Origin of the sequence: Noviherbaspirillum sp. (assembly GCF_035254685.1) — a bacterium.
Lineage (GTDB): Bacteria > Pseudomonadota > Gammaproteobacteria > Burkholderiales > Burkholderiaceae_D > Noviherbaspirillum.
The window spans coordinates 1-52,315 of the sequence record NZ_DATFAI010000003.1 but is presented as its reverse complement, the minus strand read 5'-3'; the positions used below and the strand labels follow the sequence as shown (position 1 = coordinate 52,315).

The following is a 52,315-nucleotide window of genomic DNA, read 5'->3' as shown; positions in this document are numbered from 1 at the left end:
GGTTTCCAGCTCGAGCATCTTCTGCGCCTGCACGCCGGTGTCATAGCGCGCGGCCTGTGGGCAATAGCCGCAATCCTCGGGGCAGCCGCCGGTCTTGATCGACAGCAGCGTGGCCAGTTCGATTTCCTGCGGGTCGAAGTGTTCTCGGTGCACGATCTGCGCGCGGTACAGCAGGTCGTTGAAGGGCAGGTTGAACAGTTCCAGTACCTTGTCGACCGGCCAGCGCTGCTCTGCCATGGCCTTGCGCGCGGCGGGGGTCGCAATTTCGTGGAACGTAATCGTGTGCGACATGGGGCTACTTCCTTTGCATCAAATTAAATTAGAGCCAACAGGACGAACCGGCCAGCCCGGCAAGCCTGAAAAATCGAGATGGTCAGCCGCAGCCGAGGGCGACGCAGCGGGCAGGCGCGGAATGCAGCCGAGCGCAGGCGCGGGCAGGCGCGCTACCAGCGCTTCAAAATTGTCCGTTCCGTAACGCATTTCCAGATCGACCACATTGCCCACCCAGCCGGCCAGCTTCAGACCGCGCGCGGCGATCGCTTCGGCGGTCAGCAGCGCATGGTTCAGGCAACCCAGGCGCAGGCCGACCACGAGAATCACCGGCAGGCCGAGCTGCTGCGCAAGGTCGGCGGTATCGGTCGTGTCCGACAAGGGCACGCGGAAGCCGCCGACGCCTTCCACCACGACGGCATCCGTGGCTTGCACGATCTGGTCGTAACAGGCACGGATGTGTGGAATGTCGATCGTGACACCGTCCTGCGCGGCAGCGATGTGCGGCGCCGCCGGCTCGCGCAGCATGTAGGGCGTGGTGAGTGCGACAGGCAGCGCGACGCTGGATGCCGCGGCCAGCAGGTCGGCGTCTTCGTTATGCAGCGCGCCGTCGCGCATCTCCGCGCCGGCGGCAACCGGTTTCATGCCGACCGCGCGCAGGCCTTGTTGGGCCAAGGCGTACAGCAAGGTGCACGACACCAGCGTCTTGCCGATTTCGGTGTCGGTGCCGGTGACGAAATAAGCGACCGAAGCGTTCATGTAAATGCCTCCAGAAACGTCAGCGCGCTCGCCAGCCCGACAACATCCTGCACAGTATGCGCAGCGGACAATGTCACGCGCAGGCGCGCGGTGTCGGGCGGCACGGTCGGCGGGCGGATGCCGGGCACCCAGTAGCCCTTGCTGTACAGCGTGCCGGCAGCGCGCATGGTTTCGTCGTTCGGCCCGATGATGACGGGCTGGATGGGAGTGTGCGAGGGATGCATTTTCCAGCGCTGCAAGTTCACCGCGCCGCGCAACTGCCCGATCAGCGCGCCGAGGTGCGCACGCCGCGCCGCGCCTTCTTCGCCGGCGATGATGTCCATGCTCGCCATCAAGGCATGCGCGAGCGCGGGTGCCGCCGCGGTAGTGTAGATGTAGGGACGTGCGCGCTGCACCAGCCATTCGATCACGGTCGCGTGCGCCGCCACGAAGGCACCGCCGACGCCGGCCGCCTTGCCGAGCGTGCCCATGTAGACCAGGTAGGGCGAACGCAGTCCGAAATGCTCCAGCGCGCCGCGCCCGTTCGCACCCAGCACGCCAAAGCCGTGAGCATCATCGACCACCAGCCAGGCGCCGTACTGTTCGCACAAGGCCAGCAGCGCCGGCAGCGGTGCGAGATCGCCGTCCATGCTGAATACGCTGTCGGTGACAACCACCTTGTTCTTCGCCTTGCTGTTCTTCAGCAAACCTTCCAGCGCCGCGGTATCGCCATGTGGATAAACATGCAGGTTGGCTCGCGACAGCCGCGCACCGTCGATCAGCGAGGCGTGGTTCAATTCTTCCGAAAAGATGTCGGCGTCGCGTCCGGCCAGCGCGCTGACGATCGCCAGGTTGGCCATGTAGCCCGTGCAGAAATACAGTGCGCGCGGCGATTCCAGGTGCGGAGACAGGAATTCCGCGAAGCGCTCTTCCAGCAGCGCATGCGCACGCGAGTGGCCGCTGATCAGATGCGATGCGCCGCTGCCGACGCCATAGCGCGACGCGCCCTCGCGCAGGGCTTCGACCAGCAGCGGATGAGATGCCAGGCCGAGGTAATCGTTGCTGCAGAAGGCCAGCATGTCGCGGCCGTCCACCTTCACATGCGGCGCGCACGGCGTCTCGGCCACGCGCAGGCGGCGGCGCAGGCTTTTCTCATCCAGGTGCTGCAGTTCGCGTTCGAGTGCGGAGAGAAGTTCCATGCTCACGCTCCGATCACTTTGTCGAACACGGCAAGCGTGCGCGCGGCGAGGCCGGCGATTTCCTCGTCGTCGAGAATGTAGGGCGGCATCAGGTAGACCGTGCGTCCAATCGGACGCAGCAGCAGCTCGTTCTTCAGCGCTTCAGCGAAGAAGCGGCGCGAGAACGTGGCAGCGGCCGCCGCATCGTCGACTTGCGCATCGAAAGCCCAGATCATGCCGCGTTGGCGGAAGTGTTTCACCTTCGGATGATCGGCAAGCGGCGCAAGCGCCTCGGTAATGCGTGCTGCCCGCGTGCGATTGCGCTCGAGCACATCGTCTTCATTGAAGATCGCCAGCGTGGCGAGTGCGGCTCGGCAGGCGAGCGGATTGCCGGTGTAGGAGTGCGAATGCAGGAAGCCGCGCCGCACGTCGGCGTCATAGAAGGCTTCGTAGATGGCATCGCGTGTCATCACCAGGGACAGCGGCAGGTAGCCGCCGCTGATTCCCTTGGACAGGCAGACAAAGTCAGGCCAGATGTTCGCCTGCTCGCAGGCGAAGAAGGTGCCGGTGCGGCCGCAGCCGACGGCGATTTCATCGGCGATCAGGTGTACCTGGTAGCGATCGCACAAGGCACGTACTTCGGTCAGATACGCGGGGTCGTACATCGCCATGCCGGCCGCGCATTGCACGAGCGGCTCGACGATGATGGCAGCGATGTGATCGCTGCGCTGCTGCAGCAATGCTTCGAGCTCCTTCGCCGCGCGACGCGCCACATCCGCCGGCGTCTCTCCGTCCCGCGCATCGCGTGCATCCGGCGACATCACGACGTGCGCCTGCTTCAGCATCGGGCCATAAGCATCGCGGAACAGTTGCACATCGGTGACCGCGAGCGCGCCGACTGTTTCGCCGTGGTAGCTGCCCTTCAGGCAGACGAATTCGCGCTTGTCGGTACGGCCAATGTTGCGCCAGTAATGAAAGCTCATCTTCAGGGCGATCTCGGTCGCCGATGCACCGTCGGATGCGTAGAAGCAATGGCCGAGCACATGATTGGTGCGCGCGGACAGCTGCTCCGACAACGCGATCACCGGCTCATGCGTGAAGCCGGCCAGCATCGCGTGTTCGAGCGTGTCCAGCTGTTCCTTCAGCGCCGCGTTGATGCGCGGATTCGCATGGCCGAACAGGTTGACCCACCACGAGCTGATCGCGTCCAGGTAGCGATTGCCGTCGACGTCATACAGCCACGCGCCGCGCCCGCGCGCGACCGGCACCAGCGGCACCGTTTCGTGGTGCTGCATTTGGGTGCAGGGGTGCCAGACGCTCTTCAGGCTGCGCGCGATCTGTTCGCTGGCGGTAGAGTGGGTTTTCAGGCTTGTGTTCAAAAATACTGCTCCAAAACTGTTTCAACGGATATGCTCCTTCCCCCTTGCAGGGGGAAGGAACCAATCCTTTCTTAACCCAGCCAACCCGGCTTGCGCTTCTCCAGAAACGACCGCACGCCTTCCTTCCCTTCCTCCGAACTGCGAATATCCGCGATCCGCGTCGCTGTATCGGCGATCAGGGCCTCCGTCAGCGGCTGGCCGCCTACGTCCTGTACCAACCGCTTCGCTTCCTTCACCGCATTCGGACTATTGGACACCAGCGCCTTCACGATGTCCGCCGTCGCGGCATCGAGCGCATCGGCGGCAACCACCGTGTGCACGAAGCCAATGCGCAATGCCTCCTGCGCGGAAAAGCGTTCTGCCGTGAGGAAATACCTGCGGGCGGCGTTCTCGCCCATGGCCTTGATGACGTAGGGCGAGATTGTCGCAGGAATGAGGCCGAGTTTTGCCTCGCTCAGACAAAAATGACTTGCCTCACTGGAAACTGTGATATCGCAAGCGGCAACCAGCCCCATGCCGCCGGCGTAGCAGTCGCCTTGCACTTTTGCCACCACCGGTTTCGGGCAGGAATAAATCGCGCGCAGCATGTCGGCCAGCTGCGCGGCATCGGCACGGTTTTCCTCGTAGGTGTAGCCGGCCATCTTCTTCATCCAGTTTAGGTCGGCGCCGGCGCAGAAGGCCGGCCCGTTGGCGGCGAGCACGACGGCGCGCACCTCGTCGTGTTGGCCGAGTTCGCGGAAAGCCTGCGTGATTTCCGCGATCATGCTTTCGTTGAACGCATTGCGCACGTCGGGCCGGTTGAGGGTGAGGGTCGCAACACGGCCTTCGATCGCCAGCTGGAGTGTCTGATAACTCATGATCACATCCTGAATACGCCGAACTTCGTCTCCGGAATCGGCGCGTTCAGCGACGCGCTCAATCCCAGCCCCAGCACCATGCGGGTGTCCGCCGGATCGATCACGCCGTCGTCCCACAAGCGTGCAGACGCGTAGTACGGATGCCCCTGGTGTTCGTACTGCTGGCGGATCGGCGCCTTGAAGGCTTCTTCCTCTTCCGCGGACCAGCTGCCGCCCTTGCCTTCGATACCGTCGCGCTTGACCGTCGCCAGCACGCTCGCCGCCTGCTCGCCGCCCATCACGGAGATGCGCGCATTCGGCCACATCCACAGCATGCGCGGTGAAAAGGCGCGTCCGCACATGCCGTAATTACCGGCACCGAAGCTGCCGCCGATGATCACGGTGAACTTCGGCACCGAGGCGGTCGATACCGCCGTCACCATCTTCGCGCCGTTGCGCGCGATGCCTTCGTTTTCATACTTGCGGCCGACCATGAAGCCGGTGATGTTCTGCAGGAACACCAGCGGGATCTTTCGCTGGCAGCACAGTTCGATGAAATGCGCGCCCTTGAGCGCCGATTCCGAGAACAGGATGCCGTTGTTGGCGATGATGCCGACCGGCATGCCGAAGATGTGCGCGAAGCCGCACACCAGCGTGGTGCCGTAGCGTGCCTTGAATTCGTCGAACTCGCTGCCGTCGACGATGCGCGCAATCACTTCGCGCACGTCGAAGGGCTTGCGCGTGTCCGTCGGGATGACGCCATAAAGTTCCTTTGCGTCGTACTTCGGCGCGACCGGCTCGCGCAGCACCATTTGCTGCGGCTTCTGGCGGTTCAGGGTGGAAACGATGGTGCGTGCCAGCGACAGCGCGTGCATGTCGTTCTGCGCCAGGTGGTCGACCACGCCGGACAGGCGCGTGTGCACGTCGCCGCCTCCGAGGTCTTCCGCGCTCACCACTTCGCCGGTGGCCGCCTTCACCAGCGGCGGGCCACCGAGGAAAATGGTGCCCTGCTCCTTCACGATGATCGACTCGTCGCTCATCGCCGGCACGTAGGCGCCGCCCGCCGTGCAGGAGCCCATCACCACGGCGATCTGCGGGATGCCCTTGGCCGACAGATTGGCCTGGTTGTAGAAGATGCGGCCGAAGTGTTCGCGGTCGGGGAACACGTCATCCTGGTTCGGCAGGTTGGCGCCGCCGGAGTCGACCAGATAGATGCAGGGCAGGTTGTTCTGGTCGGCGATTTCCTGCGCGCGCAGGTGCTTCTTCACCGTCACCGGGTAATAGGTACCGCCCTTGACGGTGGCGTCATTGCACACAATCACGCATTCCTGCCCCGCCACGCGGCCGATGCCGGTGATGATGCCGGCCGAGGGCGCGGCATTGTGGTACATGTCGTAGGCGGCCAGTTGCGAGAATTCCAGGAAGGGCGTGCCCGGGTCGAGCAGCATCTGCACGCGGTCGCGCGGCAGCAGCTTGCCGCGCGAGGTGTGCTTCTTGCGCGCTTCCTCGCCGCCGCCCTGCGCGATCTTCGCGACCTTCTCCTTCAGGTCGTCAACCAGCGCCTGCATCGCGGCGGCGTTTCCCTTGAACTCTTCGCTGCGCGGATTGAGTTTGGTTTCCAGGTGAGACATTTGTTTCCTTTGCTGTGGCGTTTGCGCGTGCTTACGCGGTCTTTTCTTCGGCGAGCTGCAACTCCTGCTTCATTTGCTCGCGCATCTTGAACTTCTGCACCTTGCCGGTCACGGTCATCGGGAAGGCTTCGACGAAACGGATGTAGCGCGGCACCTTATAGTGCGCAATCTGCCCCTTGCAGAATTCGCGCACGCTCTCTTCATTGATGCTGGCGCCGGCGCGCGGAACGATCCATGCGCACAGTTCCTCGCCGTACTTCTTGTCCGGCACGCCGACCACCTGCACGTCCTGCACGCCCGGATGGCGATACAGGAATTCCTCGATCTCGCGCGGGTAGATGTTTTCGCCGCCGCGGATCACCATGTCCTTGATGCGGCCGGAGATGTTCACATACCCTTCCGCGTCCATCACCGCGAGGTCGCCGGTGTGCATCCAGCCTTCCGCGTCAATCGCTTCCGCAGTCTTTTCCGCATCGTCCCAGTAACCGTGCATCACCGAATAGCCGCGCGTGCACAGTTCGCCCGAGGTGCCGACCGGCACCGTCTTGCCGGTGTCGGGATCGACGATCTTCACTTCCAGGTGCGGCTGCGTCTTGCCGACGGTGGACACGCGCTTCTCCAGCGGCGTATCGGTCGTGCTCTGGCAGCTCACCGGACTGGTCTCGGTCATGCCGTAGGCGATGGTTACTTCGCTCAGGTGCATGTCACTGACCACGCGCTTCATCACCTCGATCGGGCACGGCGAGCCGGCCATGATGCCGGTGCGCAGCGTGGACAGATCGAATTCCTTGAAACGCGGATGGTCGAGTTCGGCGATGAACATGGTCGGCACGCCGTGCAGCCCGGTGCAGCGCTCCTGCTGCACCGCCTGCAGCACCAGAAGCGGATCGAAGGCATCGTTCGGATAGACGATGGTGGAGCCGTGCGTCAGACAGGCGAGGTTGCCGAGCACCATGCCAAAGCAGTGGTAGAGCGGCACCGGAATGCACAGGCGGTCGGACGACGTAAGGCGCATCGCCTCGCCGATGAAGAAGCCGTTGTTCAGCACGTTGCGATGCGTGAGCGTCGCCCCTTTCGGAAAGCCGGTGGTGCCACTAGTGAACTGGATGTTGATCGGCTCGGTACTCTTGAGCGTGGCGCCGATCTGCGCGAGGCGCGCATCGGCCGGATCGCCCTTTGCCATCAGGTCGGAAAAACGCATCATGCCCGGCACGTTTTCATCGCCCAGCTGGATCACCGTCTTTAGTGACGGCGCGCGCGCGGCCTGCAGGTTGCCCGGCGTGGAAGCAGCGATTTCCGGCGCGACCGCACGGATCATATCCAGGTAGTCGCTGGTCTTGAAGGACGTCATCGTGATCAGCGCCTTGCAGCCGACCTTGTTCAGTGCGTACTCCAGTTCGGCGATGCGGTAGGCCGGATTGATGTTGACCAGCACGATGCCGGCCTTCGCCGTGGCGATCTGCGTCAGCAGCCACTCCGTATTGTTGTGCGACCAGATGCCGACGCGATCGCCCTTCTGCAGGCCGAGAGCGAGCAGTGCGCTGGCCAGCCGGTTGGATTCCTGCTGCAGCTCGCGGTAGGTAAGGCGACTCTGCTGGTGGCACGCTACCAGCGCTTCGTTATCGGGAAAACGGCTGACCATCGCATCGAAGAAATCGCCGATCGTCTGTTCGATCAACGGCGTGTCCTGATTGCCCCGGTCGTAGCTTGTAACCAACTGCGCCATTTGTTATCTCCAGTCATCGTGTTGTAGGAAAACTGCCATCGACGTAATACCAGCGGCCGTCCTCGCGCATGAAGCGGCTGACTTCATGCAGCCGGTGCGCGCGCCCGCCGACCTTGTAGCGGGCAACGAATTCGACCGTCGCGGTATCGTCGTCCGGAACGTACCTGCGCACGTCCAGCCCGATCCATTTCACTTCCTCATCCTGCGCCACCGCTTCGAGCGGCCGAGTGCTCGCATGCCATGTCGCCTTCAGGTAATCCTCGTTGTGCAAGGTATAGGCGGTGTAGCGCGAACGCATCAGCTGCTCGGCGGTCTGCGGTATCTCGGCGCCATCAATGAAGCGTCCGCAGCACCGTGCGTAGTTGTTACCGCCGCAGGGGCATGGTGCCGGCTTGGATGTACGTGTCATAAGTTCAAATCTTTGTCCACGGAAAACACGAAAAACACGAAAAGGTAAACAACCCGACTCTGGTCCAGCCCGGGAGCATTTCAATTACCTCATGCCACCGCGAGAAATCTAGAATCTTTCTGTGTTTTCCGTGTTTTCCGTGGACAAACAAATCAATGCTTGCCCTTGCTCTCCTTCACCCCCACCGGCGCGCCTGCCGCTTTCCAGGCGCCGAAACCGCCTTCGATGTGGGCGACGTTTTCCAGGCCCATGTCCTGTACGGTCTTGGTGGTGAGCGCGCTGCGCCAGCCGGCGGCGCAGAAGAAGATGAATTCCTTCTTTTCGCCGAACACGGGCTTGAAATAGGGAGAATCGGGATCGACCCAGAATTCGATCATGCCGCGCGGCGCGGGAAAGGCGCCGGGGATGATGCCGTCGCGCTCCAGTTCGCGCACATCGCGCACGTCGACGAATTGCACATTCGTATCGCCGAACTTTGCCTTCGCCTCCTCCACGCTGTAGGTCTTCACCTGCGCCATCGCTTCATCGACCAGCGCCTTGTATCCTTTTTTCATCGGCATGTTGTCTCCTCCGGTGTTCAGATTGTTCCGTTTTTTAAAAATGCTTCCAGTTGGTCGAAGCGGTCGAAGCCCCAGAACGGTTCGTCGTCGACGATCACGAAGGGCGAACCGAACACCCCGCGCGCGATCGCGGCATCGACGTCGGCTTTCAGGTGCTCCTTGACGGGCGCACTGTTGGCGCCGTCGATCACTGCCGCCGTATCCAGCCCTTGCGAGGCGGCGATGGAGGCGATGCTGTCCGTGTCGGAAATGTTGACGCCATCGACGAAATACGCGCGGTACACGGCCTTTGCAAACTCGACGGCCTTGCTCTCGCCATGCTGCTCGCGCACCCACAGCATCGCGCGCGCCGCCGTTTGCGTCGCCAGCGGAAAATTTGCGGGGCGCTGATACGGAATACCGTGAAAACGCGCACTGCGTTCGAAATCACGATAGGAATAGACGCCCTTGAGCGGCACCATCGGCAAGGGCATGCCGCCGGTGGTCTTGAACACCGCGCCGAGCAGCACCGGATGCCAGTTCACCTTGCGTCCGTACTCCGCCGCGAGATCATCAATGCGCGTCGACGCGAAGTAGCCGTAGGGCGATGAAAAATCGAAATAGAAATCGATGGCCTTGCTCATGTCTCCTCCGTTTTTTATCTCAGGCCAGCGCGCGGCCGATCAGGATCTTCTGGATGTCGCTGGTGCCTTCGTAGATCTGGCACACGCGCACGTCGCGATAGATGCGCTCGACCGGAAAATCGCTGACGTAGCCGTAGCCGCCGTGGACCTGGATCGCATCGGAGCAGACGCGCTCGGCCATTTCGCTGGCGAACAGCTTGGCCATCGCCGCTTCCTTCAGGCAGGGCTTGCCGGCGTCCTTCAGGCTGGCCGCGTGCCAGATCAGCTGCCGCGCTGCTTCGATCTGTGTCGCCATCTCGGACAGCTTGAACTGCACCGCCTGGTGTTCGAACAAGGTCTTGCCGAAACTGGTGCGCTCCTTCGCATAGGCGAGCGCGGCTTCGAACGCGGCGCGCGCCATGCCGACTGATTGCGAGGCGATGCCGATGCGTCCGCCTTCCAGGCCGGACAGGGCGATCTTGTAGCCCTGTCCTTCGTCGCCGATCATGTTCTGCGCCGGGATTCGGCAGTTCTCGAACAGAATCTGCGCGGTATCCGACGAATGCTGGCCGAGCTTGTCTTCGAGACGCGCGACGATGTAACCCGGCGTCGTGGTCGGCACCCAGAATGCGCTGATGCCGCGCTTGCCGGCCGCCTTGTCGGTCACCGCCATCACGATGGCCACGTCGGCATGCTTGCCGCTGGTGATGAACTGCTTCACGCCATTCAGCACGTAGTGGTCGCCGTCGCGCGTCGCTGTGGTGCGCAGGGCCGATGCATCGCTACCGACATGCGGCTCGGTGAGGCAGAACGCGCCCAGCATCTCGCCGCGCGCCAGCGGCTTCAGCCACTGTTCCTTCTGTGCTTCGTTGGCATACATCATTGCAATGCTGCACACCGGACAGTTGTTGACCGAGATGACGGTCGAGGTGCCGCCGTCGCCCGCCGCGATCTCTTCCAGCACCAGTGCCAGCGACAGATAGTCGAGCCCCGCACCGCCGAGCTCCTCCGGCACTGCAACGCCGAACGCGCCGAGCGCGGCCAAGCCCTGCAGCTCATCCTTGGGGAAGTGATGCTCCTTGTCCCAGCGCGCGGCGTTCGGGGCGAGGCGTTCCTGCGCGAAGCTGCGCAGCGCGTCGCGGATCATTTCATGTTGTTCGGTCAGCACCATGTTGTCGTCGTTTTCCTGTTGTTATCTGCAATTACCAGTCGAGCCGCTTGCCGCTGCGACTGCGATAGCTGCCGGTGTCGGCCGGCGTCAGCGAGGCGATCACCTGCAGCAGGCCGCGCACGCTTTCCTCGGCCGTGATGGTCGCGCCCGGCCCGCCCATGTCGGTCTTCACCCAGCCGGGATCGAGCGCGACGAAGGTGGCGTCCGGATAATCGAAGGACGCGCTCTTCAGCACCATGTTCAGTGCCGACTTCGACGCGCGGTACACCCAGCCGTAGCTCGATTCCGCCTGCGTCACGCTGCCCATGCCGCTGCTGAGGAAACCGAACCTGCCCTTCGCCGCTTCGACCATGGGCGCAACCAGCGGAATCACCTGCATCGCACCAAGCACGTTGGTGTGCATGACCTGGTCAAAGTCCTGCGCGGTCGGCGATGTCTTCGCGCCATCGCGCGGACCGAATACGCCGGCCACGTACACGGCGAGGTCGAGCTTCTCGCCGTCCATCTGCCAGCCAAGCCCGGCCAGCGATTCCGGCTTCGTCACATCCAGCTTCAGCGCCTCGGCACCTTCGGCGCGCAAGGCCGCGAGCGCCGCGTCGTCGCGCGCGGTAGCGAACACTTTCCAGCGGTCCGCCAGCAGCTGGCGGACAAATTCATGGCCGATGCCGCGCGAGGCACCGATGATGAGTGCGGTAGGCATGACGGAATCCGGGAGAAAAAAGTCAATAAGTCTTGCTGCCGGCTCCTTCCCCCCTTCAAGGGGGAAGGTTGGGATGAGGGTGGAATGGTTGCGTTGCCCGCTACGATGATGCAGACACTCTACCCCCTCCCCAACCCTCTCCCTGCAAGGGAGAGGGAGCCGTGCGGAGCATTGCTTGAGCAGTCGCTTACACCATCTCGATCGCCACCGCCGTACCTTCACCGCCGCCGATGCACAGCGACGCGACGCCCAGCTTGCCGCCGGTCTTCTTCAGCGCGCCCATCAGCGTGACGATGATGCGTGCGCCCGATGCGCCGATCGGGTGGCCGAGCGCGCAGGCGCCGCCGTGAATGTTGATCTTCTCGTGCGCAATGCCAAGATCGTGCATCGCCGCCATCGGCACCACTGCGAAGGCTTCGTTGATCTCGAACAGGTCGACATCCTTGGTGGTCAGGTTCAGCTTCTTGTACAGCTTCTCGATCGCGCCGACCGGTGCCGTAGTGAACCAGTTCGGCTCCTGCGAATGCGTGGCATGGCCGAGCAGGCGTGCCAGCGGCTTGCAGCCGAGCTTCTTGGCGGTCGATTCGCGCATCAGCACGAGCGCGGCGGCGCCGTCATTGATCGAGGAGGAGGACGCAGCGGTGATCGTGCCATCCTTCTTGAAGGCCGGCTTGAGCGACGGGATCTTGTCGAGCTTGGCCTTCAGCGGGCCTTCATCCTTGTCGACCACGACGTCACCGCCCTTGCCCGGCACGGTGACCGCAGCGATTTCCCATTTGAACGAGCCGTCATTGGTGGCGGCCTGCGCGCGCTTGACCGATTCGATCGCGAACGCATCCTGCGCTTCGCGCGTGAACTCGTACTTGGCGGCGCATTCTTCGCCGAAGGTACCCATCGCGCGGCCCTTGTCGTAGGCGTCTTCCAGGCCGTCGAGCATCATGTGGTCGTACATCATCGCGTGGCCGATGCGATAGCCGCCGCGGCCCTTCGGAATGAGGTAGGGCGCGCCGGTCATCGATTCCATGCCGCCCGCGACGACCACTTCATTGGTGCCGGCGAGGATGGAGTCGAAGCCGATCATGGTGGCTTTCATCGCCGATCCGCACATTTTCGACATCGTGACCGCGCCGGTGGAAACCGGAATGCCGGCCTTGATCGCTGCCTGGCGAGCCGGCGCCTGGCCCTGGCCGGCCATCAGGCAGTTGCCGAACAGGACTTCGTCCACCAGCTTCGGCTCTACCCCTGCGCGCTCGACCGCAGCACGAATCGCCACCGCCCCCAGATCGGAAGCCGACAGGGAAGCGAAGTCGCTCAGGAATGCACCCATCGGGGTACGCGCGGCACCAACAATAACAATAGGATCGTTCATCATTTTTCTCCAAAGGTCTGCGAACTAGGCGGCTTGCGCCGCCGGGGGTAAGGGTTTGTAGCTGAAACGCAATTCCTGCGGATACGGGAATACATCTTCGACGATGCCGTCGAGCAGGCGCTGCTTCGCGTTCTGCCAGTATTCCTGCGTCAGCAGGTCGGCGTGATGCTTGAGGAAATACTTTCGCACTTCCGGATTGCCAAGCAGGAAGGTCTCGAACTGCTCGGGGAACACGTCGTTCTTCGCCACCGGATACCAGGGCTCGCTCGCCATCTCGTCTTCCTCGTTGCGCGCCTGCGGGATCTTCCGGAAGTTGCAGTCGGTGACGTATTCGATCTCGTCATAGTCGTAGAACACGACTCGACCATGACGGGTCACGCCAAAGTTCTTGTACAGCATGTCACCGGGGAAGATATTGACGCCGACCATATCCTTGATCGCATTGCCGTACTCGACGATGCCGTGCTCGACCGCCGCATGGTCGCCGCGTTTCTCGGCTTCCGACAGGAAGATGTTGAGCGGCGTCATGCGGCGTTCGATGTACAGGTGCCGGATGATGATCTGCGAGCCTTCCTCCTCGACGAGCGAAGGCGCCACCTCTTTCAGCTCGGCCAGCAGCGCGTCGTCGAAGCGTGCGCGCGGAAAAGCGACGTTGGAATATTCCAGCGTGTCCGCCATGCGGCCGACGCGGTCGTGGTACTTCACCAGCAGGTACTTTTCCTTGACCTGCTGGCGCGTAATCTCCTTCGGCGGCGGGAAGGAGTCCTTGATCACCTTGAACACATAGGGGAAGGACGGCAGCGCGAACACCACCATCACCAGGCCGCGGATGCCGGGCGCGGTCTCGAAGCAGTCGGACGAATGGTGCAGGTGGTGCAGGAACTCGCGGTAGAAGGCGTTCTTGCCGAGCTTCTGCAGGCCGAGAATTGTGTAGATCTCGCCGCGCGGCTTGTACGGCATCAGCGTGCGCAGGAAATGCACGTAGGCCGACGGCACTTCCATGTCGACCATGAAATAGGCGCGCGTGAAGGAGAACAGCACGGTGATCAGCGTCGGGTCGAAGATCACGGTGTCGAGCACCAGTTCGCGCTTGCGGTTGTACAGGATGGGCACCACGAAGGGATAGATGCGGTTGCCGTTGATGCCCTTGCCAACGATGTACGCGCCCTTGTTGCGGTAGAACAGGCTGGACAGCACCTGGATCTGGTGGTTCGGCTCCAGCAGGTCCGAGCCGAACAGCGCGCGCATGCGCGTCTCCACGAAACCGATATCGCGATCGAGGTCGGCGAAGGGCGGCGTCAGCTGGAAATTCGTGACGATGCGCTTCAACGTGTAACGCAGGCCGTCCGTCGCGGGATAGTAGACGCGATAGGAAGGCGGGCCGTCTTCTGGTTCGATGTACTCGGTCGAGACGGCCGGCCGCACGAAGATGAAATCGTTGTGGAAATAGGTGCGGTGCAGGATGTTGCAGCAGACGGAATTGAAAAAGGTTTCCGCCAGCTCTGGCTGCTTGTGGTTGATCAGCAGGCCGATGTAGTGGAGTTTCACTTCGCGCCAGACGTCGTCGCTGATCTCTTCCTGGTCGTATTCATCCTCCAGCATCTGCACGGATTCATGCACGCGCTGGTCGTAATACGCGATGCGCTCGCGCGCCTCGGTCTGCGCGGTTTTCCAATCGCAGGTTTCGAAATAGCGGCGCGCGTCGTGGCTGGCGGCGCGGAACAGGCGATAGTGCTTGTCGAAGCCGTCCAGGATCGTGCGCGCGATGTCGAACGCGATCTGGGATGAAAGAAGTTTGGGAAAGGCGGTCAGAGGCATCGTTGCAGCTCGAATGGTGTTGTCCAAGCCTCCAGTTTAACCCCTGTGTCTCGGCAATCCGCGCGGCGCGCCGCCGTGGATTCCCGCCCCTGACGGCCGGGCACATGCGGCAGGCATACGGGCCTGCGCAGCGGAATCGGAATGTGCCGGGTTGTCATGATCGATATTACTTCGCCATATCAAAAAATCACACCCGTAAGACTACGAGTTGCCTGACATGAAATTTTCTTCGGGCGCCGCATTGAGCAAAACTTGAGCGGCATCAAGCACCGCCCGCGGGAATTCGACGGTCTTGCGCGCGTCGGTGTCGAGAAACCCGGCAACCAGTTCCGTCGTCGCCACCTCCTGCCCGGTTTCGCTGTTGAACATCCGGTGCAGGAAGCGCACCGTCTTGCGCCTGATCTCCAGCAGTTCGGTGGTGATGTGCAACAGCGATCCGGAATGAACCTCCTGCTTGTACTGGGTGCGCTGATCGAGCGCGACCATGCCGCGCCGGTTTTCCTTCAGGAAGCCTGGCGTCAATCCCAGGCGCGCGAAGAAATGCCAGGTGGCTTCGTCAAAGCGTCCGGTGTAGAACTGCACGTTCATGTGACCGATATGATCCATCGACCAGGGATAGACGAAGCCGCGGTATGTCTCGATCTGCATGGCGCTTTCCTCGTTCGCTCACTCGCGCGGCAGCACGGCCATGGTGGCCGTCAGCTTGCTGACCAGCGTCGTCTTCTCGCCGTCGAGCGCGAACACTTCGGATTCGACGACATGAAAGGCCTTGCCGGGCTTGAGGACGCGCGCCAGGCAGCGCAATTGTTCGCCTCGGCCTGCGCGCAGCAGGTGCATTTTGAATTCCAGCGTCAGGATGTACTCGTGCGCCGGCGTGACCGTCATGGCGGCCCCGCCCGCGGTATGGTCAGCAATGGTCGCCTGGACACCGGCGTGGATGACGCCGGTGTGCTGCAGATGACGCGGCTCGATGCGCAGGGATGATTCGCACCAGCCGGGGCCGAAATCGACAAGCTTGATGCCGAGTTCGGCGAGGAAGGCGGCTTCACGGAAACCGTCTTCCACAACCTGGCGATAATTGGGGTCAGGCGCTCGCATTGTCTGTCTCCGCCGGCTCTTCGCTCTGTGGATGCGTCCTCCGCCTTCAACGGCGGAGGACATTGCGTGAATGCTTACTTCGTCTCTGCGAACAGCTCGCGCCCGATCAGCATGCGGCGGATCTCGCTGGTGCCCGCGCCGATCTCGTACAGCTTGGCGTCGCGCCACAGGCGGCCGGTCGGGTTCTCGTTGATGTAGCCGTTGCCGCCGAGCGTCTGGATCGCTTCACCGGCCATCCAGGTTGCCTTCTCGGCGGAGTACAGGATCGCGCCGGCGGCGTCCTTGCGCAGTGCGCGCACCTGTTCCGGCGACTTCGCACGGTCGCAGGCCTGGCCGACGGCGTAGACATAGGCCTTGCAGGCCATCATGGTCGAATACATGTCGGCAATCTTGCCCTGCATCAGCTGGAATTCCCCGATCGGCTGGCCGAACTGCTTGCGGTCATGAATGTAGGGCACGACCGCGTCCATGCAGGCCTGCATGATGCCGAGCGGGCCGCCCGACAGCACGGTGCGCTCGAAGTCGAGACCGGACATCAGCACGTTGACACCCTTGCCGAGTCCGCCGAGGACGTTTTCGGCCGGCACTTCGCAATCCTGGAACACCAGTTCGCCGGTGTGCGATCCGCGCATGCCGAGCTTGTCGAGCTTTTGCGCAATGGAGAAGCCCTTGAAACCCTTTTCAACCAGGAAGGCGGTCATGCCGCGCGGGCCGGCTTCGATGTCGTTCTTCGCGTACACCACGAGCACATCGGCGTCCGGGCCGTTGGTGATCCACATCTTGCTGCCGTTGAGCACCCAGCGGTCGCCCTTGAAGTCGGCGCGCAGCTTCATGCTCACGACGTCGGAACCGGCGTTCGGCTCGGACATGGCAAGCGCGCCCACGTATTCGCCGGAAACCAGCTTGGGCAGGTATTTCTTCTTCTGCTCTTCGTTGCCGTTGCGCTTGATCTGGTTCACGCACAGGTTGGAGTGCGCGCCATAGGACAGGCCGACCGAGGCGGAGGCGCGGGAAATTTCTTCCATCGCGATGATGTGCGCGAGGTAGCCCATCTCTGTGCCGCCGTACTCTTCGCTCACGGTCACGCCGAGCAGGCCGAGATCGCCCATCTTCTTCCACAGGTCCATCGGAAACTGGTCGGTGCGGTCGATTTCTGCGGCGCGCGGCGCGATTTCCGCCTGCGCGAATTGCTGCACAGTTTCGCGCAGCGCGGCGATGTCTTCGCCATGGTCAAAGGTCAAGCCGGGCAAATGGATCATGTCGTCGTCCTCACATTATTGATTTGGCAATCGGATTCGCCAACGTTCGGGATCATACCGCTAATTGACGTTTACGTAAACGTAAAGGAGATACAGTGAAAATACGGTATCGGGATGCTCAGGCAGCGTCCTTCAAGCGGCGCGAAGCGGATTTCTTTTCCACCTTGCCCTGCTTTCCGCCGGCCAGCAGGCGGCGGCATTCTGCCTCGTGCGCCGCGATTTCGGCGAGCGTGACTTCGAGGTCTTCGCGCTGGCGCTCGAGCGTCTCCTTGTGCTGCTCGAGCACGCCCAGGAAGTGCTTCAGTTGCGCAGTGGTGTCCTTGGGCGACTCGTACATGGTGACCAGCGACTTGATCTCCTGCAGGCTGAGGCCAAGGCGCTTGCCGCGCAGCGTCAGCTTCAGGCGGGTGCGCTCGCGCGCGCTGTAGACGCGCGTGCGCCCGCCCGCGCCCTCGCGCTTGGGACTGAGCAGCCCCTGGTCCTCGTAGAAACGGATTGCGCGCGGCGTGATGTCGAACTCGCGGGCCAGTTCGGTGATGGTGTAAGTCGGCATGGGCGTCTGCAGCAAAAAGGGTTTGTGTTTACAATCGTTCGAACGGATTGCAGTTTACGTTAACGTCAACCGGCTTATTGTAGGCGCGCACGCGCCAAATGTGAACATGCAAGTTTGACAATTTGTGCATTGAAAGCCCTGGATGAACCTCCTCGAATCGCAACTCAGCTATCCCTTCGACAATACGATCCCCGCTTCGGGCACAGTGCAGGAAGTCGCGCCCGGCGTGCTCTGGCTGCGCGCGGGGCTGCCGTTCGCGCTCGACCATATCAACCAGTGGCTGCTCAGGGACACGGACGGCTGGACCGTGGTGGATTGTGGGATTGCCACCGACACAACGCGCGCGCACTGGGAAAACGTGTTCGCATCGCACCTCGACGGCCTGCCGATCGTGCGCGTCATCGCCACCCATTGCCACCCCGATCATGTCGGACTGGCTGACTGGCTCTGCGCGCGATGGAATGTGCCCCTGTGGATGACGACAGGCGAATACAGTTTCGCCCGCATGATGTCGGCATCCCTGCCCGGCGTCGACGGCGTGGCGATGGTGCCGCACTTCCAGCGCCACGGCCTGGTTGATCCGGCAACCGTGGAAAAGCTGCAGGAGCGCAAGAGCTATTACTCGACCCTGGTGCCATCCGTGCCGGCGTCCTATTACCGGATGCAGGACAGGCAGGTGCTGCACATCGGGGAACATTCCTGGCGCGTCATTACTGGTTTCGGCCACTCGCCCGAACATGCATCACTGTATTGCGATGACCTGAAGGTATTGATCTCCGGCGACATGGTGCTGCCGCGCATCTCGACTAATGTCTCGGTGTTCGCGGTCGAACCGGATGCCAACCCGGTGCAGCAGTATCTTGAATCGCTCGGAAAATTCCACGACCTACCGGCCGACACACTGGTGCTGCCTTCGCATGGAAAGCCCTTCCGCGGCTTGCATACGCGCATCAACCAGTTGATCGACCATCATCGTGAACGTCTCGCGGAAGTGCTGCAGGCATGCACGACGCCGCAGTCGGCGGCCGACATCGTGCCGATCATGTTCCGTCGCCCGCTGGATTCGCATCAACTGACTTTTGCCATGGGTGAAGCACTCGCGCACCTGCACAAGCTCTGGTTCGACGGCGTACTGCAGCGCGAGACAGGCGGCGACGGTGTCGTGCGCTTCCGCATGCGGGACTGAAGCAGGAACCACCGGCACGACACGACAACGCATTCATCTTGATTGAATGACATGGTTTTCGGGAAACTCTGTTGTCTTCCCGAAAAACCATCAGGCAGATGTGGAAAAAGGCTGACGGCCTTGTAAGACTCCGGCACTGCGCGGCACATCAATATTTCTCGCACTGTTGGCAGGTCTATCTGTCAAACAGTGATATTGCCGATAATCCGCTTCCGTCATTCAAGAGAAGCAGTCACAAAAAGTTCCCGGCGTTAAGAGACTGACTGTTAATGAAGGTCGTGGAATAGTGCCCGGTCATGAGTCCATCAATTGAACGAGAAGGCTTTAGCGAAAGATTGCAACTCGCACTTCGCAACGCCGATTATTCGCCGGAAAGCCCGACCCAACTTGCACGGGAATTCAACATCCGCTTCGAGGGTCGTCCGATCACGGTACACGCCGCGCGCAAATGGCTGGTTGGCGAAGCCATTCCGACGCAGGAGAAACTCCGTACCCTGGCGCAGTGGCTGGGCGTGCCGGCGGAGTGGCTGCGCTTCGGCGGCACCGAGATCCATGCCACCATCGATCCGCCCGGCAGCACCGCGCGTTTCGAATCCGCCGATGTCAAACTGATCGCTGATCTGCAACGTCTCGACGACCATCATCAAGCCCTGGCGCGCGAGTTCATCCGCATGCTGGTGCGCATGCACCGCGAGAAGTCCTGAGCGCGCTCAGACAGGTTCCTCGACGAGTTGTCGCAGATAGCGCAGTCCGGCGATGGCCCGGCTGCCATACCAGGACATCATCTCGCCATCGAGCAACGAGACCGGTTTGCCGATCTGTTTTTCGAGCGCATCGGCATGTTCCGGCGTGAAACGGTACGGCTCGCTTGACAGCAGCACGCCGGCGATCGCGCCAACAAGATCGTCCGACCAGGTGAACGCCGGGTAGCGCGACGCCGCGCCCGGCACGCACCAGCATTGCCATCCGATTTCCGCCATCATGTTCGCGATATAGGTATCGCGCGAGATGGTCATCCACGGATCTTTCCAGATGCAGTAGAGCATGACCTGCGGCAGCCCCTTCGGCATCGCCTGCAACGCTGCGTATTCCTGCTCGAAGGCGACGCACAGTTTCTCTGCAGCCTGTCCGGCGCGAAAGATTCCGCCGAGCAGGCGAAACAGCGTGAGATTGTCGCGCGGCGCAAGCGGATGGGTGACGATCACGTGCGGAATGAATTCTGCCAGCGCATCCACGCAAGCTTTCTCGTTTTCGTCGATGTTGACGATGAGATGCGTCGGTGCCAGCCTGCGGATCTTGTCGATGTTGACATCCTTGGTGCCGCCAACCTTCGGTATGTCACGCACGATCTCTGCCGGGTGCACGCAAAAACCGGTGCGTCCGACCAGCCACGGAGTGAGGCCTAGCTCGCACAGCAGTTCGGTGATCGACGGCACGAGGGACACGATGCGCGGCGCCGCCGACGGTGCTATCGGTTGATGCACCGTACCGAGCACGTCGATGAGTTGCGCATCGATGCACTGCATTACCTGCGCCCCTTGTGCGGCGCGTTGGAAAACGCCATGTCGTACAGCCAGTTCGGCAGTGCGCGCACCACTTTCGCCACCATGCCCATCTGCCACGGAAACACGCGGAAGCTGTCTCCTGCGTCGATGGCTGCCGCCGCCTTCCGCGCGAACTTCTCCACCGGCATCAGGAAGGGCATGCGGTATTTGTTGATGCGGGTCATCGGCGTGTCGATGAAACCGGGCGCGATCGTCACTACCTTGATGCCGCATTTCTTCATTTCGAGCCGCAGCGATTCGCAATAGCTGATGACGGCGGCTTTCGATGCGCTGTAGGCCTCGGAGCCCGGCAGGCCGCGCACGCCGGCCACGCTGGCGATCCCGACCAGGCGGCAGTCGCGGTTGCCCGCCTGCGCCTGCTGTTTCATGACGCCGATGAAGGGCGCAAAGGTGGCGACCGTGGCGGTGACGTTGGTGGCCATGATGTTCTCGAAGACGGGAAGGTCGTCCGCATGTTCAGTCAGCGTGCCGCGCGAAATGCCGGCACTGGCGATCACGATGTCGGCGCCGCCCGTGGCCTGGATGAAGCGGCCGGCGGCATCCGTCAAGGCGGCATAATCGGTGACGTCGAGTGCATAGATCTGGTGGCGCTGCGCGTTCGGCAGGCTGGCGGCCAGCTCCTTCAGCAACTCGTGGCGGCGTGCCACGAGGCCGAGCGTGGCGCCTTGCGCGGCGTAGTGGCGGGCCAGCGCGGCACCGATGCCGCTCGACGCGCCCGTGATGAATACACGCTTCATGTCTGTCTCTACCCTCACTTGTTGTTCTTATGGTCTGCGGCATGCTGCACAAAGGCATGCCGGAAAATAAAAAAGTCCGTCCTCTTTCGAGGACGGACCTGCAGTGTAATACGTTCCGGCTTGCTTGCTATTTTTTTACGATCTTCACTTGCTCTTCTTGACTACCGGAGAATGCGGTGCGGGAGCGGCTGCAGTGCCGCCCTTTTCCTTCGCGACCTTCGCTACCAGCGCATCCATCACCTGCAGCGTCGCCTCGAACAGCACCGCCTCGGGGCGGTTTCCCATGGTGGCGCCGACGATGGACGGCGAGGTCAGGAAGCGACCGTCGATGGCGACCAGCGGCACGCCGTCGACCTGGTAATCCTGCTGCAGTTGTGCCGCGCGCTTGGCCTTGCTCTGCACGCCGAAGGAGTTGTAGACATCAAGAAATTTCTTCTTGTCGACGCCATTCTTCGCCACGAAATCAGCGATGCTGTTGTCGGTATCGAGGCGCTGGTGCTGTACATGGATCGCATTGAACACCTTGACATGCAGATCGTCCACCTTGCCCAATGCTTCCAGCGCGTAATACAGCTTCTGCTGCGGAATCATGGAATCGCGGAAAGCGACCGGCACGCGCTTGAACACGATGTTGTCGCCCTGCTTCTTCACCCAGGCTTCCAGGTCGGGCTCGAAGGCGTTGCAGTGCGGGCAGGAATACCAGAAGAATTCGGTGACTTCGACCTTCTTGCCGGAATCGGTCGACTGCGGCTTGTCGAGCACGCGATAATCCACGCCGGGTTGCGGATTGGTGGGCGTGGCGGCGGCGCCGAAGGCGACCAGCCCGATGGTCAGTGCTGCGAGTGCATGTTTGAGAAAACGCATGTACTTCCCCTTGTTTTTTGTGAGAGAACTATTTCGCGATGCGCACGACGGCGGCATCGACTCCATTATCAGACAGTTTGCCGCGAACCTTGTTCATGGCTTCGAGTTGCGTGAAGGGACCGACGCGCACGCGGTAGAGCACGCCGTTTTCCGACTGGCGCTCGGACACTTTCGCCTCCACGCCCTGCAACGCCAGCTTGGCGCGCATGCTTTCGGCATCGGTCTGCTCGCGGAACGCGCCCGCCTGCAGGAAGTAGGTCCACTTATCATCGGCGCTTTCCGCCTTCGAGTCCGCCTTGGCTTCCTTGACGTCGGCAGCATCCGCCTTCTTCGCCTTGTCGCCGGACAGCTCAACCACCGGCGCCTTGCCATCCTGCTTCGGATCGACCTTGACGACTTCCGCCTTCTTGTCGGACGGCGCCGGCGCTGCGGTATTCTCCGGCGGCGTCTCCTTCGCAAAGTCCCTGGCCGCATCCTTGGCCGCGGCCTTGTTGCCGTACAGGGGCTTGTTGGGATCGCTCATCGGGCCGGCCGCCGGCTCAGCTGTCTTCTGCCTGCCGAACTTGTCGGTGAAGGGCACCGGCGTCTTGTTGATCGTGACCGCCACGCCCAGCGCAATGCCGAGGCCGATGATCAAGCCGATGATGATGCCTAAAATCGTTCCGCCCTGCTGCCTGTTGTATTTGTGCATACTTCCTCAATCACATCCTGTTACATCCTCGCCGGCGCCGATACCCCGATCAGCGCCAAGCCGTTCCGCAAGACCTGGCGCGTTGCCAGCATTAACGCCAAACGCGCCATCCTGGTGGACTCGTCGTCGACCAGCACCCGCTCGGCGTTGTAGTAGCTGTGCAGCTCGCCGGCCAGGTCGCGCAGATAGAACGCTACCTGATGCGGGCCGAGTTCGTCGAGTGCTTTCTGCAGCATTTCCGGATATTCGGCGAGCTTGGCCAGGAGCGCCGCCTCGCGCGGCGACGCCAGCGGTGACAGATCGACACCATTCAGCGCGGCTTCATCGCCGCCCCACTGCGCCATCACCGAGCAGATGCGCGCATGCGCGTACTGCACGTAGTACACCGGGTTTTCATCCGACTGCGACAGCGCGAGATCGACGTCGAAGGTGAATTCGGTATCGGCCTTGCGCGAGATGAGGAAGAAGCGCACCGCGTCGCGGCCACGCGTCACGTCGCGCTCGCCGTTCTCATCCTTCGGATCGCCGGCCGACCATTCGATCAGGTCGCGCAGCGTCACGTAGGAACCGGCGCGCTTGGAGATCTTGACCTCTTCGCCATTCTTCATCACGGTGACCATCTTGTGCAGCACATAGTCGGGATAGCTCTGCGGGATGCCGATGCCGACCGCCTGCAGGCCGGCGCGCACGCGCGCCACCGTGCCGTGATGGTCGCTGCCCTGCACGTTGATGACCTTGCCATAGCCGCGCTGCCACTTGGTGATGTGATAGGCCACGTCCGGCACGAAGTAGGTGTAGGAGCCGTCGGACTTCTTCATCACGCGGTCCTTGTCGTCGCCGTACTCTGTGGTGCGCAGCCACAGCGCGCCATCCATCTCGTAGGTCTTGCCGGCCTTGACCAGCGCATCGACCGTGGCTTCCACCTTGCCATCATGGTAGAGCGAGGATTCGAGGTAGTAGTTGTCGAACTTCACGCCAAAGGCCTGCAGGTCAAGGTCCTGCTCACGGCGCAGGTAGGCAACTGCGAACAGGCGGATCGATTCGAGGTCGTTGAAGTCACCCGTCGCCGTGGCGGGCTTGCCGTCGCTGGCGGATACGGTTTTCTTTGCAAGGAAATCGGCGGCAATGTCGGCGATGTAGTCGCCGTTGTAGGCCGACTCGGGCCAGTGCTCGTCGCCCGGCTTGAGGCCGCGGGCACGCGCCTGCACCGAGTACGCGAGGTTGCCGATCTGCGCACCGGCGTCGTTGTAGTAGAACTCGCGTGTGACTTCATAGCCCTGCGATTCCAGCAGCGAAGACAGCGCATCGCCCAGCGCGCCCTGGCGGCCGTGACCGACGTGCAGCGGGCCGGTCGGATTGGCCGACACGAATTCCACCATCACCTTCTTGCCGCTGCCGGCCTTGGCCTTGCCGAATTGATCTCCTTCCCTGAAGATCTCGCGCACCACGTCCTGTTTGGCGGCGGCAGCCACGCGCAGGTTGATGAAGCCGGGCCCGGCAATCTCGGCCGTCTCGATCAGCGATCCCTTGTTGGCGAGCACCGATGCCACGATGGCCTGCGCCAGTTCGCGCGGATTCTTCTTCAGCGGCTTGGCCAGCTGCATCGCGATGTTGCAGGCGATGTCGCCGTGCGCCGGATCGCGCGGGCGCTCCAGCACCACGTTGGGTTGCATATCCGTCCCGGCGACAATGGGCGCGAGAGCGGCCTGGAACAGGTCGATAATCTGTTGTTTTTGTGAAGCGAGCATGGGATAAAAAAGGATGGCTGGCGGTCCGTTTAGCGGGCCACCTCATGGCCATCCTGTGAAATGTGAGGATGGGTGGAATTATACCGGCTCGCCCTCATTCGCCCAATTTGTCACGGCAATACGTCTCAATGAAGCGCTCCATGCGGAACGCGCCCGGCCGCCATGGCGATTCCGACAACTTTTGCGGAAGCAAATAGACATAGGCGCCGGCGGCAAGGGCTTCGCCGGATTCCAGTACCACATTCACCGTGTCGCGCCGGTATTCCTCGCCTTCAAAGGCATCGAGCGCGGCGACATCCTCGTCCGCGACGTCGAAATACAGCACGCCCGATACGCTGTCGCCTGTCATGGGCACCATGCCCGGATAGGTCTCGCCGTGGATTTCGAAGCGCGCGAAACCGTCGAGCCGGGCCGGCGCGGAACGGCAGGCGCCGCGGACCACGCGCGTCCATACCTCGGGGAACATCAGGGAGCCGTAGGTGAAGACATGCATTGCCATTCAGTCAGGAAATCAGGCGGGAATGCACCATGTTACCGGCTTTGGGGATTTCAGCAGCACGGCGCAGCATCGCGCGTTAGAACGCAGTCGCAAACCGCACCGCCAGCAACTTTTCCACGGACACATCGATCAGGTTGTTCGGATCGCGTCGCACGGTGAACGACACACCAAGCGAGCCTTCGCGGCCGGCCGGCACCAAGTAGTTGAGTTCGGCGCGCATTTCGCGGCCCAGCGGCACCATGGAAAAGACGAGCCGCTCGCGGGAAGGCGAAGACATGCCGTCACCGGTCAGCATGTCCATCACGATCCGCCCTGCGTAGGTGCGCATCGGCTGCGACAGTGACAGGCTCATGCGGTCGCCGCGCCGGATGCGATCGGCCGCAACCAGCGCCAGTGAAAACGCATTGGTGCGCGCGCGCGAGATGTCGGTGACCAGGCTGTCCCGACTGGCAGTCCCGGGCGTCACGCCATAGGCAGCCTGGCCGGCCAGCGTCACCTTGGGCGCGAGCAGCACTGCGCCCGCCACCTGCACCGCGCCCGTGGAGGCGACGGGGCCGATGGACAGCGGGCCGCTCGAATACGACCCGAGGTAGGCGTTGGTCTCGCTGGTCTGCGACATCGATAGCGAGAGCGCGGCATCGCCGAAGCTGCGCGAGATTTCGAACAGGGCGCTGCTCGCATGCGCCAGGTCCGGCGCGGAAGGCAACGGAATGCCGTCTTGCGACGCCAGCATGCGATTGAGGCTGCTGCTGAGCACGCCGAATTTCAGCTTCACTTCGCCGACCTGTTGCGCGAGCGCGGCATGCGCGGCGCCGGGCACCAGCGTGAAGTAGGGATTGGACAGCGCAGCAACCTGGTCCAGCGGCGCGCCCTGCGTCAGGCGCAATCCGCCGGCGCCGAAATACATGCCGGCCATGCCACCCATGCCAAACGCCGTCTCGGTGCTGCTGCCTGCCCGCGACGTCAGGGAGAACGCGACGAGCTGACGTCGCGCCGCACCCTGTGTTGCACCCATGCCCCAGGAGGAGGATGCCGGCGACGCAGGCCCAAAGGCCACCGCCAGCCGGCTGCCGTCGTCCAGCAGGCGATCGACCACGGCCATGCGGCGATCCATGTCGTCGAAGGCATTGTCCAGCGACAGCGGCGTGGGCCGTGCCACGGCGGCGCCCATGTCGACCTGGAAGTCGCGCTGGAAGTCGTCCACGCCGAACACGCGCAACTGGCCGGCGGCGGCCAGGTTCCACAACATGCTGGTGGCCGAAGAGGGCTGCACGGAACCGGCCAGCACGTTGATGCGCTTGCCGTTGAGCGTGGTGGTGGTCACCGCGCCGATCGGCTGCAGCGCCTTGTCGATGTTCAGCAGGCCGCGCCCGTACACCGGGTCGATCCCGGGCGCGCCGAGGTCGGTGGCGGTCACGAACAGGATGGTGGCGATCTGCTCCGCGCTCAGCGACGGCCAGAGCTGCTTCACCAGCGCCGCCGCGGCACTGACCATGGGTGTGGCCATCGAGGTGCCGGACATGGCAGCATACTGGTTGACGGGGTAGGTCGACACGATGGACGAGCCGGGCGCGACCAGGAACCAGGGCGCGGTATCGCCGGCGCGATTGGAATAGGCCGCGATACGGTTGGCCGCATCGACCGCGCCGACTGCGATGATCTGGCTGCCTGCCCAGTTTTCCTTCGCGAAGCGCGCCGGCCAGTCGGGATTACGCGCGTGGTCGTTGCCCGCGGCGACCACCAGCAGCATGCCGGCATGCACCGCTTCCTGCATGGCCTGCGGATCGTAGCTGCCGGCCGCGCCCAGGCTCATGTTGACGATGGCCGCCCTGCCGATCGCGTAGCGCAGTCCGCGGTCGAGCGCGGCCGTAGAACCCATGCCGCTGTCGGTGAACACCTTCACTGGCAACAGGCGCGCATCATAGGCGATACCGAAGATGCCGCGCCCGTCGCGATCGGCGGCAAGGATGCCGGCCACATGCGTGCCATGGCCTGACCTGTCGGTCACGTCGCTGCCGCCATCGATCGCGTTGTAGCCCTGCACCAGTTTCCCCGGCATGGCAAATTCGCGATGGCTGGCATTGATGCCGGTATCAAGCACGGCAATCGTCACGCCGCTGCCGGTGATGCCGCGAAGGTATGCTGCGTCGGCCTTGATGCGATTGAGGATGGATGATGAATTGCCGCGCTCGGCATCGACGATGGCAGCAGCGGGAGCCGGTGTTTGCGCAGAATCGTTTGCTCCCGTTCCCAGCGCGGAGGCATCCTCCGCACGCACCGATGCCGTGAACGCGGCGGCAAGCGCGAGCGCGAATACGCTGCGGGGGAACAAGCTGGAGGTGAACATCTGTCGCCTTTCTCCGGTTTCTGCCTGTCGGAAAAAGGGCGGCGCTGCGCCGATGGCGACCCCGCTAGCATATGGCGATGAACGGCATTGCCTGTTTCATCACACACGAAGCCCGGAAGCTTTGCGTCCCCGCCTTTCGACGGGTTTGCCCTTACCTACTCAATCAGGTCTGCATATTTCCATTGTGCATCGTAATCCGGCAATTGCAAATGAAACGCGAGGCGCATGCGCAGTGCACAGTCGTCGCGCAACAACACGATGTCAAACCGGAATTCAAAAAAGGAAAGGGAATCCTCAGGCGCGCTCGTTCGACGGGCCGTCGAGCCACTCGCGCCAGACAGCCATGAGCACGGCGATGATGACCGGGCCGACGAACATGCCGACCAGGCCGAACGCGGTGAATCCGCCGATCACGCCGAACAGCACCAGCAGGAAGGGAATGTGCGATGCGCTGCTGATCACCAGCGGGCGGACCAGGTTGTCGACCCAGCTCACCACCAGCGATCCCCACAGCAGCAGGCCGACGCCGGCCCAGGTGTGGCCCGAGATCAGCAGCCATACGCCGAGCGAACCCCACACCAGCGGTGTGCCGAAGGGCAGCAGCGCCACCAGCGCGGTGAGCGCGCCGAGCAGTGCCGGCGCCCGGATACCCGCTGCCCAGTAGCCGATGCCGGCCAGTATGCCTTGCGCCAGCGCGGTCAGCACCAGTCCGTACAGCACTGCCTTGGTGGTGCTGCCGATGGCGAGAAGATAGGCATCGGCGCGCTTGCCCATGAAGCGGTGCATGCCGCTGCGCACTTGATCGAGCAGGTTGTCACCATCGCGATAGACGAAGATCACGGTCAGCAGCGCGAAGGCCAGGCGCGCTGCATTCCTGCCGACGCCGCCGACCAGGTCGGTCAGCTCGCCGAACCAGCGTTGCGCCAGGTCCAGCACCTCGGCGCGCAGCACTGCGGGGTCACCCGCCACCCGATTGACGATCAGCTGCAGCCGCTCGCCCAGCCATGGGATGTCATGGATTGCATCCGGCAGGCGACGCGGCCCTTCGTTGAGGAAGGCAGAGACACCCTGGTAGGCGAACATGAATTCGGATTGAATCAGGCCGATCAGCCACAGCAGCGGAAGCACAAAGGAAGTAGTGAGCAGGAAGGTCATCAGCAGCGCACTGCCGGTAGCGTTGCCGCGCAGGACGATACGCAGGCGCGCATACAGCGGCCAGGTGACGTAGGCGAGGATGAGTGCCCATACCACCGGCGCGACGAACCACTGCAGCACGAGGAAACCGAGAAGAAACAATCCACCCAACGACAGCCAGAGCAATATCGTGCGTGTGATGGCAGATGGAGCGCGTGCATTCATGTTCGCGTGCTTGTTCTTGTTCCTTCTCCTTCATTATCATGCCGGGCGCGTGCCGGCACCTCGATATTTCGCAGACTTTGACGTCGCGGCGATGCCGCGCGGCCAGCCTCCCCGCGACAACGAGGAGGCAGCCTGATTCGAGCTTAATGATCCATGCGACGCAGTGCGGTGCGTCCGACGCGGTCGACAGCGCGATTGATCGCGACGTACATGTCGGCTTCGGTATCCTCGGCCACGATGTCGGGCAGGCCGTCCAGCACGAGGTGCACGCTGCAGCGCTTGTCGATGCCGCCGCGCGGGCCGTTGATGTCGGCCAGGCGGACCGTTACCTGCCGGACCTGGTCAGTCGCGTGCTTCAGCGCAAAGCGCAGGCGACGCTCGGTGTGCTCCATCAATGCATTGGTCAGTTCAAAACCCTGGGCGCGGACATCGACTCTCATGACATGCTCCTTTGCGTTGTGAAGTTCGGCATTTGCTGCTGCCTTGAATTCAATGTAGTCCACGGGAAACCTGTTTAAAATTCGAATAATATAAATTCTCGATTCGAAAAATTCGAACAATCATGAGCGCCCTCAACTACAAGCACCTGCATTATTTCTGGGTGGTGGCGAAGTGCGGCGGCATCGGCCGCGCCAGCGAGCAACTGCACCTCACGCCGCAGACGATCAGCGGCCAGATCGGTATGCTGGAAGAAGCGCTGGGATACACCTTGTTCGACCGCATCGGCCGGCGTATGGAGCTCAACGATGCCGGTCGCATGGTGTTCAGCTACGCCGACGAGATCTTCACGCTGGGGGAAGAACTGGAAGACGTGCTGCGTCACCGTCCCGGCGACCGACCGCTGCAGTTTACGGTCGGCGTGGTCGATTCGCTGCAGAAATCGATCGTCTACCTGCTGCTCGAACCCGCACTGAAATTGCCGGAAACGCTGCGCGTGGTGTGCCGCGAAGGCAAGCTTGATACGCTGCTTGCCGGACTGGCGATCCGTGGCCTCGACATCGTGCTCGCCGACGGCCCGATGCCGCCCAACAGCAATGTGCGCGGCTTCAGCCATTTGCTGGGGGAATGCGGCATCGCCTTCTTCGCGGCGCCCGCGCTGGCAAAGCGCTGCAAAGGAGCCTTCCCTGCCAGCCTGGACGGCGCGCCGTTCCTGCTGCCGGGCGAGGATGCGGCACTGCGCCCGCGCCTGCTGCGCTGGTTCGAGAAGGAAGGTATCCGGCCGCGCATCGCCGGCGAATTCGATGACGGCGCGCTGCTCAAGGAATTCGGCCAGGCCGGTGCGGGTGTCTTTGCCGCACCCGCAACGGTTTCCGCGCAGGTGAAAAAGCAGTACGGCGTGCAAGAGATCGGCCGCACCGATGCGCTCGTCGAACAGTTCTACGCCATCTCGGTGGAGCGCCGCCTGTCGCATCCGGCGGTGGTGGCTATCAGTGCCGCTGCACAGCGACGTGCGGCATCAACCTGATTGGCTGCCGGGAATATTGATCTGAAACAAGGAAATCAGCGACCGCTTGGCGCACTGTTGAAGATGTCAACGTTTCGGTGATTTTCATTTTCTTCACGCTTCCTCCGCCATGAGGCGCGGCGCTGTCTTGTCCTTCGAGAACCGACCTGCATGCTACCCGCTTATATCTCCCATCCTGACTGCAGCCAGCACGAGATGGGCGCGCATCACCCGGAATGCCCCGATCGCATCGCTGCCATTCGCGACCAGTTGCTGATCAGCGGCCTGCTGGATTACATGCATCCCTACGACGCGCCGCTGGCCACGGCAGAACAGCTGGCACGCGCGCACAGCCTGCTGCATGTGCGCGAACTCGCAGCGAAATCACCGACGACGGGCTACGAGCAGATCGACCCTGATACCTGGATGAATCCGCATACCTATCGCGCGGCACTGCGCGCGGCCGGTGCGGCGGTGCTGGCCACCGACCTGGTAGTGCGCGGCGACGCGCCGGTTGCCTTCTGCAACGTCCGCCCGCCGGGACACCATGCCGAACGCGAGTCCGCCGGCGGCTTCTGCTTTTTCAACAACGTCGCCGTCGGCATCCGCCACGCGCTCGACGTGCATGGTCTGCAGCGTGTCGCACTGATCGATTTCGATGTCCATCATGGCAACGGCAGCGAAGACATCCTGCACGACGATGCGCGCGTGCTGATGTGCTCCACCTTCGAAGAAAACCTGTATCCGTTCTTCGGCAGTGAACCGAAGGGCCCGAACATGGTCAACGTGCCTCTGCCTGCGCGCGCCGGCGGCGCCGCCTTCCGTGAAGCCGTCGACATTTGCTGGCTGCCCGCGCTCGACGCCTTCCAGCCCGAGATGATCTTCATCTCCGCCGGCTTCGATGGCCATCGCGAAGACGACATGAGCCATCTCGGCCTGGTCGAAGCAGACTATGAATGGGTGACAAGGCAAATCATGCAAGTCGCCGCACGCCATGCAAAGGGACGCATCGTGTCCTGCCTGGAAGGTGGGTATGTGCTGTCACCGCTGGCCAGAAGCGTGGTGGCGCATGTGAAGGTGTTGATTGGGGCGGATTGAACCACAAACGCACCGTAGTTCAGATGGCAAGGATTGCGCATAGAGGCTGTTGTCCTTCCCGCTGTGAGCTGCCGAAGAATTCGCCGGCCAGGCGGAAAAAGAAGCGAAATCTGTCTGAGCTCCGAGCGCAGCGAGGGCGAGTTATTTCGCTTCCCGCTTGGCCGGTGAATTCTTCGGGAACCCCGAAGGGGCAGCGAGGTGCGGTCGGACTCGGCGTCCCCCCTGTTTTTGCCTACTTTTTTGGCGAAGCAAAAAAGTAGGTGGCCCACCGGGGCCAGTCCCGGCCAGCATCCACGGAGAGCGCAAAGAGTTGCATTACCGGAGAGAGGAACGAAAGAAAACCTTTTTTGGGAACTGATGCGGTCGAGCCATTGCAAGTATTAGCCCGACCGCACTACCCCCACCCTAACCCTCCCCCTGCAAGGGGGAGGGAACGCAAGAACGATTTTGCGGACGCACTTGGATTCCCGCCTGCGCGGGAATGACAGTGGTATGCAGTGGCAAGTGTGTCGAAAGGATGCTGACGCTGATTGATACTGACGCGCTCGCCGAGCACCGGACCACACTGCACCGCAACGAAAGAACGATTACGATGGCAGACAAATAACGAATCCGCCACGTTGAAAAACAAACATACAGATGACGATTAGCCAAACATGGACAAGCATTACCTCACCCCTCTCTTCTCCCCACGTTCCATCGTGGTCTTCGCCGGCGACATCAACACGCCGGACAAACAGACAAGCGCCGGCCGCCTGATCACCGGGCAACTGCGCGACGGCAAGCTCGACATTCCCGTCAGCTTCCTCGACATCGGCATGACCGGCACCCTGAGCGACCTCGCTCAGTCCGGCTCCGACCTCGCCATCATCGCCCTGCCCTGCGAACAGCTGGCCGCCGCGCTGGAAGTCGCCGCACGCATCCAGAGCAGGACCGCGCTGATCCTCACCAGCGGCGTCGATGCCAAGCTCGCCGCCGAACTGCAGGGGATCGCGAAGCAGCATGGCATCCATCTGCTCGGCCCGAACTGCATGGGCTTCCAGCGTCCGCGCCTCGCCCTGAATGCGAGCGCGCTCGGTTCGCTCGCACGCAGCGGCACGCTGGCGCTGGTGTCGCAATCCGGCGCGCTGACCTCCTCCATCCTTGACTGGGCGGAGAAGAACGGTGTCGGATTTTCCGCCGTGGTCTCGCTCGGCGCCAATACCGCCGTCGATCTGGCGCAAGTGCTCGATTTCCTCGCGGACGACCGCTCGACGCAAGGCATCGTGGTTTACCTGGAAGGCATCCGCAACGCGCGGCGCTTCATGAGTGCGCTGCGCGCCGCCGCCAATGCAAAGCCGGTGATCGTGCTGAAGGCGGGACGCAAGCCGGCCGGCGAAAAGGCCGCACTGACCCATTCCGGCGCCATCGTCGGCAGCGACGATGTGTTCGACGCCGCGCTGCAGCGCGCCGGCGCGGTACGCGTGCGCACCTTCGTGCAGCTGTTCTCCGCTGCGAAAGGCCTGTCGGGACGTACCCTGCCAGTCGGCAAGCGCCTGGCCATCGTCACCAATGGCGGCGGGCCGGGCGTGCTGGCGGCCGACTGGGCCAATGAACTCGGGCTGGAACTGGCCGCACTGCCGCAGGACGCTGCTGTCGAACTCGCACCGCAGCTGTCGCCGCTGGCCTGCCTGCAGTCGCTGATCGACCTGTCGGAAGATGCCGACGCCGCGCAGTATCGCGCCGCCATCAAGGCCTGCGCTGCGAGCAGCGGCATCGACGGCATCCTGGCGATCCTCTCGCCCAAGCCGGAACTGGATACCTGCGCCGTCGCGCAGGCGCTGGTCGACCTGCACCCCTCTATGGGCAAGCCGCTCGTCACCTGCTGGATGGGCGACGAGCGCGTGGCCGACGCGCGCAAGATCCTCGCCGGCGCGTCGATCCCGACCTATCGCACTCCGGAAGCGGCGGTTGATGCGTTCAGCAACATCGCGCACTTCCACCGCAACCAGCAGCTCCTGCATCAAACCCCGCCGCCGCTGTCGGCACTGGCCGAACCGGACCTGGAAGGCGCGCGCATCCTGATCGAGAGCGTGCTGGCGGAACGACGCCACGTGCTGACCGAGATGGAGTCGAAAGCCTTGCTGTCGTCATTCCACATCCCGGTCACCAAGACGATCCTCGCGCGCTCGGCAAGCGAGGCGATCCTGGTCGCGAACCAGCTTGGCTATCCGGTCGCGCTCAAGATCGATTCACCCGACATCGCGCACAAGTCCGATGTGCAGGGCGTCGCGCTCAACATGCACAATGCGGCGTCGGTGCGCGACACCTGGCATGACATGATGGCCACCGTCAGCCGCCTGCGCCCCGATGCGCGCATCAACGGCGTGACGATCCAGAACATGTCGGGCAAACCGCTAGGGCGCGAACTGTACATCGGCGTCAGCACTGACGAGCCCTTTGGCCCCGTGATTTCCTTCGGTGCCGGCGGCACCATGATCGAGCTGATCGCCGACCGCGCCATCGAACTGCCGCCGCTCAACCAGTTCCTCGCGCAACGCCTGATCGATCGCGCCCGCTCGGCCGAGACATTGGGCGCGTGGCGCGGCACGCCGCCCGCCGACCGCGAGGCACTGGAGCAGATCCTGCTGCGCGTGTCGGAAATGGTGTGCGCGCTGCCGCAACTGCGCGAGATGGATATCAACCCGGTAATCGTCGACGAGACGGGTGCGCTGGTGGTCGATGCGCGCATCGTGGTCGACAATGCGCCCGGCGGCGCGGACAACTATAACCACCTGGCGATCCTGCCGTATCCGTCGGCGCAGGAGAAGGAATGGCCGCTGCGCGGCGGTGGGCACTACACCGTGCGCCCGATCCATCCCGACGATGCGCAGATGCTGCAGGATTTCGTGCGCCGCATGTCGCCCGAAAGCCGCTATTTCCGCTTCGTCTCGACCATGCGCGAACTGTCGCTGAAGATGCTGGCGCGCTTCACGCTGATCGACTACGACCGCGAAATGGCGCTGGTTGCCGTCCAGCGAGAACGCACGCCGAATCCCGACGGCAGCTTCACGGAAACGGAACGCATGATCGGTGTGTCGCGCTACGTCACCAATCCCGACCTGTCGACCTGCGAGTTTTCGCTGGCGGTCTCGGATGACTTCAACGGCAAGGGCGTCGGCTCGCGCTTGATGCTGTCGATCATGGATGTGGCGCGTATCAAGGGCCTGTCGCAAGTCGAAGGCCTGGTGCTGGCCAACAACGCGCCGATGCTCAAGCTGATGCGCAGCCTCGATTTCGACATCAGGAAATACGACGAGGACCCGGATTTCCGCTTGTGCGTGCGGGTGCTGTAGAGCGCACTGCGTTATCGAGGGTAGGAAAATTCTTGTCCACGGAAAACACAGAAAGCACGGAAAATTCCCTTGATTTCTTTTCGCGTTTTTCGTGGACGTCCGAAATTCAATCCGCTTCCGACACCACACGGTTGCGCCCGATCGCCTTTGCCGTGTAGAGCGCTGCATCGGCGCGGCGCAGCAGGTCGATCTGTGAGTCGGCACCGCGCAAGGTCGCGACGCCGATGCTGACGGTGTAGGGAACCGCGGTCGTGGCTCCGCGCGCCTTGCCTGCGGGAGGCTTGGTGTCGAGCGCGACACGCAGGCGCTCGGCCGCGGCGTGCGCGGCGTAGCGGTCGGTTTCCGGCAGAAGGACGCCAAATTCTTCGCCGCCGATGCGTGCGAAGACGTCGGCATTGCGCAACGCACCTTCCGCGCGCAGCACCACATCCATCAAGACCTGTTCGCCGCCGGCATGGCCGTAGTCGTCATTGATCTGCTTGAAATGGTCGATGTCGATCAGGAGCAGGGACAAGGCACGCCCGGTGCGCCTGGCGCGCGACAGCTCCTGCTCGACCGATTCGAAGAAGGCGCTGCGTGACCACGCGCCGGTCAGGAAGTCGCGGTTGGCGGCGTGCTCGGACTGGGCCAGCAACCTGCCATGCACCAGCATCACCGCGCCCAGGCCCAGCAGCGGCACGATGAACGCATCCATCGCAAGCAACGATGCTTGCCACACTTCAGACTGCGGCAAGGCTGCGTATTCCGTCTCGAACGCAGCGGCAATACGCATTACGTTGCCAAGCGCAGCCGCCAGCGCCAGCGCCACGATGAAGAGATACGGTGCACGCAGGCGGGAAGGCTTGCGCGCCCGCGCGAGTGCCAGGGCGATAGCCAACAATAGCCCTCCTTCAAACAGGCCGAAGGAGGCAGCACGCAGCGCGGCCGAATCGAAACGGTAATGGAACAATATCGTTGCAGCGATCAGCAGGGCAAGCGCGACGCCCACCGCACTCCAGCGCATCCGGTGCCCGGTAAAGCGCCGGAAGCCGGCGAACGCAGCGGCAATACCGGCGGCATGGGAAAAGGTCACCGCCTCGATGGCAAGCCATGGCGGCAGTTCTCCGGCAAGGGTCTGGAGCGCCAGCGCCGCAGCCGCCAGCACATTGGCACTGCACCACTCCCTGATTCCCGGGATTTCGCTGCGGCTCAGGGAACCGAGGACGAGCAGCATCGCAACACAGGAAAGCGCTCCGACCGACAGAATGTTCAAGCTTGCCGACATAGGGAAGGAAACTCTTGCGCCCGCCATGGCGCATGCAATGCGTATTGGTGCCCGTGAGGTGCCCGTGCTTCACTTATACCCATGTACCGCATCGCCGGTATTGATGCATGACATAGGCGTTGCCGCTGCGCATTGTCGCCACGCATTGCACTCGTGATTGCGCTCGTGATTGCCCGATGTAACGGCGATGCAAGGCTGCCTGCAACTAACAATTCCTTACAACTCGGGGTCAACTGGCGTCTCGCCGCCTTCGTTGTCATCCATGCAGCAAGACCTTTTGTCTTGGCTCATTCACGAAGGAGTAGTTATGAAGACATTGATTGCAACCCTGATCGCAGGCCTGTTTGCCACCGCCGCGTTTGCTCAGTCCAGCGCACCGGCCCCGGCTTCCAAACCCGCTGCCAGCACCGAGAAGAAAGCAGCCAAGGCGGAGGAAAAGACCGTCAAGGCTGATGCCAAGGCGGAAGAGAAAGTGACCAAGGCGAAGGCGGACGAGAAGTCCGAAGTCGTGAAAGCCGACACCAAGGCCGACAAGTCCAAGGCCAAGGCAACCTCCAAGGCAAAGAAGAAGATCGCGACGGCAAAGAAGGATGCTGCGGAAGAGAAAGCCGACGCCGCAAAGAAATAATCCTGATGGCAATGAAAAGAGGGGCGGCAATTTCATCCGCCCCTCTTTGTTTCATGCTCCTGCAAGAAAGCTCTTGCATCGACGCACCGTCATTTTCCTTGCACGCCGAGTCGCCACAATGAGGTGACTTCCGCCGCGCGCGCCGCATGCAGCGCATCGGTTTCATCCGTCACCTTCGGATGCCGTGGCCGCGCATCGAGTTTCCCCAGCACTTTCAATCCAGCCTTGTCGATGTAGCCGAGCAGTTCGTCGCGTGAACGCAGCCCGAGGTGTTCGGCAAAATCGGACAGGATCAGCCAGCCTTCGCCGCCCGGTTCCAGGTGTGCCGCCAGCCCGTCAAGGAAGCCGCGCAGCATGCGGCTGTCGGGATCAAACACGGCGAATTCGACCGGCGAGCTTGGCCGCGCCGGGACCCAGGGCGGATTGCAAATGATGAGCGGCGCACGCCCTGCGGGAAACAGGTCTGCCTGCACGATCTCCACCTGTGCAGCCAATCCCAGCCGCTCAATGTTTTCACGTGCGCAGGCCAACGCACGCGGATCCTGGTCCGTCGCGACAATGTGCCGGACGCCACGCCGTGCGAGCACCGCCGACAGCACGCCGGTTCCGGTGCCGATATCGAATGCGGACTGCGTGGACGGCAGCGGCGCTTGCGCCACCAGGTCGACATATTCGCCGCGCACCGGCGAGAACACGCCGTAATGCGGATGGATGCGCGCACCCAGCGCAGAAATCTCGACGCCCTTGCGCCGCCATTCATGCGCACCGATCAGGCCGAGCAGCTCGCGCAGCGAGGCCACATAGGCTTCACCGGCCGCGCCGTACGCCTCGCTGCAGGCCTGCTGCACATCAGGCGCGCGCCGCAGGGGAATCACGTGGCCGGGCTCGAACGGCAGCAGCAGCATGCCGAGGATGCGCGCGCGCTGCGCCTGCGCCTTGCGGTGCAGGTGGAAGGACTCGGCGGGCGTCGCCGGCACCTGCGGTTTTGCGCGGCGTTCCGTCTTGCGATCGATGCGCCGCGCCAGCGCCTGCAACAATTGGCGCGCATTCTGGAAATCGCCGCGCCAGAGCAAGGCCGTGCCTTCACAGGCGAGGCGATAAGCCGTGTCGGCCGCCATGCGGTCATCGGCAACGACGACGCGCTTTGGCGGCGGCACGCCCGCTTCGGAGCGCCAGCGCGCTGAATGCGCCTGATCGCCTTCGTTCCAGTGGATCGCCGGATGCGCGCTCATCGCGACACCTTGGGCAGAGTGATTGAGAGGGAATGCAGGAGCATGGCGGGATTGTCAGGAAGGTTGAGAGCCCGCACGTCATCATGCATGCAGGCACCGGCCACGAGTGTAACGCATCGGCGTGGTAACAGGGGATGCAATGGATGTCCACGGAAAACACTAAATGCACGGAAAAGGACTAAAAAATTTTTCATGTCTTTCGTGTCTTTCGTGTTTTCCGTAGACAAACGATTTTGAGCGGAAGACGAGCACTCGCAATCGTTATCGGTCAGGCCCAGCTAATCGACCGTAATGTGCTCCCGCCTGCCCTCGGCGAAATTGCGCCACATGCGGCGGCATGCCTGCTGGAAGCGCGATGCCAGTAGGTCGTGGTTGCACAGGACCGAAGCGGCGAGGCAGCCGCGCGCGGCTTGCCGCAGCGATTGCAGCGCGTCGGGCTCGGAAGCAAGCTGGCTTGCGATGCGCGCAAAATCATCTGCGTCGGCGGCGATGCATTGCGGCAGGTCGACGCCGCGCAGGACCAGTTCGCCGAAGCGACCGGCATGATGGCGGCCGGCAAGTGTCAGCGTCGGCACGCCCATCCATAGCGCGTGCATCGCCGTGGTGTGGCTGTTCCATGGGAAGCAATCGAAGACAAGATCGACTTCGCGGTGCAGCGCGAGGTATTCCTCCATCGGCACATGGCCGCGGAATTCCAGCCGCGATGCCGGCACGCCATGCGCGGTGAAGGCCTGCAACAGGCGCTCGCGTCCGCTCTCGGCGCCAAGTCCCTTCGCCACCAGCAGCAACTTCGCATTGGGCACTGCATGCAGCGCCTGCGCCCAGGTGGCGATGGTCTTGTCGCTGAGTTTATTGAGCCGATGGAACGAGGCGAAGGTCGGGAATCCGTTTGCGCGCATCGGCAGGTCGCCAGCGGCTGCGACACTGTCGGGCGCCGTGTAGGAAACGAAGGCATTGCCGAGGCGGCAGAGTTTCTCGGTGTAATGCGATTCCGTCATGCCGACCGGATCGAGCACGGTGTCGGTGAGGAAGTAATCCATCTGCGGCAGGCCGCTCGTCGCCGCGTAGCCAAGATAGCTGGCCTGCACCGGGGCGATGCGGTTCGCGAACAGGCGTACGCGCTCGGAGGTGTGCCCGCCCAGGTCGAACAGAATGTCGATGCCGTCCTTGCGCACCATGTCAGCCACGGCCGCATTGTCAGTGATGTTGAAGATGTCGGTCCAAGTGTCCGCATGTGTGCGGAAGCGTTCCGTGACCGCGTCGGCGGTGCGTACGTCGGAATAGAAATGCAGCGTGAATTGCGTGCGGTCGATGCGCGCGATGAGATTTTCCAGGAAGAAGGCGATCGGATGTGCGCGCAGATCGGCAGAAACGAATCCGAGTCGCAACGGCCGCTCGGGGTTCCTGTCGGGGTCGAACGGCGGCAATGCGCTTGCCTGCGTTGCCGCGCGCGCGCCCCACTCTGCATGCGCACGCAACAGTGCCGGCGGATCGCAGGGCTCGAGGAAGTTGAGCGCAAACAGGCGCGCGCTCTCGCTCGAATGTGAATCGTTCTTTTCGAACAGCGCGATGGCCTGCGCCACCTCGCCCATCTCGAAACGCGTCCGCGCCAGGTTGAACAGCGCGATGGAGTCATCGGGTCTGATTTCCAGCGCACGCTCGATGTAATGCGCTGCCTTGCGGAAGTCACCCAGCGAATAGTGGCACACGCCGATGTTCAGGTTGAGCATGTAGTTGTCCATGCCGAGCGCGAGCGCGCGTTCGTACGCGGCGAGCGCGGCAGTGAAGTCATGCTTGCCCTGGCGCGCGATGCCGAGCAGGGCGATGACGTCGGCACTTTCATGGCGATGCGAAAATGCGTCCAGCACTTCGACCGCTTCGTCGTATTGCTCGAGCGAGATCAGGCAGGAGCCGAAGTTGTGCGTGGCGCCCGGATGCAGGCGCGGCGAGGAATGCACGATCGCCTTGTGATAGCAGGCCATCGCCTCTTCGTACTGGCCGCGGGCAGAATGGGAAATGCCGAGGTTGTACCAAAGGTCGCCATGCTTCGGATTGTGCGGCACCGCTTTTTTCAGGGCCAGTTCGGAGCCTTCGAAATCGCCCAGCATGCCCTTGGCCTGGCCGAGCAGGAACCAAGCTTCGAATCCCTTTGGCGCCTTTTGCACGGCTTTTTCAAGATCGGGAAGCGCGAGCTCGGCGTTGCCCGCCTGGATGAATGCCCTGGCCCGCAGCAGGGCTTTGGCGATGCGTTCTGGGTACATTGATCGTCCTGGTATCCGGCACGTGGCCGGGATATGCTGGGATATGCTGGAATGCTAACGATCATGGCAAGCGGAAGCCATGAACTCGATCAAGAATTTCCGAACCGGGACCTAGCCACGGCGCCGATTAGTGGGCTGCCACTACAACACGCACATCGACATCTTGTAGACTGGGCCGACCTTTCTTCAGTACTTTTCCCGACAAACCGGCAATCAGGAACAACTACAACCATGACAAGCTATCCGCACCTGCTCGCGCCGCTCGACCTCGGTTTCACCACCCTGCGCAACCGCGTCATCATGGGATCGATGCACACCGGGCTGGAGGACCGCTTCTACCATTATCCGAAGCTGGCCGCGTATTTTCGCGAACGCGCGAAAGGCGGCGTTGGCCTGATCGTGACCGGAGGCATTTCGCCCAACCGCCAGGGCTGGCTGCTCCCCTTCGGTGGAACGATGAGCAATGTCGTCGACGTGATGAACCATCGCTGCGTGACTGACGCTGTGCATGAAGAAGGCGGCAAGATCGTGATGCAGATCCTGCATGCGGGCCGCTACGGTTACCAGCCCTTCGTGGTGTCGGCCTCGGCGATCAAATCGCCGATCTCGAAGTTCAGGCCGCGCGAGCTCGACGAGAAGGGCATTGCGCACACCATTCGTGACTACGCGCGCTGCGCGAAGCTGGCGAAGCGTGCCGGCTACGATGGCGTGGAGATCATGGGGAGCGAAGGTTACCTGCTCAACCAGTTCCTGTGCGCGCGCACCAACCAGCGCACGGATCGGTGGGGCGGGACGATCGACAATCGCATGCGCCTGCCGGTGGAAGTCGTGAAGGCGGTGCGCGCAGCGGCCGGCGAGGATTTCATCATCATGTATCGCCATTCGCTGCTCGACCTCGTCGAAGGCGGCAACAGCTGGGAAGAGGTGGTCATGGTGGCGAAGGCGCTGGAAGAAGCCGGCGTCAACATCATCAATACCGGCATCGGCTGGCATGAAGCGCGCGTGCCGACCATCGTCACGTCGGTGCCGCGCGCGGCGTTCCGCAGCCTGGCTGGGCGGCTGCGCAAGGAGCTCGCGATCCCGGTGGTCGCGTCCAACCGCATCAACACGCCTGAGGTGGCGGAAGACATCCTCGCCAACGGCGAGGCCGACATGGTGTCGATGGCCCGCCCCTTCCTGGCCGATCCGGAATTCGTCAACAAGGCCGCGAGCGGGCGCGCGGACGAAATCAATACCTGCATCGCCTGCAACCAGGCTTGCCTCGACCACACCTTTGCCAACAAGCGCGCCAGCTGCCTCGTCAATCCGCGGGCGGGGCATGAGACGGAGCTGGTGTACGACAAAGCCGTGCAGTCGCGGCGCATCGCGGTCGTGGGCGCGGGACCGGCGGGACTGTCAGCGGCAACCGTGGCGGCCGAGCGTGGACATGATGTGACGCTGTTCGACGCGAGCGATCGCATCGGCGGACAATTCAATTACGCCATGCGCATTCCAGGCAAGGAGGAGTTCGCCGAGACGGTGCGCTATTTCGGGAAACGTATCGAGGTCACCGGCGTCAAGCTGGTGCTGAACCACAAGGTCACGCGCGAGGAATTGCTGCGCGAGGGATACGATGAAGTGATCGTCGCTACCGGCATCGTGCCGCGCACGCCTGCCATCGCAGGCGTCGGGCATCCGAAGGTGCTGTCGTATCTTGACGTGTTGCGGGACAACGCGCCGGTCGGGCGGCGCGTCGCGGTGGTCGGCGCGGGCGGCATCGGCTTCGACGTCAGCGAGTTCCTGCTGCACGATCCGCATGTGCCGCTGCCCGAGCCGCTGGAACACTGGACGGCTGAATGGGGCGTGGACCTGGAGGGCAGCGCCAATGGCGGACTGCGCGCGCCGGTGGTAGAGAAGCCGGTGCGTGAAATCTATCTCCTGCAGCGCAAGGCCTCGCGGCTGGGCGCGACGCTGGGCAAGACGAGCGGATGGGTGCATCGCGCGACCCTGCAACGCAAGGGCGTAAAGATGATCGGCGGCGCGACGTACGATCGCATCGACGACCGGGGGCTGCACATCACGGTGAATGGCGAGGCGCGCGTGCTGGAAGTGGATAACGTGGTGATCTGCGCCGGCCAGGATTCGCTCAAGGATCTGATGGCCTCCGGGCAGGCCAAAGACGGACCGCGATTCCATCTGATCGGCGGCGCGGCCCTGGCGGCCGAGCTCGATGCGAAGCGGGCGATCCGCGAAGGCGCAGAACTGGCTGCGCGACTGTAATGCCTTGACTACGGTGCTGCCGGCGGGGAGTTTTCGTCGGCAGGGCCGCCGCAGCAGTGTGTGCCCGGCTTGCCGGCGGCATCCTCTTCCACCTCCGGCTCGAGCAGCCGGACATTGCCCAGCTTCAGCGCTTGCCCGCATTCCGAACAGGTCTGCCCCGGCTTGGTCAGCTTGCCGCATTCGGTATGCAGCAACACCATCGGCGGGCAACCTTCCCTGGGCAGCCACTCATTCCCGAAGCGCATCAGTTCCAGGACCACAGGGAACAGGCCCTTCCCGATCTCGGTGAGTTCGTACTTGTAGCGCAGCGGCCGCTCCTGGTAGGGCTTCTTCTCGACCACCTTCTCTTCGATCAGGCGGTTCAGCCGCTTGGTCAGGATGTTCGTGGCGGCGCCCGTCTGCTTCTGCAGGTCGTCGAATCGCTGCGCCCCGCGAAACAGCGAGCGCAGCACCAGCAGGATCCATTCGTCGCCGATCAGCAAGGCAGATCGGACGATCGGGCAGGTCAGCGGCGCGGCGGGTTTCGTACATTGTTCCATGTTTCCGATTCTACTCACTTGCAAAATAAAAGTCACTGGTTTATGATGAAGTCGTTGCTTGCAAATTGCAAGTCACTCGGAGCTTTCCGATGCTGCGCTGCAATGCAAGTGCGCAGGACACGGGATCGAAAGCCATCCTTCGTCCCTTTATCAACCCGTTAGCCAGTCGTGCGGAGAAATTCAAATGAACACCAAGTTATCCAGCATCGCCATTGCATTGATCGCCACCACCGCCAGCGCCTATGCGTCCGATCTCACCGGTTCGCCCAGGACACGTGCCGAAGTGCGCGCAGAACTGGAACAGGCCTATGCCCAGGGCCAGGTCGGCCAGGCCAGGGAGTGGGTCGAATTCAACCAGGCAGCATCTGGCAAATCGCGAGAGCAAGTACTCACTGAATTAACCGAAGCGCAAGCGCAGCCGAAGCCGCGCATCAACACCGGCGAATACGTGGAGCCGGCACCCGTCACCTCGACCCGCTCGCGGGCCGAAGTCCGGGCTGAAGTGGAACAGGCCTACGCCCAAGGCGAACTGAACCACAACGACGAAGTCGTGAACTTCACCAACCTCGCCTCGACGCGCACGCGTGATGCAGTGCGTGAAGAAGCAATCCGCGCCGCCCGCGCTTCTCGTCAGCGCGGCGATCATTCCGGCAGTTGATCGCGCACGAGCAGATCCTCTCCCTCTCCCATATCTGCCTCTGATATGGCTTGGCCCGCACTGAGTTGCGGGCTTTTTTTTCGCCGCGAATCCGGCGCTATCGTTCACGTGCAGCCAGGTCACCGGCGCGCGGCCCGACCCTGTCGCCGGGACGAACAGTCCCATTCAGGACGGCTTCGGCGGACTGGAGCGAAGGCAGGGAATACACCGGCATGGAATGGGCAATGGCTGGCGCGGATGCCTGGCCGGCATTGTCAAGCGCTCCAGTGGCAACGGGAGCAGAAGGCGGCGACTGCACCACGTCGCCGCGACTTCCCCATGCCGCCGCTGCGCCCATCAGGGTATTGGTAGCGGCGGCCGGAACCGGCGTGCCTTCGACCGGCCGCACATCTGCCGTTTGCCGGAAGCCATTCGAATTTCTGCAGCCGCTCAGCGCAAGAACAAGGAACAAGCCGATACAGGGCCAGGCGGCCAGACGGAATTGATTCATTTTCGTAGCCTGCGAAGCAGATTTTGATGATGGCGCCGGTTTTTTATAGCAGGCCGGCATCCTGTCAGCTTGCCGCGGCACAAAGAATCTCGTGAAAGCATTGCCCTCACGTCATTGCCTTCACGCAACGCCACTTAATCCAACAAAAATATCGCCAAATAGTTAATTAGAAATTAAATAAGCCGATTGCGATGCTCCCGGCATTGGATTTGCAGGACTTACACCCACAAAGTCGCAAGAAGCAGGTCTGCTCCTGCCGGTTCAATGGCTGGGTAATTTCTATGTAGTTTTTTGTTCGGAATGACAGACAGCACTGCCACGCCATCTCTGCTGGATCAAGGATGGCTGGGCCATCCAGCTGCTGTAGACGAATCACTTCTAATGCGCCTGGCGCCACGAAAGCGGCGCTTCCCTCCCCGCTTTTGGCATCCGGTCGCGCCACGCTGGCGGCACGGCCGGCGTCTGCTTATCCTGTCCCTGCTGACATCACAAGGAAAGCAAGATGGAAAACACTTCACGCAAATCCCCACGCCGCAAAGGCATCCTCTTCCCGATCGTGCTGGTCGTGCTGGGCACGATTTTTCTGCTGGAACGCCATGGACTGCTTGATCGGCATGTGATCTGGCAATGGCTGCCGCTGCTGCCAGTGTGCGTCGGCGCGCTGATGCTGTTGGACAGGATCGGCGGAAAGGGCGATCAGACTTGAGATTGTTGCAACGAGAGACAGGCTCGCACTAGCGGACCATGCCGTAGTAGCGGCCCGCGGGCCTGGTTGCCTGGAACCGTCTCTCGGCGATGGTCCAGAGCTTGGCGCCGCGTGCGCTGCGATCGTCGAAAGAATTCTTTCCATCGCCGGTGCGTGCCTCGTCGGCGGCCAGCGCGCTGGCGACACCTTCCTTGAAGGCGGTCCGGAAGGCTTCGGATTCAAAGCACTTGTTCGAGCTCTTGCCGACCACGATCGTCATGGTCGAGCCGTCATTGGCGAAGCCGCATTCGGCCGACGCCACCAAAGGCACAAGGAGCAGAAAGAGAGTGATCAGCTTTGACATGCGATTCCCACGAAAATGCAAGGCATGCCAATGCCGGAAGCTTGACTTCGCTTCAGAAGGCGGCCCCGCTGCCGTGAGAGATGTCTCTTTTAGGCCGGAAGCTTTGCGTCCCGGCCTTTCGACCGGTTTGCCCTGCAGTTGATGAAATGAGTATAGCACCTTGTTTCTTTATGTAAACTTTTTTAGCCAACATTGACTTTTCGTCAACCGCTCGGTGCCACCCGGTCTTGTCGAACTCGCCCCGGCATCGTGCCTCTAAGCGAATCTCCCGATGTGTCTGCACGTGGGAGACGATGCACTCCCGCATCGATCATGAAGCCATTTTCGAGGAGCCTGCCATGAGCCTGACATCGCCAAACAGGAACCGTACCCACTCGACCGGACTTGAAGAGAAGCGGCGCAAGGAATCCGGGGATCAACATATCCTGCCGGAAGACGAACCGCGCCAGGATCCGCATCGGCCGCATCGGGTGAGCCGGGAAGACATGCAGAAAATGCGTGCGCCGGACCAGGACGAGGACGATACCGCGCAGCCATAAGTAGCGCATAAGCAGCGCAAAGGCACCGGTGTCATCCCGGGAATGACACCGCTGTCGTTCCCGGCACTGCCCTGCTCGACATCGACCCGCTCGATCATTGCGCTCTCGCAGGCGCAATGTTTTCGATGACGGGATTTCTTCCCGCCGCATTCCTGTCCAATCCACGCAGGCGGGAGAGGTTTCCCCTGCATGTTCTTGCCGCACCGGCACACGCTGCCGCACCGTGGCGCCCATCGCCCGGCCTTCGATGCCGCGCCGCACCTGCAATCCAGAAACACGCAATGCCCGACACGCTCGATCCAGGGAGCCCAAGCGACATGAGAGCGCATGATTCTTCATTGTGGAGACATTATGGGATGGCGAAAACAAGACTGTGCGCGGTTTCCTTTCCACCAACATGCCCTTGCCGGCATCTTCCTCGCCCTGGTCGCGGCGTCGGTCACGATGCAGGCCGGCGCAACAACGCGTTCGCTGACGGAAGAAGAATTGCGGCATGCTTCCGCCAGGGGCTGGCCGGATAACCTGTTCCGGACATCGATCGTCACGGGCAATGGCAACGTCGTGGAGATGTTCGGCGATGCCGGCAGGCTGCTGAGCGCACTGCCCTCGCCCTTCGATGCGGACATCGATTTCCGCGACGTCATTTTCAATCCCGCCAATCCAAATGTCGTCATGGACCGCAACGGCACCGCGCTGATCCGTGTGCCTGACTCGATCGGTGAGATCGGCATTCGCAATATTCGTGTTCGTGGCGCGAACGGCACCAGCTTCGGTGACGTAGTGATCCGCAACATCGATCTGCGCGGCACGGTCATCCGGGTCAGCAGGCATTGACGGTGTGAGTGCGGTTGCGGCCACCGCGTCCGCCTACCTCGCGGGAAGTGCTTAGCCGAAGCGCATGTCGGCGACGAAGGGATTGCTCTTTCGTTCGTCGCCGAAGGTGGAGGCAGGGCCGTGGCCGGGCACGAAGGTGACGTCGTCGCCGAGCGGCCAGAGCTTTTCGCGGATGGAATGGATCAATGTGTCGTAATCACCGCGCGGGAAATCGGTGCGGCCGATCGATCCCTGGAACAGCACGTCGCCCACCAGCGCCAGCCGCTCGCCGCGATGGAAGAACACCACGTGTCCGGGCGTATGACCGGGGCAATGAATCACTTCGAGCGTCTGTTCGCCGAAGGTGACGGTATCGCCATCGGCGAGCCAGCGATCCGGCTCGAACGGATCGGCCGGCGGGAATCCCATGCGCCGCGTCGCCTCGCCAAGCTGGTCGAGCCAGAACTTGTCCTCGATGTGCGGACCTTCGATCGGCACGCCGAATTCCTTGCGCACCACATCGGCGGCAGCGCAGTGGTCAAGGTGGGCGTGCGTCAGGAAGACTTTCTCCAGCGTGACGCCAAGCTCTTCCAGCGCGGCACGCAAGCGCGGCACATCACCGCCCGGATCGACCAGCGCAGCGCGCCGGGTCTGCTCACAGACCAGGATGCTGCAGTTCTGTTGATACGGTGTGACGGGAACGATGGCGCATTGCATGATGTATCTGAAGTAAGCAGGAAAGGTGCTGAGTATGCCATGACACCGGGAGTGCTTGCTGCTGTCGGAGAGCCCGTTGCGTCTCCGGACGGGCGCCTCTGTTTTTGTCCACGGAAAACACGGAAGGCACGGAAAATTCTCAATAGCTTTTTTTCCGTGTTTTTCGTGTTTTCCGTGGACAAAAATAACTACGGGCAATTTGCAGAATACCGCCCCGATTCCTGTCCACGGATAACCCGGAAGAATTCTTAAGATTTTCTTTCCGTACTTTCCGTGTCTTCCGTGGACAACCCTCAGTCAGCGAAATTGTTTTCGGTGTGGAAGCCGAACAGCATCTGCACCGGATTGTGTTCGTCGTAGGGCATGTTGGCGTTGCCTTCCACTTCCGTGAGCTGGTTGCAGAAGCGGGTGATGTGCTTCTTCGTGCCTTCGAAGATGTCGTGGTACTCCGCCCAGCCCCAGATGTAGAAAAACTTCTTGCCCTGCTGGACCGCTTCCAGGTCTTCGCTGCTGAGCGTGCCGGGTACGGCTTCGACCATGCTCTTCGGACCGGCGATGGTGGGGATCAGGTCTTCGCGCGCGTGCGGGAAATCGAAATCCTGCGGCAGCGGCGCGTCCAGCAGCCGGTAGGTGGTATTGATCGAGAGTCCCTTGGTCGGCGTGTTGCCGCTGTTGGCCCAGACCGGATGGATGGTCCAGAGATGCTTGCCGGTCTGCGGGTCCTGGTGCAGGTAGGTCTTGATCTCGCGGATGAACATGAAGGCGCGCTGGCCCGAGATCAGCGCATCCTCCGCCACCCGCGCGCTCTTCTCCGCGACGGTGGCGCTTTCCTTTGCCGCACCCACGGCTTCGCGCATGCGGCGTGCCTGTTCCCAGCCGAGCAGGACCAGCAGGCCGGCGAATATCGCCAGCAGCACGTCGGTGATCTTCACGTCGAAGAAGAAGCTGTCGAGCCGGCTTGCCTGCGGTGCGGGTACGGGCGTGGCTGCACCGGCGGTGACGGCGGCCAGGGCTGCGGCAGGCACGGGGCTTGCGGTTTCCGCCTTGGCCGGCGTGGCCGGTTCCGCGGGAGGCGTCGCTGCAGCCTGGGCTTGTGCAGTTTCTGTTTTGGCAGGAGGCGCGCTTTCCGCAGCGGCCGGCGCCTTTTCCTCCGCGGCTGGCGGCGCGGCATCGGTCTTCACTGGCGCGGCGTCTGTTTTCGCGGGTGCGCTGTCGGTGCTGGCTTCGGCGACGACGACCGGCGCTTCCTCGGCGTGGCGGCTGCGCTTCTTCGCATGCCGCCTGGAGGATTTGTCGTGGCTGGTTGTTGCCGCGTCCTTCGCATCGCTCGCGGCAACGGTCTTGGGCGCTTCCGCAGCGGGCGCGTCTTCCGCGTAAACATGCTGGCCGATGCCAAAGGCGAGCAGCAGCGCAGCAGAGAAATGTCTGACTTTCATGGTCCGTCCTCCCGGGTGATTGAGCCGAATGCAGATTGGCCGGCTCTCGTAGGTGCCGGCCATGTTTTGGAATGGACGTTAGTCAGGAAAAACTTGCCGGAGTTCAATGTTCCGGCGAAGAAATGCGGCGGGTTGGCAGGCCGTTAAAAGACGTAGCGAACGGGCCGAGATTGCGGCCGGGGAGCGCACGCGTACGAGTGGTGCGCAGCGCACCGCAGGAGAAGGGTGGGATGGGGCGCCCGGCAAGGGATAGAGTGGTTGAGCATTTGACTACGATGATTCAACCACTCTACCCCCACCCTGGCCCTCCCCCTGCAAGGGCGAGGGAACCATATGACGCAGCTTTTTGACGCAGTAGCGTCAGGGCGAGACGGTTGTTGCAAATACATCCGTGCGGTTGGCGGTGTTGCCCGAGTTGGTCTGTGTGAAGAACGGCAGGAAGCTGTTCGCGATGGTATCCAGGCCGTTGTAATCGCCGAGGAAGAAGCCGCGCGCGACCGGCGCTGTCTTCATGTCGAACGAGCCGGACAGGTGCACCTCGTTGCCGAAGCTTGCGCCGCCGTTGCTGGAGCTGGTGAACCAGTAGTCGGTCGGCAAGGTCGCGGTGTTACTGGCGGCGAGATTGCGGAAGTCGTAGTAGGAGATGCCGACCACGCCAGCCGCGTTGACACGGATCGACGGATTGAAGGCAGGCCGCCCGCTCGACGGGTTGACGCGGATCGGCGCGCTCCAGGTGTTGCCGCCGTCGGTCGATGTCGACATCGCAACTTCGTCATAGTTGCCGCCGTTGAAGCGCGAATCCTGCCACGCCACGTAGAGCTGGCCGGTGGCGCGGTCGATCGCCGGCTCCGGAATGATGTCGCCGGTGCGTACCGGCCCTCCGGTTTCCGGATCGGTCACGCCGACGCTGCGCAGGTCGGCGATGATCTTCGGCTTGGTCCAGGTTGCGCCGTCATCGGTGGACTTGATGAACGCGACCTTGTAGGCGGTCACGTTGAAGGGCGGCGAGATGAGATTGAAGAAGTTGTATAGCGCGCCGCTCTGCGCATCGACCACGATCTGGTTGCCGATCGTCTGCTGCCGCGACGGCGTGTTGACGATCACCTTCGGCGCGCTCCAGGTCTGGCCGCCGTCGAGTGTCTTCGAAAAGAAGGTCGGGCCGCGGAATGCGGCGGCATGCAGGTCGGCATACGGGTTGCTGTTGGGCGATTCCAGCCTGTCCCATACCGCATAGGCCACGCCCGCCTGCGTCGGATGGGCGGTAACGGATTCCTTGTCGTTGAAGAATTGCGTCGAGGGCTCGTTGTTGGTGATGATGGCGGTGGTGTTCTGCCAGGTCAGGCCGCCGTCCTTCGACACGGCCGCGCCAACCGCATTGCTGTTGTTCGTATTGTTGAACGAAATGGAGACGGCATAGGCGGTGCCGTCCGGCCCGATCGACACCCAGGGATCGGAGGCACGTTCATAGCCGAGGCCGCCCGCGCAGGCGCTGAAGGGCATCGCGGTCCTGATCCATGTGACGCCGCCATCAAAGGATGCCGCCGAAACGAGGCCGCGCGCACCGCCGTTGTCCCAGCGGTCCTGCTGCCAGGCACCGATGACGTTGGACAGGTTGGCCGGATTGACCGCCACCCAGGGCTCAATTTCGCTGTTCGTATAGACCGTGCCCGCGCCGCCCTGCGTGCAGCCGGCGAAAGGGCTGGGGCCGGACACCAGCACCGGCGCCGCCAGAACGCTGCCGGTCGCGAGCAGCATGGACAAGGTGATGCCACTGAAAAGGGTCAACGGAATGCGCTGCTGCATGTGGTTCTCCTCGCTTCAAGTTGAACGTCAATACCGATGCGGCGAGATCCGTCGCCGCATCGGACCATGGATCCATCAGCACTGCGTTCAGCAAGACTACGTTGATTGAATTGCACGACTTTGATTTTTGCCAATCGGGCCAGTGCGATGCCGTGCCGACACAAGAACGCCCTGTCGCGTGGATGCGGGGGGCGAGCGGACATGCAGCGTTTTGTATATCATTGAAATCGAACGAGTGTTCTTTTTTAATGCGCTTTCCCGCATGCCTTTAATCATGACTGCACAGACACATCCCTTCGACGACGCCATCGCGCTCACGCGCGGCGATGGCGACCTGTTCTCCGGACACACTTCCGAGCATTACTGGAACGCGATCTCGCCTTTCGGCGGCACGACGGTCGCCACGCTGCTGCAGGCGATCCTCACGCATCCCAAGCGGCTGGGCGATCCGCTGGCGATGACGGTCAATTTCGCCGGCCCGATCAGGAAAGGCGCGTTCAGCGCAAAGGTGCACGCGGTGCGCACCGGCCGCTCGACGCAGCATTGGATGTTGGAGATCCGGCAGGGCGACGATGCCGAACCGGTGATCACAGGCACCGCGGTGTTCGCGGTGCGCCGCGAGACCTGGTCGGACACCGAATCGAAGCTGCCCGATGTCGCCGGGCCGGAAGGCCTTGCCTCCTACGTGCCGCCGACTGCGGTGCCCTTTCTGCAGCGCTATGACCTGCGCTACGTGGACTGCGATCCGCTGGCCGGCGGCGAAAGCAGCGTGACGCAATGCTGGATCAACGATGTGCCGCGGCGCACGCTCGACTTCCCCGCCATCGCCGCCTACTGCGACGTCTTCGTGCCGCGCGTGTTCGTGCGCAAGGGCGCGCCGCGGCCGATTGCGACCGTGACGCTCAGCATCAACTTCCACGTTGATGCTGACACGCTGGCGCGACATGAGGGTGCGGAGGCGTTCGGGAAAGCAAAGGCCAATGCCTTCAATGGCGGATTCTATGACCAGGAAGCACAGCTCTGGTCACGCGACGGCACGCTGCTGGCGACCACGCACCAGCTGGTGTGGTTCAGGGACTAGCAACCCCGATCAGCGTGCGCAGCAGGTAGCCGGTCAGCCAGGACAGGGCCGCTGCCGTTCCGCCGGTCAGCAGCGTGCTCAGCCCCGATCGCAGCAGAGGCCGCGTAAAGACCAGGCTCTTGAGCATGCCGATCAGGAAGAACACCACGGCCGCCATCACTGTGCTGAGGATGAAGCGCTGTTGCACAGGGAGCGCATTGAAGAACAGCGGCAGCAGCGGCACGGCGCCGGCCGAGAGGAAGGCGAAAAAGGTCGTGAGCGCGGCCTTCCACGGGCTGCCGCCGTCCTTCTGCAAACCGTGCTCTTCCACGAGCATGGTATCGACCCACAAGCGCTCATCGCTGCAGATCGTGTCGACGATCTGCTCCAGCTGCGCGCCCTCGAAACCCTTGGCGCGGAAAATCTGCCGAATCTCCTCGCGCTCGCCTTCCGGGATGCGGGCGATGTGCTCCTGCTCCATGCGCCGCACGTCGTCGACGAATTCACGCTGCGCCCGGATCGATTCGTAATTGCTGACAGCCATGCTGAAGCCATCGGACACCAAGTTGGCGAAACCCAGTATCAGCGCGACGGCAACCGGGAACTCCGCGCCGATCGCACCGGAGACCACGGCGAAGGTGGTGACGCAACCGTCGATCGCGCCGAGCACCGCGTCCGACACATTCTCCGACGCTGCGCTACGACGCAGGCGCGCTTCGATGGCGTCCGGCCGATGTTCCCGGTGGAGATCCTCAAGGCTGGTCTTTTTCACTTGGAATGATCGAGAGAATGGACATGCTCGCTCCTCATCTTGCCACGCGCCGGCAGCGCCCACAACAGTGCTGCCATGCCGGCTTGCGCTGCGTATAATCATCCGGTCGGCAAAGCCCGGGCTGCTTCCGCAATACTTATCCTGGGTTAAGGAAATACGGCGCGTGCTTCATTAGCATGCGCTTGAAAGCTCTTGTCAACACGGTAGGAGGTGCGCAGTGCAGCATTACTACGTCAACAAGGAAGCAAGGCCCGATGGGCGCCATGAGGTGCATGTTCCGCGATGCATTCACCTTCCGGATGCCGGCAGCAGGATCTACCTGGGTGCGTTCACCAGCAGTGGGGAGGCGATGCGGCACGCGCGTTCGCATTTTGACGATGCGGGCGGGTGTCGATGGTGTTGCGAGGAAGCGCGGGTGGAGTGAGGGTCTTCGGTCTGCTGTTGTTGGTTAACGCTTTCTCTTCGGTGATTCAATACGGTTGTGTCTCCGTGGATGCTTGCCGGGGGCGGCCCGGCAGCCGCTCACTTTTCTTGTCTCGCCAAGAAAAGTAAGCAAAAGAAGGCGACCGCAAAGTCTCCGCCCCTTCGGGGTGCCCGCAGCAATGCAGGCGAAAGCGGGAAGCGA

General features: G+C 62.6%; 48 protein-coding genes, 1 pseudogene and 2 riboswitches. Of the genes and pseudogenes, 12 read left to right on the top strand and 37 right to left on the bottom strand.

Features of this window, described 5'->3' with window-relative positions:
• From VJ698_RS00645 to VJ698_RS00560, 18 genes and pseudogenes are all read right to left on the bottom strand, one after another.
• Positions 1-237, bottom strand: a pseudogene (locus tag VJ698_RS00645) (biotin synthase BioB); the annotation flags it as partial.
• A 72-nt stretch (positions 238-309) separates the two neighbouring features.
• Positions 310-1,029 carry a dethiobiotin synthase gene (bioD, locus tag VJ698_RS00640; protein ID WP_324100706.1) on the bottom strand — a complete coding sequence of 240 codons (720 nt, stop codon included), beginning with the start codon at positions 1,027-1,029 and terminating at the stop codon, positions 310-312.
• The gene (gene bioF, locus VJ698_RS00635) at positions 1,026-2,207 is read right to left on the bottom strand and encodes an 8-amino-7-oxononanoate synthase (RefSeq protein WP_324100705.1); all 1,182 of its coding nucleotides are present in this window, start codon (positions 2,205-2,207) and stop codon (positions 1,026-1,028) included. The genes bioD and bioF overlap by 4 nt, the downstream gene beginning before the upstream one ends.
• A 2-nt stretch (positions 2,208-2,209) precedes the next feature.
• On the bottom strand, positions 2,210-3,565 hold the full coding sequence (gene bioA, locus VJ698_RS00630; protein ID WP_324100704.1) for an adenosylmethionine--8-amino-7-oxononanoate transaminase: 1,356 nt from the start codon (positions 3,563-3,565) through the stop codon (positions 2,210-2,212).
• A gap of 71 nt (positions 3,566-3,636) precedes the next feature.
• A complete protein-coding gene (locus VJ698_RS00625; RefSeq protein ID WP_324100703.1) occupies positions 3,637-4,422 on the bottom strand; it encodes an enoyl-CoA hydratase/isomerase family protein in 786 nt (261 codons plus the stop codon).
• Positions 4,423-4,424: 2 nt separating this feature from the next.
• Positions 4,425-6,032, bottom strand: coding sequence for a carboxyl transferase domain-containing protein (locus VJ698_RS00620; RefSeq protein WP_324100702.1), 1,608 nt, complete (start codon positions 6,030-6,032; stop codon positions 4,425-4,427).
• A gap of 31 nt (positions 6,033-6,063) precedes the next feature.
• Complete coding sequence (locus tag VJ698_RS00615) at positions 6,064-7,758, bottom strand: AMP-binding protein (protein ID WP_324100701.1); 1,695 nt, start codon at positions 7,756-7,758, stop codon at positions 6,064-6,066.
• A 13-nt stretch (positions 7,759-7,771) separates the two neighbouring features.
• Entirely contained in the window at positions 7,772-8,167 is a 396-nt protein-coding gene (locus tag VJ698_RS00610; protein ID WP_324100700.1) for a YchJ family protein, read from the bottom strand.
• Positions 8,168-8,319: 152 nt separating this feature from the next.
• On the bottom strand, positions 8,320-8,727 hold the full coding sequence (locus VJ698_RS00605) for a rhodanese-like domain-containing protein (RefSeq protein WP_324100699.1): 408 nt from the start codon (positions 8,725-8,727) through the stop codon (positions 8,320-8,322).
• Positions 8,728-8,744: 17 nt separating this feature from the next.
• Complete coding sequence (locus VJ698_RS00600) at positions 8,745-9,350, bottom strand: 2-hydroxychromene-2-carboxylate isomerase (protein ID WP_324100698.1); 606 nt, start codon at positions 9,348-9,350, stop codon at positions 8,745-8,747.
• A gap of 19 nt (positions 9,351-9,369) precedes the next feature.
• A complete protein-coding gene (locus VJ698_RS00595; protein WP_324100697.1) occupies positions 9,370-10,500 on the bottom strand; it encodes an acyl-CoA dehydrogenase family protein in 1,131 nt (376 codons plus the stop codon).
• Between the two features lie 31 nt (positions 10,501-10,531).
• Positions 10,532-11,200: an SDR family oxidoreductase gene (locus VJ698_RS00590; RefSeq protein WP_324100696.1), complete on the bottom strand. Its 669-nt coding sequence runs from the start codon at positions 11,198-11,200 to the stop codon at positions 10,532-10,534.
• Positions 11,201-11,387: 187 nt separating this feature from the next.
• A complete protein-coding gene (locus VJ698_RS00585) occupies positions 11,388-12,569 on the bottom strand; it encodes an acetyl-CoA C-acetyltransferase (protein WP_324100708.1) in 1,182 nt (393 codons plus the stop codon).
• 24 nt (positions 12,570-12,593) lie between these two features.
• The gene (gene aceK, locus VJ698_RS00580) at positions 12,594-14,387 is read right to left on the bottom strand and encodes a bifunctional isocitrate dehydrogenase kinase/phosphatase (protein ID WP_324100695.1); all 1,794 of its coding nucleotides are present in this window, start codon (positions 14,385-14,387) and stop codon (positions 12,594-12,596) included.
• Positions 14,388-14,588: 201 nt separating this feature from the next.
• Positions 14,589-15,035, bottom strand: a complete 447-nt coding sequence (locus VJ698_RS00575; protein WP_324100694.1) for a thioesterase family protein — start codon at positions 15,033-15,035, stop codon at positions 14,589-14,591.
• An 18-nt stretch (positions 15,036-15,053) separates the two neighbouring features.
• Entirely contained in the window at positions 15,054-15,485 is a 432-nt protein-coding gene (locus VJ698_RS00570) for a PaaI family thioesterase (protein ID WP_324100693.1), read from the bottom strand.
• Between the two features lie 74 nt (positions 15,486-15,559).
• The gene (locus VJ698_RS00565; protein ID WP_324100692.1) at positions 15,560-16,744 is read right to left on the bottom strand and encodes an isovaleryl-CoA dehydrogenase; all 1,185 of its coding nucleotides are present in this window, start codon (positions 16,742-16,744) and stop codon (positions 15,560-15,562) included.
• A 118-nt stretch (positions 16,745-16,862) separates the two neighbouring features.
• The gene (locus tag VJ698_RS00560) at positions 16,863-17,297 is read right to left on the bottom strand and encodes a MerR family DNA-binding transcriptional regulator (RefSeq protein ID WP_324100691.1); all 435 of its coding nucleotides are present in this window, start codon (positions 17,295-17,297) and stop codon (positions 16,863-16,865) included.
• A gap of 142 nt (positions 17,298-17,439) precedes the next feature.
• On the opposite strand from VJ698_RS00560, the gene VJ698_RS00555 reads away from it, so the two are divergent.
• Together VJ698_RS00555 and VJ698_RS00550 are read left to right on the top strand one after the other, a co-directional pair.
• Positions 17,440-18,483, top strand: a complete 1,044-nt coding sequence (locus VJ698_RS00555; RefSeq protein WP_324100690.1) for an MBL fold metallo-hydrolase — start codon at positions 17,440-17,442, stop codon at positions 18,481-18,483.
• Between the two features lie 335 nt (positions 18,484-18,818).
• Positions 18,819-19,187, top strand: a complete 369-nt coding sequence (locus VJ698_RS00550; RefSeq protein ID WP_324100689.1) for a hypothetical protein — start codon at positions 18,819-18,821, stop codon at positions 19,185-19,187.
• A gap of 6 nt (positions 19,188-19,193) precedes the next feature.
• Here VJ698_RS00550 and VJ698_RS00545 read toward each other — a convergent pair whose 3' ends face one another.
• The 9 genes from VJ698_RS00545 to VJ698_RS00505 all read right to left on the bottom strand — a co-directional run bounded on the left by VJ698_RS00545 (position 19,194) and on the right by VJ698_RS00505 (position 28,733).
• Positions 19,194-20,009, bottom strand: a complete 816-nt coding sequence (locus tag VJ698_RS00545; protein WP_324100688.1) for a helical backbone metal receptor — start codon at positions 20,007-20,009, stop codon at positions 19,194-19,196.
• Complete coding sequence (locus VJ698_RS00540; protein ID WP_324100687.1) at positions 20,009-20,785, bottom strand: SDR family oxidoreductase; 777 nt, start codon at positions 20,783-20,785, stop codon at positions 20,009-20,011. Before VJ698_RS00540 ends, VJ698_RS00545 begins: the two co-directional genes overlap by 1 nt.
• A 144-nt stretch (positions 20,786-20,929) precedes the next feature.
• The gene (locus tag VJ698_RS00535; RefSeq protein ID WP_324100686.1) at positions 20,930-21,649 is read right to left on the bottom strand and encodes a thiol:disulfide interchange protein DsbA/DsbL; all 720 of its coding nucleotides are present in this window, start codon (positions 21,647-21,649) and stop codon (positions 20,930-20,932) included.
• Between the two features lie 28 nt (positions 21,650-21,677).
• Positions 21,678-22,340: an SPOR domain-containing protein gene (locus VJ698_RS00530; RefSeq protein WP_324100685.1), complete on the bottom strand. Its 663-nt coding sequence runs from the start codon at positions 22,338-22,340 to the stop codon at positions 21,678-21,680.
• A gap of 20 nt (positions 22,341-22,360) precedes the next feature.
• Positions 22,361-24,088, bottom strand: a complete 1,728-nt coding sequence (gene argS, locus VJ698_RS00525; protein WP_324100684.1) for an arginine--tRNA ligase — start codon at positions 24,086-24,088, stop codon at positions 22,361-22,363.
• Between the two features lie 94 nt (positions 24,089-24,182).
• Complete coding sequence (locus VJ698_RS00520) at positions 24,183-24,581, bottom strand: gamma-glutamylcyclotransferase family protein (RefSeq protein WP_324100683.1); 399 nt, start codon at positions 24,579-24,581, stop codon at positions 24,183-24,185.
• Between the two features lie 82 nt (positions 24,582-24,663).
• Positions 24,664-26,934, bottom strand: coding sequence for a S8 family peptidase (locus VJ698_RS00515; RefSeq protein ID WP_324100682.1), 2,271 nt, complete (start codon positions 26,932-26,934; stop codon positions 24,664-24,666).
• Positions 26,935-26,985: 51 nt separating this feature from the next.
• Positions 26,986-27,094: riboswitch (cyclic di-GMP riboswitch) on the bottom strand.
• 134 nt (positions 27,095-27,228) lie between these two features.
• Positions 27,229-28,293 carry an AI-2E family transporter gene (locus VJ698_RS00510; RefSeq protein WP_324100681.1) on the bottom strand — a complete coding sequence of 355 codons (1,065 nt, stop codon included), beginning with the start codon at positions 28,291-28,293 and terminating at the stop codon, positions 27,229-27,231.
• 143 nt (positions 28,294-28,436) lie between these two features.
• Positions 28,437-28,733, bottom strand: a complete 297-nt coding sequence (locus tag VJ698_RS00505; RefSeq protein ID WP_324100680.1) for an HPF/RaiA family ribosome-associated protein — start codon at positions 28,731-28,733, stop codon at positions 28,437-28,439.
• A 122-nt stretch (positions 28,734-28,855) separates the two neighbouring features.
• On the opposite strand from VJ698_RS00505, the gene nhaR reads away from it, so the two are divergent.
• The 3 genes from nhaR to VJ698_RS00490 all read left to right on the top strand — a co-directional run bounded on the left by nhaR (position 28,856) and on the right by VJ698_RS00490 (position 34,170).
• A complete protein-coding gene (gene nhaR / locus VJ698_RS00500; protein WP_324100679.1) occupies positions 28,856-29,758 on the top strand; it encodes a transcriptional activator NhaR in 903 nt (300 codons plus the stop codon).
• A 150-nt stretch (positions 29,759-29,908) separates the two neighbouring features.
• Positions 29,909-30,835 carry a histone deacetylase family protein gene (locus VJ698_RS00495; protein ID WP_324100678.1) on the top strand — a complete coding sequence of 309 codons (927 nt, stop codon included), beginning with the start codon at positions 29,909-29,911 and terminating at the stop codon, positions 30,833-30,835.
• A gap of 656 nt (positions 30,836-31,491) precedes the next feature.
• Entirely contained in the window at positions 31,492-34,170 is a 2,679-nt protein-coding gene (locus VJ698_RS00490) for a bifunctional acetate--CoA ligase family protein/GNAT family N-acetyltransferase (RefSeq protein ID WP_324100677.1), read from the top strand.
• 106 nt (positions 34,171-34,276) lie between these two features.
• On the opposite strand, the gene VJ698_RS00485 is transcribed toward VJ698_RS00490, so the two are convergent.
• Positions 34,277-35,434 carry a GGDEF domain-containing protein gene (locus tag VJ698_RS00485; protein ID WP_324100676.1) on the bottom strand — a complete coding sequence of 386 codons (1,158 nt, stop codon included), beginning with the start codon at positions 35,432-35,434 and terminating at the stop codon, positions 34,277-34,279.
• Between the two features lie 307 nt (positions 35,435-35,741).
• Between VJ698_RS00485 and VJ698_RS00480 the strand changes: the two genes are divergently transcribed.
• On the top strand, positions 35,742-36,062 hold the full coding sequence (locus tag VJ698_RS00480) for a hypothetical protein (RefSeq protein WP_324100675.1): 321 nt from the start codon (positions 35,742-35,744) through the stop codon (positions 36,060-36,062).
• Between the two features lie 89 nt (positions 36,063-36,151).
• Here the strand turns inward: VJ698_RS00480 and VJ698_RS00475 are convergent, their stop codons facing one another.
• Positions 36,152-37,294 (bottom strand): class I SAM-dependent methyltransferase, encoded by a 1,143-nt coding sequence (locus tag VJ698_RS00475; RefSeq protein ID WP_324100674.1) that lies wholly within the window; start codon positions 37,292-37,294, stop codon positions 36,152-36,154.
• Between the two features lie 278 nt (positions 37,295-37,572).
• The gene (locus tag VJ698_RS00470) at positions 37,573-39,555 is read right to left on the bottom strand and encodes a tetratricopeptide repeat protein (RefSeq protein WP_324100673.1); all 1,983 of its coding nucleotides are present in this window, start codon (positions 39,553-39,555) and stop codon (positions 37,573-37,575) included.
• A 231-nt stretch (positions 39,556-39,786) separates the two neighbouring features.
• On the opposite strand from VJ698_RS00470, the gene VJ698_RS00465 reads away from it, so the two are divergent.
• Complete coding sequence (locus tag VJ698_RS00465; protein WP_324100672.1) at positions 39,787-41,814, top strand: NADPH-dependent 2,4-dienoyl-CoA reductase; 2,028 nt, start codon at positions 39,787-39,789, stop codon at positions 41,812-41,814.
• 8 nt (positions 41,815-41,822) lie between these two features.
• Here the strand turns inward: VJ698_RS00465 and VJ698_RS00460 are convergent, their stop codons facing one another.
• Positions 41,823-42,353, bottom strand: a complete 531-nt coding sequence (locus tag VJ698_RS00460) for a helix-turn-helix domain-containing protein (protein ID WP_324100671.1) — start codon at positions 42,351-42,353, stop codon at positions 41,823-41,825.
• Between the two features lie 184 nt (positions 42,354-42,537).
• Between VJ698_RS00460 and VJ698_RS00455 the strand changes: the two genes are divergently transcribed.
• Positions 42,538-43,011, top strand: coding sequence for a DUF4148 domain-containing protein (locus tag VJ698_RS00455; protein ID WP_324100670.1), 474 nt, complete (start codon positions 42,538-42,540; stop codon positions 43,009-43,011).
• 97 nt (positions 43,012-43,108) lie between these two features.
• Here the strand turns inward: VJ698_RS00455 and VJ698_RS00450 are convergent, their stop codons facing one another.
• Positions 43,109-43,501, bottom strand: a complete 393-nt coding sequence (locus tag VJ698_RS00450; RefSeq protein ID WP_324100669.1) for a hypothetical protein — start codon at positions 43,499-43,501, stop codon at positions 43,109-43,111.
• A 502-nt stretch (positions 43,502-44,003) separates the two neighbouring features.
• On the opposite strand from VJ698_RS00450, the gene VJ698_RS00445 reads away from it, so the two are divergent.
• Positions 44,004-44,207 carry a LiaI-LiaF-like domain-containing protein gene (locus VJ698_RS00445; protein ID WP_324100668.1) on the top strand — a complete coding sequence of 68 codons (204 nt, stop codon included), beginning with the start codon at positions 44,004-44,006 and terminating at the stop codon, positions 44,205-44,207.
• Between the two features lie 28 nt (positions 44,208-44,235).
• Here the strand turns inward: VJ698_RS00445 and VJ698_RS00440 are convergent, their stop codons facing one another.
• The gene (locus VJ698_RS00440; RefSeq protein ID WP_324100667.1) at positions 44,236-44,550 is read right to left on the bottom strand and encodes a hypothetical protein; all 315 of its coding nucleotides are present in this window, start codon (positions 44,548-44,550) and stop codon (positions 44,236-44,238) included.
• Between the two features lie 55 nt (positions 44,551-44,605).
• A riboswitch (cyclic di-GMP riboswitch) is annotated at positions 44,606-44,692 on the bottom strand.
• Positions 44,693-44,888: 196 nt separating this feature from the next.
• Between VJ698_RS00440 and VJ698_RS00435 the strand changes: the two genes are divergently transcribed.
• A complete protein-coding gene (locus VJ698_RS00435) occupies positions 44,889-45,089 on the top strand; it encodes a hypothetical protein (protein WP_324100666.1) in 201 nt (66 codons plus the stop codon).
• 351 nt (positions 45,090-45,440) lie between these two features.
• The gene (locus VJ698_RS00430) at positions 45,441-45,923 is read left to right on the top strand and encodes a hypothetical protein (protein WP_324100665.1); all 483 of its coding nucleotides are present in this window, start codon (positions 45,441-45,443) and stop codon (positions 45,921-45,923) included.
• 51 nt (positions 45,924-45,974) lie between these two features.
• Here the strand turns inward: VJ698_RS00430 and VJ698_RS00425 are convergent, their stop codons facing one another.
• The 3 genes from VJ698_RS00425 to VJ698_RS00415 form a co-directional block, all read right to left on the bottom strand.
• Complete coding sequence (locus VJ698_RS00425) at positions 45,975-46,619, bottom strand: MBL fold metallo-hydrolase (RefSeq protein ID WP_324100664.1); 645 nt, start codon at positions 46,617-46,619, stop codon at positions 45,975-45,977.
• Between the two features lie 293 nt (positions 46,620-46,912).
• The gene (locus tag VJ698_RS00420) at positions 46,913-48,055 is read right to left on the bottom strand and encodes a hypothetical protein (protein WP_324100663.1); all 1,143 of its coding nucleotides are present in this window, start codon (positions 48,053-48,055) and stop codon (positions 46,913-46,915) included.
• A 360-nt stretch (positions 48,056-48,415) separates the two neighbouring features.
• Positions 48,416-49,810 (bottom strand): sialidase family protein, encoded by a 1,395-nt coding sequence (locus VJ698_RS00415; RefSeq protein ID WP_324100707.1) that lies wholly within the window; start codon positions 49,808-49,810, stop codon positions 48,416-48,418.
• A gap of 322 nt (positions 49,811-50,132) precedes the next feature.
• Between VJ698_RS00415 and VJ698_RS00410 the strand changes: the two genes are divergently transcribed.
• Positions 50,133-50,939 carry a thioesterase family protein gene (locus VJ698_RS00410; protein WP_324100662.1) on the top strand — a complete coding sequence of 269 codons (807 nt, stop codon included), beginning with the start codon at positions 50,133-50,135 and terminating at the stop codon, positions 50,937-50,939.
• Here VJ698_RS00410 and VJ698_RS00405 read toward each other — a convergent pair.
• Complete coding sequence (locus tag VJ698_RS00405; RefSeq protein ID WP_324100661.1) at positions 50,929-51,690, bottom strand: VIT1/CCC1 transporter family protein; 762 nt, start codon at positions 51,688-51,690, stop codon at positions 50,929-50,931. The genes VJ698_RS00410 and VJ698_RS00405 overlap by 11 nt on opposite strands.
• Positions 51,691-52,315 lie beyond the last annotated feature (625 nt).

Excerpts from the sequence above, each read along its gene's own strand:
- bioD (WP_324100706.1), bottom strand. The coding sequence starts at position 1,029 with ATGAACGCTTCGGTCGCTTATTTCGTCACCGGCACCGACACCGAAATC.
- bioF (WP_324100705.1), bottom strand. The coding sequence starts at position 2,207 with ATGGAACTTCTCTCCGCACTCGAACGCGAACTGCAGCACCTGGATGAG.
- VJ698_RS00625 (WP_324100703.1), bottom strand. The coding sequence starts at position 4,422 with ATGAGTTATCAGACACTCCAGCTGGCGATCGAAGGCCGTGTTGCGACC.
- VJ698_RS00620 (WP_324100702.1), bottom strand. The coding sequence starts at position 6,032 with ATGTCTCACCTGGAAACCAAACTCAATCCGCGCAGCGAAGAGTTCAAG.
- VJ698_RS00615 (WP_324100701.1), bottom strand. The coding sequence starts at position 7,758 with ATGGCGCAGTTGGTTACAAGCTACGACCGGGGCAATCAGGACACGCCG.
- VJ698_RS00610 (WP_324100700.1), bottom strand. The coding sequence starts at position 8,167 with ATGACACGTACATCCAAGCCGGCACCATGCCCCTGCGGCGGTAACAAC.
- VJ698_RS00605 (WP_324100699.1), bottom strand. The coding sequence starts at position 8,727 with ATGCCGATGAAAAAAGGATACAAGGCGCTGGTCGATGAAGCGATGGCG.
- VJ698_RS00600 (WP_324100698.1), bottom strand. The coding sequence starts at position 9,350 with ATGAGCAAGGCCATCGATTTCTATTTCGATTTTTCATCGCCCTACGGC.
- VJ698_RS00595 (WP_324100697.1), bottom strand. The coding sequence starts at position 10,500 with ATGGTGCTGACCGAACAACATGAAATGATCCGCGACGCGCTGCGCAGC.
- VJ698_RS00590 (WP_324100696.1), bottom strand. The coding sequence starts at position 11,200 with ATGCCTACCGCACTCATCATCGGTGCCTCGCGCGGCATCGGCCATGAA.
- VJ698_RS00585 (WP_324100708.1), bottom strand. The coding sequence starts at position 12,569 with ATGAACGATCCTATTGTTATTGTTGGTGCCGCGCGTACCCCGATGGGT.
- aceK (WP_324100695.1), bottom strand. The coding sequence starts at position 14,387 with ATGCCTCTGACCGCCTTTCCCAAACTTCTTTCATCCCAGATCGCGTTC.
- VJ698_RS00575 (WP_324100694.1), bottom strand. The coding sequence starts at position 15,035 with ATGCAGATCGAGACATACCGCGGCTTCGTCTATCCCTGGTCGATGGAT.
- VJ698_RS00570 (WP_324100693.1), bottom strand. The coding sequence starts at position 15,485 with ATGCGAGCGCCTGACCCCAATTATCGCCAGGTTGTGGAAGACGGTTTC.
- VJ698_RS00565 (WP_324100692.1), bottom strand. The coding sequence starts at position 16,744 with ATGATCCATTTGCCCGGCTTGACCTTTGACCATGGCGAAGACATCGCC.
- VJ698_RS00560 (WP_324100691.1), bottom strand. The coding sequence starts at position 17,297 with ATGCCGACTTACACCATCACCGAACTGGCCCGCGAGTTCGACATCACG.
- VJ698_RS00555 (WP_324100690.1), top strand. The coding sequence starts at position 17,440 with ATGAACCTCCTCGAATCGCAACTCAGCTATCCCTTCGACAATACGATC.
- VJ698_RS00545 (WP_324100688.1), bottom strand. The coding sequence starts at position 20,009 with ATGCAGTGCATCGATGCGCAACTCATCGACGTGCTCGGTACGGTGCAT.
- VJ698_RS00540 (WP_324100687.1), bottom strand. The coding sequence starts at position 20,785 with ATGAAGCGTGTATTCATCACGGGCGCGTCGAGCGGCATCGGTGCCGCG.
- VJ698_RS00535 (WP_324100686.1), bottom strand. The coding sequence starts at position 21,649 with ATGCGTTTTCTCAAACATGCACTCGCAGCACTGACCATCGGGCTGGTC.
- VJ698_RS00530 (WP_324100685.1), bottom strand. The coding sequence starts at position 22,340 with ATGCACAAATACAACAGGCAGCAGGGCGGAACGATTTTAGGCATCATC.
- argS (WP_324100684.1), bottom strand. The coding sequence starts at position 24,088 with ATGCTCGCTTCACAAAAACAACAGATTATCGACCTGTTCCAGGCCGCT.
- VJ698_RS00520 (WP_324100683.1), bottom strand. The coding sequence starts at position 24,581 with ATGCATGTCTTCACCTACGGCTCCCTGATGTTCCCCGAGGTATGGACG.
- VJ698_RS00515 (WP_324100682.1), bottom strand. The coding sequence starts at position 26,934 with ATGTTCACCTCCAGCTTGTTCCCCCGCAGCGTATTCGCGCTCGCGCTT.
- VJ698_RS00510 (WP_324100681.1), bottom strand. The coding sequence starts at position 28,293 with ATGAATGCACGCGCTCCATCTGCCATCACACGCACGATATTGCTCTGG.
- VJ698_RS00505 (WP_324100680.1), bottom strand. The coding sequence starts at position 28,733 with ATGAGAGTCGATGTCCGCGCCCAGGGTTTTGAACTGACCAATGCATTG.
- nhaR (WP_324100679.1), top strand. The coding sequence starts at position 28,856 with ATGAGCGCCCTCAACTACAAGCACCTGCATTATTTCTGGGTGGTGGCG.
- VJ698_RS00495 (WP_324100678.1), top strand. The coding sequence starts at position 29,909 with ATGCTACCCGCTTATATCTCCCATCCTGACTGCAGCCAGCACGAGATG.
- VJ698_RS00490 (WP_324100677.1), top strand. The coding sequence starts at position 31,492 with ATGGACAAGCATTACCTCACCCCTCTCTTCTCCCCACGTTCCATCGTG.
- VJ698_RS00485 (WP_324100676.1), bottom strand. The coding sequence starts at position 35,434 with ATGTCGGCAAGCTTGAACATTCTGTCGGTCGGAGCGCTTTCCTGTGTT.
- VJ698_RS00480 (WP_324100675.1), top strand. The coding sequence starts at position 35,742 with ATGAAGACATTGATTGCAACCCTGATCGCAGGCCTGTTTGCCACCGCC.
- VJ698_RS00475 (WP_324100674.1), bottom strand. The coding sequence starts at position 37,294 with ATGAGCGCGCATCCGGCGATCCACTGGAACGAAGGCGATCAGGCGCAT.
- VJ698_RS00470 (WP_324100673.1), bottom strand. The coding sequence starts at position 39,555 with ATGTACCCAGAACGCATCGCCAAAGCCCTGCTGCGGGCCAGGGCATTC.
- VJ698_RS00465 (WP_324100672.1), top strand. The coding sequence starts at position 39,787 with ATGACAAGCTATCCGCACCTGCTCGCGCCGCTCGACCTCGGTTTCACC.
- VJ698_RS00460 (WP_324100671.1), bottom strand. The coding sequence starts at position 42,353 with ATGGAACAATGTACGAAACCCGCCGCGCCGCTGACCTGCCCGATCGTC.
- VJ698_RS00455 (WP_324100670.1), top strand. The coding sequence starts at position 42,538 with ATGAACACCAAGTTATCCAGCATCGCCATTGCATTGATCGCCACCACC.
- VJ698_RS00450 (WP_324100669.1), bottom strand. The coding sequence starts at position 43,501 with ATGAATCAATTCCGTCTGGCCGCCTGGCCCTGTATCGGCTTGTTCCTT.
- VJ698_RS00445 (WP_324100668.1), top strand. The coding sequence starts at position 44,004 with ATGGAAAACACTTCACGCAAATCCCCACGCCGCAAAGGCATCCTCTTC.
- VJ698_RS00440 (WP_324100667.1), bottom strand. The coding sequence starts at position 44,550 with ATGTCAAAGCTGATCACTCTCTTTCTGCTCCTTGTGCCTTTGGTGGCG.
- VJ698_RS00435 (WP_324100666.1), top strand. The coding sequence starts at position 44,889 with ATGAGCCTGACATCGCCAAACAGGAACCGTACCCACTCGACCGGACTT.
- VJ698_RS00430 (WP_324100665.1), top strand. The coding sequence starts at position 45,441 with ATGGGATGGCGAAAACAAGACTGTGCGCGGTTTCCTTTCCACCAACAT.
- VJ698_RS00425 (WP_324100664.1), bottom strand. The coding sequence starts at position 46,619 with ATGCAATGCGCCATCGTTCCCGTCACACCGTATCAACAGAACTGCAGC.
- VJ698_RS00420 (WP_324100663.1), bottom strand. The coding sequence starts at position 48,055 with ATGAAAGTCAGACATTTCTCTGCTGCGCTGCTGCTCGCCTTTGGCATC.
- VJ698_RS00415 (WP_324100707.1), bottom strand. The coding sequence starts at position 49,810 with ATGCTGCTCGCGACCGGCAGCGTTCTGGCGGCGCCGGTGCTGGTGTCC.
- VJ698_RS00410 (WP_324100662.1), top strand. The coding sequence starts at position 50,133 with ATGACTGCACAGACACATCCCTTCGACGACGCCATCGCGCTCACGCGC.